The following is a 55,366-nucleotide window of genomic DNA, read 5'->3' as shown; positions in this document are numbered from 1 at the left end:
GTGATTATATCAACGGATATTACAATAATGTTAGACCACATCATTATAATGCTGGTTTAGCGCCGAATGAATCTGAGGTTAGATATCAAGATTCTAAAACTGTGGCCAAAATTAGTTGACCACTACATTAATAACATCACGCAATATCATTAAAATTGCAATTACATGAGTGACTAACTGTGCAGTTTTATTACGTCTAAGCATTCTACCTCCTGTTTTAGTTGAGCTAATAAATTAAGTTCTGCAAAAGAGGCATACGAGTTACCAATGATTAAATGATCTAACACCTCAACATCTATCAACGATAAAGCTTTGATTAGCTTACCTGTTATAAGTTTATCCGCTGTAGACACCTCCACGCTTCCTGAAGGGTGATTGTGAGCGAGTATTACACTAGCTGCGTTAACCCTTAATACGTCCTTTACAACCTCTCTGGGGTACACTGAAGCTGAATTAATAGTGCCAAAGAAGAGCTCTTTATATTCAATGATTTCGTTGTTATTGCTCAGATAAATGATTGAAAAAACTTCCCTTTCATAATTACCTAACTTCAGTTTTAAAAAATCCACAGTTGCTAAAGGTGAATTAATTTTCCCTTCTCTTTTTAATCGTCTAAATAAAATTCTTGATGCTAAATCAACAATTTCATCATCAGTCAAAATTGTATTGTTTCTGCTTGGTAGTTGCTGGCTTTTTAACATGTGGACCTCTTATGAATTGTTTGCTCATAAAAGTGATATAGATTTCAAAACATTTGGAATAGTGGTTGGGAATTTAAGAAAGCCCAGAAGTATTTTTTTACACAACTCCCTCATTAGATGACAAAAATTAGGAGTCATCAAATGAGATTAATTAAATTAAAAGAGGTAATGCATAAAACATCACTTGGTCATTCAAGTGTTTATAAGTTTATTTCTGAAGGCACATTTCCAAAGCAAGTATCACTAGGCGCTAAGTCAGTGGCGTGGCTTGAGTCAGATATTGATAATTGGATTATGGAAAGAGTAGAAAAAAGTTGCTCATAATAAAAAAGTCTAATATTTTATAAACTATTGGATTTATTTTGGATATTGATATGGATATAAGAACACCAACCTTACTAACCTTACTAACCTTAGTTCTTCTATCTTTAATTGGTTGTGGGCGTTCAGAAATAGAAGCGCCAAATCTTGAAACTGAATCACCGTATTTATGCTCAACGGTAAACGACTTGGTTGTGGTAGGTGAGCAAAGACAAGCTGACAGAGTAATGGAAATGAGCTTGTCTATCATGTCACGGGAGTATGGTAAAGATTCATTAATTGAAAGGTTTTATAATTCGCATCTCACGAAAAATCCATACAAGAGAATATTTCGAAGTAATTTCTACAGAGTTTGTGAATCAAGTGCATCATTAGGTATTAATGATGCGGCTACCCTTAGTTTGACACAGCTCTATCAAGATATTTCAAATGATGCAGGTCTAGCAACTTGTAATTCATTTAATAATGGAATGTTGAGTTTTGATGACATTATGTCAGAGCTTTTAAATCCAACTGTTGGTAAATCAAATCAATACCTATCAACAACTAAAATGGTTCTGAAAGATTCAGATTATGGCTCTAATTATATTGAAAATAATTTAGTAAAGGGGTGTGAAGAACAACCAGAGTCAATAATAGTTGATGTTGCAGTTAAGCCACTAAGTGATGCCGGGTGGGCCATTGTAGAAAAACAAGCTGATAAAGAAAAACTTAAAAAAGAAGAAGAGAATATAGCTAGAGAAAAACAAAGAGTTACTCAATTTAATATGAAAGTTCGCGAGTTTTCAAAAAGTATTTTTTTTACGGGCGAAGCTAGCTGTGCACGATTTAGTACACAAAATAGCACATTAGTGAGTGCTGAAAATGGAGCTGATATAAGCAAATTAAGAGAGGGAGTTAGGGCTACACTAACAGAGTTGGCCAAAGGTCTTTTACCCTATCAAAAGTTAGTTTTTGATTCATTAATAGAAAGTGATGTTGATAGCCTCTCTCAAAGTGTAGCAAGAATTTGCAACGAAAAAGATTATAGCTTGTTGGGTAGCCTAATGAGGGTAGGGAAGATCTATAATGAGAAAGGGGCTATAGAGAATGATCTAATTTCTATAAAGAATACAAAAAGAGACGATGCTTCCTATAAATCTTTGCGTCAATTTAGGCTATGCAAAGCTAATAATTTTTATAACGCTCTTTGCTTCGACGAAGCTAACACTTATTATTCTTATTACCTCATTGAATCTGAAATAGAAAAGTTAACAAAGTCTAAGCGGTTAATAAATAGTAAAATTACTGGAGAAAGTAACCAAAATAAAGTTAATTACGAAAAGGTATCGGCTTATCGTGATGAATTGCAGTTGATTGAATCTAAATTATTTATGGCAAAAGAGCGAATGATTGACCTTGAAAAAGAGGCTATAAGTACTGAGGTTTTTATTGAAAACTAAATAAATAAGATATGAAGTGTCTTGATTATAAAACAAGCCTTCTAGAATAAAGGCTCCAATAACCGTTATTATAAGTGTTTTATTCAACTTTCTAATATAGCATCAAAAATAGGGGAAACTGCATTACCTAGCATTTTGTTAAGCATTTGGGCTTATTTCAGAGGTTTCTTGTACATTACGAAATATGTTTTTAGACCGTGCGCTTTTAATTGGGCAATCTGGAGGTGATGATGTCGGTTTCTTCTCACCTCTATTGTGTTAAGCGCCTTTCGACGCTTATATATTTTAAGGCTTTAAGAAGCCTTTTTATGTTCAGCTTTTGTTGCTTTAGCTGTGTGGAGAGTCTCTATAACCTGAACAGCTAAAGCATCTACAACCTTCATACAAACTGAATTACCAAATTGCTTGTATATTTGGCCTTGAGATACTGCATCAACAATGTACTCTTCAGGAAAGCCTTGTAATCGAGCACACTCTCTAGGTGTTAGCTTACGAGGGCGTTTATCAAGTTCTGATTGATCAATTAAAATTTCAGAGCCGTCTTTGTAGTAACGAGCACTGATTGTATTTGCATATTCACTTTCAGCATTAAACAGCGAGTAACCAAAGCCATTACCTTTGGTTTTATGTTCTGCTTTCCTGCGCTGGTGGCCTGCCCACAATTTTTCAGATATTGTAAATTTATCTTCACTAGGAGCTATAGTGCTTAAGTCTTCTAAAATATCACCTACTCTTGTTGCTGTTTTAGGTGGGGTTGGCCAGCTAAATGCTTCACCAAAGTCACAGTCTTTAAAGTAATTCTTATCAAACCCTACTATGAAAACGCGCTCTCGGTTTTGAGGAGCGCCAAAATCACCCGCCCTAAGTACTTTATAATCAACCCAATAATTTAACTTCTCTGATAGCGCATGTCTTGTCTCTTTACTTAAAGGCACATCTTCTGGAATTTCTAAATCAAAGTTACCTCTTAAAATATCTAAGATAGTATTTAAAGTACGGCCTTTGTCATGCCCCTGTAGTTGCTTTACGTTTTCAAGAACGAAAGCTTTAGGTTTTTTCTCTGTAAGTATCCTTTGAATTTCAAAAAACATGGTTCCACGGGTATCACTAAAACCTTGTTTGAGGCCAGCTTGAGAAAAAGCTTGGCAAGGGAAACCACCTAGGAGTATGTCATGCTCAGGAATATCCGAAGCAGCTATTTGAGTAATATCACCATTTGGCATTTCACCAAAATTAGTAAGATATGTTTTTTGCGCAAACTTATCCCACTCAGAGGTAAATACACAGTGTCCACCGAGCTTTTGAAAAGGTAATCTGATCCCCCCAATCCCTGCAAATAAATCTATAAATGTAAATTCAGATTCTGATATAGGTTTCTGTTTAAAAGGTGCATTATCTAAATGAGACTTTAACTCTGACTCTAGGTTGAGTATATCAGCTAGCTTTTTTGCTGTAGGCTTATGTTCGCCAGTTTCCCACCCTCTTACTGTTCGCTCGCCAGTAGAAGCCATACCAAGTAAGTTCGCAAATTCAGTACGTCCTAAACCTAAGTTTTCTCGTATACTTTTGATTTGACTTGCTATATCGTTATTCATTGAAACAGTACTCATTATGCTATTTAACTTATCCGGTTTTAGTCCTGGTAGCATAGCACTGTATAAATGATCAGACAATATGTGAGAGGGAATTTTGCTACAAAATCTCAATACCTTAATTGATAAATGTCAAAACCAATTCGATGAATTAAATTATTCTAGTGATGTTCAAATCGATGAAGAGCTAAAAGTACGATTAATAAAAGCTCTCGCCAATGTTGATTCGTCTGGAACACACGTCATAAATCCATTCTCAATTACGTTTATTGGAAAGGCAGGCCTACGTGCAGATGTACCATCGTCTGGGTTGTGGTATGCCCTTTGCTTTAGTGACTTATATGGTGCTATTTTCGAGTATAAAAGTGTTATAGATGAGATCAAAAAAGGTTTAAGAGCAGAAGGCTATAACGCAAAAAATATTGATACCTACTTGAAACAATTTCCAAGTGAGCTTTGGGGGAGTCAAGGTTCAGAAATAGAGAAAGATTTTGTCAAAATTTTGGATACCCTCATCACTAATACAGATGAGAAAGACTTTTTTATAAAGTTTATGTCAGATCGTGATTGGTGGATAAAAACTGGTCGTAAGTCTGAGGCTGCGAAAGGTAAAACTTTAGATCGTAGTGATGTTTATGAATCAAGTATCGCATTAGCTTGTAATTTAGTTGTAGCTAACTCGTCAAAGCTTAAAGTCCTTATAAATGCCTTTAATCAAGATGTAGATTTAAAGACATACTTCTCGAACATGAATGTAGAAGAGTTTGAGATCAAAGATAATACCATTACAGAGTTACAAACAACTTATACAACTAATAACTTAAAAGCCATAAATAAGATTTACTATGGTGCGCCAGGGACAGGGAAGAGTCATCGTATAAACAAAATAACTGAGTACCATTGTCGCTACACAACGGTTTTTCACCCTGACACACAGTACAGTGATTTCGTAGGCGCTTTAAAGCCAGTTATGATAGATTCGAATGGTGAAAAAAAGATTTCTTATGAGTTTAGACCAGGGCCATTCACTAAGGCATTGATAGAAGCTTTAAATGATACGAGCAAACATGTTTTTCTTGTAATTGAAGAGCTTAATAGAGCACCTGCAGCAGCTGTTTTTGGTGAGATATTTCAGTTACTAGATCGAGATATGAATGGTGAAAGCCAATATAAGATAGAAGCTTCTGATCCCGATATGTTGCTTCATATTAAAGAAAATCTAAAAGAGCCAAATAAGTTTAATGAGCTTTACTTGCCTTCTAACCTATCAATTCTTGCCACTATGAATAGTAGTGACCAATCAGTCATGCCAATGGACACTGCCTTTAAGAGGCGTTGGTTATTTGAATACTTACCTATAGACTTTAAGCTGGCAGGGTATGGTAACTTTAAACTCCCGTTTGCTGATGATTCAAAACATGAAGTGCCTTGGAAAATATTTGCTGAAGTTATCAATAACACTTTGTCTTCTTTACAAGTACCGGAGGACCGACTTTTAGGCCATCGCTTTGTTTCCGATGAAGAGCTCACTACTATTGAAGAAGCTAATAATACACTAAAAGGAAAAATATTAGTTTACCTCTGGGATGATGTACTTCGTCATGGAAAACGTGATGTGATTTTTAATACATCAGTTGCAGGTACTTTCGGTCAATTGTCACATCAATTTGGAGAAGGTAATCCTATCTTTTCTGAAAGTTTTGAGGCTAAGTTATCAGAGGCATTAATCGAAGCGCAAAAAGATCAAGAATTTGTCGCAGATGAGCAACCAGAATAGATTTAATTAAAAATGCGTAAATTACATCTATTTGAAGATAGGCAAAGCATTGTTAAAGCTATGCCCAAGAAGCTAGTTCAAAATTTGAATAAGCAGGGGCTACTTTACGGTAATGGACAAAAAGTTATGTTTTGCGGCTTAATTAACTTTGACGATCAAATTGCTGTATTTCTTCCCCGAAATAGTGACTATGTAGAAATCGATGAGTCAAGCACGAAGAAGGTATGTGCAACTTTATTGAAATCACTTAAACGTTATTTAGATGATAAAGATAATGCCATAAGTGCTGATGAATTAGTTGATGAAGGTATTCATGGGCAAGAGTACCTAGGCTTAATATTTGCTTTATTTGAAGACTACTTCAACAACGGTCTTTTCACACGTCGAGTATCTGAAAGAAAAGTAAACTCAGGGAAAGTAGATTGGAACCGTACGATTAAGCAATCTATACCGTATATGTCTGTTGATAGTTCTGTTTACTTAGAATTAGCAGGTTCTATAAAACGAGTATATTCCAACTGTGAAACCGCAAAAATTCATGCGGAAGTTTTACGTAATTTAGATCAAAAATTCGGCTGGTTAATTAACGATGATGATGAAGCCATAACTAAGCAGCTTATCGATGTTCCTGTTTCATTAATGGACAAGGGTGCGAAGCTTTATCACTTAAACAGTGAGCTAACACGCGCTTACTCTGACCGTGATATCTATTTGATTAAACAATTAATTAGCTACCTTAAATTAGAAAGCATGTCACAGAAAAGTGATTTTTCTATTGGTATAAAAAAGTTTGAAGGTATGTGGGAGCATATGCTTTCAAAAACGCTTAAAAACGTTTTTCCTATTAATAAAAAACTAGCTAAGCCAGTATATAAAATAAATGGTGAATTAAAGCTGGCGAGTAGGAAAGGACAAAGAACCGATATAGTTCTCAGAGACCCTGAAACAGGGGGGTTTACAGTTATCGATGCTAAATATTACGCTGCGAAAAGCTTAGAAACAGCGCCAGGTTGGCCAGATTTAGTTAAGCAGTTCTTTTATGCAAAAGCAGTTAAATCAATTTACCCAGAAAATAATGTCTCCAATATGTTTATTTTTCCAGGTAAAAATGGGCCAATTGAATCAGCACATATGGCTGAACCAAGTAGACATGATATTCAAGGGGAAGATTTGCTTGTAGGCTACGGTGATATTAATTGCTTATATCAATGCCCATTGAACATACTTGATCTATATAATAAAAATAAAAAAAAGGATTTTAAAAATGCAGTTATCACCTAAAAGTGCTATTAAAATGGGGCTGGTTAAAGGTAAGAACGGTTGTGATCTGAACCCAGAAGAGTATGAGGGCAAGAGTAGTATAGATCTAGATGTAAGATCTATATTTTATAAAAATGATAGAGGTAAAATTTTTGAGTGTGATAGGTATTATCTAGAGCCTCAAGAGATGGCTTGTTTGACTTCCGAGCAAGTAATAAATGTAAAACCTGGTTATGTAGCCTATGTTTTTTTAAAAAATAGGCTTTCTCAGCAAGGGCTATTGGCATTTAATACAGGAATTATTGATAGTGGCTTTAGTGGTCCCATCTCTACTTCCGTTACTAACTTTTCACAAGAGCATATTCCGTTAGGTCGGGAGTTACCTGCTTCAGAACGTTATTTTTTTAGAGTGGTATTCCATGAAATCGGTTTTGATTCTGATGACCTTTTAAAATGTGATGAAAGAAATTACCCTTACCATACATATACTGCTAATCAAAAAAAGAACTTTAGACATTTACCTAAAAGCTTTTTAGACAGAGAAAAACTTCAAAAGACTGTTCGTGATGAAGTAAACAGCACTTCTTTATCAAGAGCTGCAATATATGCAGCTATATTTGCATTAGGAGCAACTTTTTTCACTGTAGTTATTCCGCCATTAGCCGCAGATGCCAGAAATTATTTCTATCATGATTTCAATTCTAAACTAGAAAAAGTTCAAACTGAATTGAAAGAAGTAAGAACAGAGTTGGAAGAATTAAAAAAAACTAAGTCCAATAATTAAAGGCATCAATTTTATTGCTGAACGAAAAAAGGAAGGCTTTTAATCTCTGATAAGTCTTCTTTTCCTTGTGGTTGCACAATTGAAAAGTTACTTACCTCAATTAGTTCTTTTTGGGCATTGAATGCAATAGATACACCAACTACGCGGGCAAGAAACTTATCATTTTTTCCATCACCAACAAACGCACATTCAGAGGGGTCAACACCATATTCTTTTACAATCTGTTGCATGAAGCTAGCTTTACCTTCGTTGTCTGTAGGCAAAAGGTTATAAAAATCTAAATTACCGCAGTCATCGAAAAAGTACTCACATGCACTAAAAGCATGGTCTATCTTTAGCTCTCGCTGTACCTTATCGGCTAAAGCCTTTATTCCACCACTAATTAATACGACCTTGGCATTAGTAGCTTTTATTGATGTTATTAGCTCATGAGCACCATTATGTAGCTTTGCTGATTTTACAATTTCATCTACATGCCATTTCTTAATACCATGTTCTTGTTGAATACGAATTGTATCTTTCATCCATTCTAAGTAGCCGTTATATTCACCAGCGTTCCAGCGATCTTTTGACAACTCTTCCTCTAAGTAACACTCCTCACTAATTAACTTAGCTAAAACAGTCCAAGCGCTAGGAGCAACCTTTCCATTATCTAAAGCGAAATCTTTTTGGAGTAATGTGCCCTCCATATCGAAGAACCATATTTTAGGAATGAAGTTTATTTTTGAATTGCTCATTTATATCTCTAGCTACTAAATCAAAGTCATTTTAGCATATTGATGGAATAGTCCTTAAGCTTTCTTTGTGGCTATTAAGTACTTTGTGGTTAGCAAGCTATAGAGGATTCAAAGTAATTCTCAAAGGAAGTTATCAATACTAAATTCATTATTTAACCTACACAACTTAGCCAAATAGTCTAAATCTAGGGGGGCATCTAATTGACTATTAAAAAAAGAAATGAACCATGCAACATTTCTTTTTTTATCTGTACATACTGTAAAGCCTTGCTTTCTATAGAAGTTATGTACCCGTACATCGTTGACTTGAGTGTAGCCAAATACAACATTAATATTTCTTTTCTTCGCATAATCAAAAGCATGTTTAACTAAAATAGAACCAAACCCCTTTCCTCTAAAATTCACCTGATCATTGTTTATCCATAGATCACGTATTTCTAGCTTTCCATCAGTTACACGCATTTGCATATGACCTAACTGAGAATTGGGGGTGATGCTTTCTATTATAAAATGCTCTGAGTCGCAGCAAAGTTTAATGCGATAATTATGCTCTATATACTCTTCTTCTTTCATAAATTCACGCTTGGATTGCTTGTCTGCCGTGGCTCTAGCCATTCTTCCAATTCAGTAATAACCTCACATTCGAAAGCTATTTTACCTTCACCAGCATAAACTTCCGGTACTTCATTATCTCCCTCATTAATAGCTTCGACAATTATATATCTAGACGTATCTTCCTCTCTTTGCTCTTCCTCAGCATAGTCCACCCATAGGACATAGTACTTTTCATTTTCTATAAAATAGAAGCTAGGGCATTGATCATTATGCCAGCTTTTATCAATTAGGTAAGGATGCTTTTTTAAGCTAAAGCCAAGATCAAAGTTTTGACCAAATTCTTGTTTGTATAATTCCATCTTAAACTCCTAATAATGAAAAAGAGCCACTCAACTGAGTGGCTCTTTTTCATGCATTTTTAAGATACTTTTATGAAGCTTTTTTGATCTTCATTTAAATAGTAATATTTCAATTTAAACCAGAGATTCTCTTTTAACTTGTGGAACCATGCCACATCTTCTTTTGTAGGTTTTTTTGACCCAACAATCCAAAACTCATCAGAAGGTTCTACGTCTGGATAGTACCCATACCTAAGTAGCTGGCCTATAGCCGCTTCAATTTCTTCAGTAGCAGCTCTTTTATATTTTAATTCAGCTGTTATTTTTTTTGAACCATCGGTTATAACTATATCTCTTTTAAAATTGAGATCATGGTATTGACGCTTTATAACTAACTCTGGGTTTTTAAGTTTGTACCATTGAACAAAATTATCTTCCATGAATTGTTCTTTCCTTTCACAGACCTTTTCAGATATAGCTCGTCTTATGTAAGTAGCTGGTCCTTCATTACGGACTTCAGATTGAATTTCATTATATAATGCATGATTTTCTTCGTCGTGAATAAAGCCATCACAGATGCCTGCTTTGATAAATGACTTTATTGCCTCAAACTGTTTAAGGTTATCTTCCTCTAGATAAAACAATATATCGTAATAGCTCTGTTTCTCATTGAAGCAATTTTCAGGTCGCAACAGTTGTGAAAGGTCTTCCGAGTAGAAGTAATCTGGAATATCTAAAGCGTTAACTCCAAATCTCACATTTACCCCATTTTTAGATGGTCTAGGATCAATTGATACTCGGCCGTTTTTATTACTAGGTCCAAATTTAAACTTGGCATTACCATCATTAACCCAGCCTTTATTGCTTCCCCTGTAGTGCAAATGTAAAAAATCTATAATGCTGTCAAGTAAAGGCTTGTAATTTGGGTTTTTAGAAAGCCATAGCATAGCTTGTTCTTTATCTTCAATTTCAGTTGCTCGACCTATTTTAGAATTCTTTTCGTCCATACTCATTTTTCCTTCCTAATACTTTTAATAAATGTTTACTATCAACTATTTATAACTCTAGAGCTAATTCATTTTTTTAATAGAGTTATTTCATTAACGCCAATAAAGGTGAAAATTTTTATTATTTGTAAATAGTCGCAATTTTTTATAAAGAACTAATATAGTGTTTTGTAGTAAACTACGCACTATTAGTTGAGGTGATAAATCGAAATTATTCACCCAGTACCCCACACAGTACCCCATGGTGTTATGGGTTGAAATAAAAGGTTTATATATCAGATGAGTAGGTCAGGAATACAGTGGTTCCCTGGGCACATGAATAAAGCCCGTAATGAGATTAAAGAAATAATGCCGCAAATGGATGTGATCATTGAAGTGCTTGATGCACGCATTCCTTACAGTAGTGAAAACCCTATGGTAACCACGCTTCGTGAAGGCAAGACGGTCATCAAAATTTTAAATAAGGCTGATTTAGCCGACCCTAAAATGACCCAAGCGTGGAAAGACTATTTTGAGCAAGAAAGTGGCGTTAAAGCCATCGCGTTTGGTCATGATAAAGCCGCTGAGGTGCACAGAATTAATGAGCTTTGTAAAAAATTAGTGCCACATAAAGTGGGCGCCGATAAGCAAATTAAAGCCATGATCATGGGTATTCCAAATGTGGGCAAATCAACGTTAATTAACGTATTAGCTGGGCGCATAGTTGCAAAAACGGGTAACGAGCCTGCGGTAACAAAAGCGCAGCAACGTATTAAGCTTGAAGATGGCATTATGCTTTACGACACGCCGGGTATGCTGTGGCCTAAAGTAGAAAACGAGAACTCGGGTTATCGTTTAGGTGCCACCGGTGCAATACGTGACACAGCGCTTGAATACGAAGATGTGGCAAGTTATACCGCAGAGTATTTATTAAAAGCCTACCCAGAGCTTTTAAAAGCACGCTATAAAATAGATGAACTGCCAGAAAGCGACTGGGAGTTTGTAGAAATGGCCGGTAAAAAGCGTGGTTGTATTCGTGGCGGTAACCAAATAGACACCTATAAAATGTCTGAAATACTGATTAACGAATTACGTGATGGGATTATCGGCCGTATTACCATGGAAACCCCAGCCATGCGTGAAGAAGAAGAAATTATGGTAGCTGGCTTACGCGCCGCTGCAGAGGCCAAAAAAGCCGCTAAAGAAGAAGAGAAAAAACAGCGCCGTGCACGTGCACGTAAAAACCGCCGTTAATATGTGAATTTATGTGAGTATATTACTTACTAAATTACAGACATAAAAAAAGCCCGTAAGGGCTTTTTTAGTTTCATATCTACCGTCACCGATATGAGCAATGTAGCAAGTAAAATAGTAGGGCGGTTACTTATCATCAACATCAAGGGGCGTTGCGGTTCATAACAAGTAACCATAGCTGTTTACGTGCGCCACACGTTGTTTCAGGGTCGAGAAACAAATTAGTTCATTCCGTCACAAGTGGGTATGCATTCCCGCCTTATTGATATTGATTATCAGTTAGATCTAATAAACTGTCAACACCTAAATGCAAATAATTCTTATTTTATTAAGTGCGTTTTTTAGTCATCGCATAGGTGTACTTCACTACCCTTCTTATTAATTTTTGTTTATGTCTATTTTGTTCATGGTTTTTATGAACAAAATGTACTTTACCGTCATCAATGCACCTTTCCCTCAAAATATTTCGTTAATTTCACGTTAACAATAAGCTGCGCTTTAGATAGCAGTTTGTCGTCGCTTATCTACCTGACAATAAAGATACAAACACAGCGTGGAGAAAATAATGAAAGCAAGTAACACACAGCTCGCTTTAGCAATTACAGCAGCGTTGGCTAGCACATCAGCTTTAGCCGATAACGATACTCAAAAACTACAAGCACAATTAGATGCATTGCAAAAAGAAGTTAACTCTTTAAAAACATCAAGTGGCTTTAATTTGGAGTTTGGAGGACGAGTACAGCTTGATTACAACTATTTTGAAGGTGCCTATAACGCAGGCAATGATGGCTCAGGAGGGAGCGACTTCTTCCCTCGTCGTATTCGTACCTACGTAGAGAGCGAGCATGGAAACTGGGATCACAAATTACTTTTAGAATTTGGCGAAGGGGATGCCGAAATTGTACTTGCCCGCGTGCGTTACGCCTTTGAAAACGGTCTTAAAATTAAAGCGGGTAAAATCCGTGAAGACATGTCGCTAAACGCACTTACTAGCTCAAAGCACATTAATACTATTGAGCGTAGTACGCTTGCTAATACTTTCTCGCCTTTTTTCCGTTGGGGCGTATCTGCTTATCAATACTTTAAAGACTCAGGCTTTCGATATGCCGTTGGGGTTTATAAAAATGATGCCTTTGGTGCAACGGGTAACGATGAAAACGACCGTCTAACGCTTGCTATTACAGGGCGTGCTACGTGGTCAAGTGCAGCACCTGGTGACGTGATTCATTTAGGTGCATGGCATTCATACCGTGATATGGGTGGCAATGAACTAGGCGAGCGTTTTGCGCGTGGTGAAGTGCGCGAAACTAATGTACGCCTTGTTAATTATGCTACAGGCGGTAAAGCGGTAGCACTGGATAGCTTATCGCAGTCTGGGCTTGAATTTGCTTTTCAGGCTGACTCTTTAACATTAGAGGCAGAATACGCAAGCCGTGCTTTAGATGCGCTCAATAGCAGCGATGATCTAGATGGCGAGCGCTTTGACGGCTTTCATATCTCAGCAAGTTACTTTTTAGGCGGTGAGCAACGACAGTATAAAGCTGGCTCTGCACTATTTGTACAACCTAAAAATATTAAAAATGCATGGGAGTTAGTTGCTCGAGTTTCGCAAATGGATGCAACGAGTAAAAACCAAGGTAGCGAAGTAACTACCTACACACTTGGTACAAGCTATTACGTTAGTAGTGACATTAAATTTATGGGCAATCTTATCTACAGCGATGTAGATGGCCCAGGTACCGCTGCGCTTGTAGGTGATGAAGACTCTGGTATGGGATTTAGTGCACGTATGCAGTATTTATTTTAAGGGGACACACAATGAAATTATTTAAGTCAGTTAAAACAACATTATTAGCGGCATCATTAGTACTAAGCAGCCCTATGGCATTGGCCGATATTCACTTTTTAGTACCAGCAGGCCCAGGTGGCGGATGGGATACAACTGCGCGCGGTGTAGGTGAAGGTTTAGTAAAGGCTGGCATTGATAATAATGCGTCTTTTCAGAATATGTCGGGCGGTGGCGGCGGGCGGGCCATTGCCTACTTAATAGAATCAGGTACTAAAAAAGGCGATATATTAATGGTTAATTCAACGCCTATTGTATTGCGAGCCTTAACGGGGAAAATTCCCTATAGCTACCGAGATTTAACACCAGTAGCAAGTATGATTGCTGATTTTGGTGCCTTTGTTGTTCGTAACGATTCGCCCTATAAAACCTGGCAGGATGTTATTAAAGCGCTTAAAGAAGACCCAAGCTCAATTAAAGTAGCGGGTGGTTCTGCCCGTGGCAGTATGGATCACTTAGTTGCTGCACAAGCGGCTAAAGCAGGCGGAGTTGATGGCCGCAGAATTCGTTACATTCCTTACGATGGCGGTGGTAAAGCAAAAGCTGGTTTACTCTCTGGTGAAGTAAACTTACTTTCTACCGGTTTAAGCGAGGCGTTAGAAGTTGCAAATGGCGGACAGGCGAGGGTGTTAGCAGTTACATCGCCAGAAGCTTTAGCGGATTACCCTAAAATACCTACGTTAAAGTCGATGGGTTACGATATGGAGTTTGTTAATTGGCGTGGCTTTTTTGCTGCTCCTAATTTACCTGCCGATAAACTAGCTCAATACACCGAGAAACTTCGTAAATTACAATCAACTCCTGAGTGGGAAACTGTTCGTGCACGAAATGGCTGGTTAAATCTCTTTCAAGAAAAAGATGAATTTATCCAGTCACTCGAAAAACAAGAAGCGCAGCTTAAAGTGGTAATGCAAGAGCTTGGCTTTATTCACAAAGCGGATTAATCGAGGTTTTTATGATGAATCGCGAACTACTAGGGCCAAGTTTATTCTTGGCGCTATTTACACTCTACGCCATTGTGGCGTGGCAAATTCCACTATTACCATTTGAAGAATACGAAACGGTTACTTCTGCCACATTACCAAAAGTATACGCAGCTTTTGGCATTGTGGTGTGCTTGCTTTCTATCGGTTCTACTTTGCTTAAACCACACGAAAAAGCGGCAAAAAACCAGCCTCTAGAAAAATCGCATGTTGTACGAACTTTAGGCTTATTGGTTTTAATGGTGATTTATAGTGCAATGTTGGAGCCTGTTGGCTTTTTAATCTCGACCAGCGCCTTTTTATTAGCGGGTTTTTTTGTAATGGGTGAAAGGCGCAAGAAGATTCTATTGTTTGCCTCTATTCCTGTTGCCGTAGTGTTTTGGTTTTTGATGACTCAAGTATTAGGTATTTACTTGGTTCCGGGCGATTTATGGAGTTAAGTTATGTTTGATGGAATTATGCTTGGTTTGTCGACCGTGCTCGACTTTAATAATTTAATGTATGTGATAGCAGGCTGTTTGGTGGGTACTTTTATTGGTATGTTACCTGGGCTTGGGCCAATAACGGCTATTGCATTGATGATCCCTATTACTTACAGCATAGGTGCTGATTCAGGGATGATTTTAATGGCTGGGGTTTATTATGGCGCTATTTTTGGTGGCTCTACATCATCCATTTTAATAAATGCGCCAGGGGTGGCGGGTACGGTGGCTTCATCTTTTGACGGCTACCCGTTAGCAAAGCAAGGGCATGCTGGTAAAGCCTTGGCTATTGCCGCTTACTCCTCATTTATAGGTGGAACTATAGGCGCCATACTACTTATGGTTGCCGCACCTCTACTAGCAAAGGTGTCGTTGAGCTTTCAATCTCCTGATTATGTTGTGCTAATGTTTTTAGGTTTAACAGCCATTGCTGCATTTTCAAATAAAGGCCAATTTTTAAAAGCAATGATGATGACAGTATTTGGTTTAATGCTGGCAACGGTAGGTATAGATCCATCCTCGGGCACCGAGCGATTTACCTTTGGACAAGCCGACTTACTCGATGGTATTAGCTTTTTATTAATTGCAATGGCAACGTTTGCACTTGCTGAGGCATTAATTAATGTTGTTAAGCCAGAGAAGAAAGACGCTAAAAGTCTTAATGATTCAGATACGCCGCAAATAGGTTCAACTAAATTAACAAAAGACGAAGTTAAAGATATGGCGCCGGTTGTTGGCCGTTCGTCATTTTTAGGATTTATTGTTGGTGTTTTACCTGGCGCAGGAGCCACTATTGCAAGCTTTATGGCCTATGCCACTGAGCGAAATTTGGCACCTAAAGGCCTAAAAGAAAAATTTGGAAAAGGCTCTTTACGTGGTCTTGCCGCTCCTGAGTCTGCAAATAATGCAGCATGCACAGGCTCATTTGTACCTTTATTAACATTGGGGATTCCAGGCTCTGGCACGACGGCCATAATGCTAGGAGCATTAATAGCATATGGTATTCAGCCAGGCCCTATGCTCATGCAAGAAAACCCAAGTGTATTTTGGTCTGTCATTGTAAGCATGTATTTTGGCAACATTGTTTTATTGATTTTAAACTTACCTCTCATTCCTTATTTTGCAAAAGTATTGGCAATGCCAAAGTCGGTATTAACCATTATGATTTTGTTCTTTAGCTTAATTGGCGTGTACTTGGTGTCGTTTAACACATTCGACTTATTTATGATGGTTGGTGTTGCCTTGGTTGCGTTAATATTACGCCTATTGGCCTTTCCAATGGCTCCTTTGTTACTTGGCTTTATTTTAGGTGATATGATTGAGCGAAACTTTCGTCGCTCAATGATGATTTCGGATGGCTCTTTAAGCTTTTTATGGGATAGGCCACTCACATTAAGTATTTTTATACTTTCTATTTTAGTGTTGTTGTTCCCATTAAAAGATTATTTGAAGCAGCGCCGTGCGGATAAAACAGCTTCTAGGTTACAGCAAGAGCAAGCTTAATAAGGACGTTAATGACAAACACCAACAAACCAAGCCCATTGCAGAGCATGGTAAAAAAACCTAAACGATTAGAAACACGTTTAATTATTTGGGTAACTGGGCTATGTGTTTTACAAGCAATATTGTTTGGGGCGTTGGTGTATCAGCTTACGGCGCAAAGTTTACATAATCACATAGGTGATAAAGCACTCGCTGTAGCAAGTAGTGTCGCAACACGTACCGATGTAATAAATGCGTTAGAGGGAAAAGGTGATTTAACTGCATTGAATTTGCAAATAGAGAGCCTTACGGAGCTAACAAACGGTGATTTTATAGTGGTTGGCGATATTAATGCACTGCGTATTATACACCCTGATGAGCACAAAGTTGGCAAACCTATGGTTGGTGGTGATAGTCAGGAGGCTCTTCAAGGCGAGCGCTATATATCGGTAGCTCATGGCAGCATGGGGGAATCAATTCGCGGTAAAGTACCTGTATATAATGCTAACAATGAAATTATAGGCTTAGTGTCTGTTGGTTTTTTGGTGCAATCAATTAATCCGCTTATTTTATCTCGTAGTGCTGAAATACTTATTTGGGGGCTGATGCTTGTTGGATTAAGTATTATTGCCGCGGTTTATATTGGTCAACGAGTACGTAATGCTATATTTGGTTTGCAACCAGATGAAATAGCAAGATTATTTTCAGAGCAGGATGCTATTTTAAATACTGTACGTAGCGGCATTATTGCACTGGAACCTGATGGAACCGTGCGTAAACTAAATCAACGTGCCTGCGAAATACTTGATAAGCCTACATCTACAATCCATAAAAACCTTACTCTAGAGGACCTATTGCCTGAGCATGCTGAGTTTTTACTGCGCAATCAAAGCCGCAAAATCGTTGGGTTTGAGTTATTTGCTGCAGATAAACGAATTATTTTGTCGCGGTTTTCTTTACAAGTTCAAGGTCAGGATGATGGTATTTTGCTCAGTATGCGCCCGTCTGATGAACTGGAATATTTAAGTCAGCAGCTAACAAAAGTACAAGCATTTGCTGAGTTACTTCGTGTTCAAACACATGATTACTCGAATAAATTAAACCTAATTGGTGCTTTAGTACAAATGGGCAAAAACGAGCAAGCAATTGAACTTATAGGGCAGGAAAGTCAGGGTTCACAAGCACAAATTCACAACTTACTTGAGCGGATTCAAGACCCCGTATTAGCTGGTTTATTGGTGGGAAAATACCACAAAGCACGAGAGCTTAATGTTGCTCTTGAGCTTAACCAAGATAGTTTGCTTGGTGTTATAGAACGTAAGGATATGCTTGAACGAGTGGTTTCTATTTTAGGCAATTTAATAGATAACGCCATTGAAGCTGCTATTAGAGCATCTGATACTCGCCCTGCCAAAGTAAGGGTAACAGTTGACGAAACCAGTCAAACTTTATTGTTTGATGTGGAAGATACAGGGTTTGGCTTAGGCTCTGATCATGAAGTCATTTTTACGCCTCAATTTAGTTCTAAGTCTGGGGCGCAACACGGTATTGGATTGTACTTAGTAAAAACCAATTTAGACTCCTGCCGTGGTAGCTTAGAAATTGGTGAGTCGGATTTATTAGGGGCGCGGTTAAGTGTTTACATTCCAAAATAATAAGAGTAATTAAGCAATGACCTATTCTGTAATTATAATTGAAGACGAAGTTGAAGTTGCACAGCTAATTGCCCAGTACTTATTACTGCCGGGGGGCGCTGCAGGAAGTCAAATTGCAAAACAGAGTTTACGCCAAGGACAGTACCAAGTGGTTGGAATTGCAGGTAATTTAAGTACTGCAACAGCTCTATTGCAAGCGATAGAGGCAGATCTTATTTTACTCGATATACATTTACCTGATGGTAACGGACTCGATTTATTATCAGATTTACGGCGTCGTGAAATTAAGAGCGAAGTGATGCTACTAACGGCTGCCAAAGAAGTTGAAACACTTGAAAAAGCAATGCAACTTGGTGCCTGTGACTTTTTAGTTAAACCGTTAATGTTAAATAGATTAGATCAAGCTCTTTCGCGCTTTGAGGCGCGTCAACAGTGTTTTTCTGATGCAAACGAAGTGACCCAATCAATGGTTGATGTGTTATTCGGCTCAAAAGAAAAAAAACAGGGTGCTATTAGGCTGCCCAAAGGCGTTGACCAGCTTACATTGCAAAAAATCCATGATGCATTCGTACAGCATGATTCAAGTGCATTTACTGCTCAGCAAATGGGCGATTTAGTGGGGGTAAGCCGCTCAACTGCTCGTCGCTATTTAGAGTTTTTATTAGAGTCTGAAAAGTTAAGTGCTGATCAAAGCTACGGTAGTATTGGCAGGCCAGAGCGTTGTTACAAAATAATTAAGTAACTGAGTGCTCTTCAGATTACAAGAATAAAACATAATATTTTTAATGGGTTACATAATAATCAGTGCTATTTAACCAGTGCTTGATGTAAATCTAGAAAAATTTTATTGAATTGATTGCATTTTAAGCGACTTGTATGGTGATGTTCGCTTTAAGTAATGCTATACTCCCGCCGAATAATTTATCGACTTTATTAAGAGTAAAATTAATGGCAGATTTATCGAAGTACAGAAACATTGGTATTTTCGCGCACGTTGATGCGGGTAAAACCACAACTACTGAGCGTATCCTAAAGCTTACAGGTACAATCCACAAAAGCGGTGAGACACATGATGGTGAGTCTACTACCGATTTCATGGAGCAAGAAGCTGAGCGCGGTATTACTATCCAGTCTGCGGCAGTAAGCTGTTTCTGGAAAGATCACCGTTTTAACGTTATCGATACTCCTGGACACGTTGACTTCACAGTTGAAGTTTACCGTTCACTTAAAGTATTAGATGGCGGTGTGGGTGTATTCTGTGGTTCTGGTGGTGTTGAGCCACAATCAGAAACTAACTGGCGCTACGCGAACGAATCAGGTGTTGCACGTATTATTTTCGTAAATAAATTAGACCGTATGGGTGCTGATTTTTACCGTGTAACTGAGCAAGTACAAAAAGTACTTGGTGCTGTTCCATTAGTTATGACTTTACCAATTGGTATTGAAGACGAATTCGTAGGTGTTGTAGACGTTTTAAACAAACAAGCATATGTTTGGGATGAGACCGGTCTTCCTGAGAACTACTCAATTGTTGACGTTCCTGCAGACATGGTAGAAAAAACTGATGAATACCATGAGTTCCTAGTTGAAACTGCTGTAGAGCAAGACGATGACCTAATGGAAGCGTACATGGAAGGTGAAATGCCTTCAGTTGAAGATATCAAGCGTTGTATCCGTAAAGGTACTCGTGACCTTGCGTTCTTCCCTACATACTGTGGTTCTGCATTCAAAAACAAAGGTATGCAATTAATCCTTGATGCTGTTGTTGATTACTTACCAGCTCCTACAGAAGTTGATCCTCAACCTCTTATGGATGAAGAAGGTAACGAAAACGGCGAGCACGCAATTGTATCTGCAGACGAACCTTTCAAAGCGTTAGCATTCAAAATCATGGATGACCGTTTTGGTGCGTTAACATTCGTACGTATTTACTCTGGTAAGCTTAACAAGGGTGACACTATCCTTAATGCATTTACTGGTAAAACTGAGCGTGTTGGCCGTATGGTTGAGATGCAAGCTGATGATCGTAAAGAGCTTACTTCAGCGCAAGCGGGCGATATCATCGCTATCGTTGGTATGAAGAACGTGCAAACTGGTCACACTCTTTGTGATCCTAAGCACCCAGTAACACTTGAGCCAATGGTATTCCCAACTCCAGTAATCTCGATTGCTGTACAGCCTAAAGATAAAGGCGGTAATGAGAAAATGGGTATTGCTATCGGTAAAATGGTTGCAGAAGATCCGTCTTTCCAAGTTGAGACTGATGAAGATTCAGGCGAAACTATCCTTAAAGGTATGGGTGAGCTTCACTTAGATATCAAAGTAGATATCCTTAAGCGTACTTACGGCGTAGACCTTGTTGTTGGTCAACCACAGGTTGCTTACCGTGAAACTATCACTCGTGAAATCGAAGATAGCTACACGCATAAGAAACAATCTGGTGGTTCTGGTCAGTTCGGTAAAATTGATTACCGCATCAAGCCAGGCGAAGCGAATTCAGGCTTCACGTTCACTTCATCAGTTGTTGGTGGTAACGTACCGAAAGAATTCTGGCCTGCAGTTGAGAAAGGCTTCAAGTCAATGATGAACGAAGGTGTTCTAGCTGGCTTCCCAGTACTTGACGTTGAAGTAGAGCTTTTCGACGGTGGCTTCCACGCCGTGGATTCATCTGCAATCGCATTCGAAATCGCTGCTAAAGGCGCTTTCCGTCAATCGATCCCTAAAGCGGGCGCACAACTTCTTGAGCCAATCATGAAAGTTGACGTGTTCACGCCAGAAGATCACGTTGGTGACGTAATCGGTGACCTTAACCGTCGTCGTGGTATGCTAAGCGACCAAGAAGCTGGTTTAACTGGCGTTCGCATTAAAGCAGACGTTCCGCTATCAGAAATGTTTGGTTACATCGGTTCACTACGTACAATGACATCAGGTCGTGGTCAGTTCTCTATGGAGTTCTCACACTACGCAGCATGTCCACAAAACGTAGCTGACACTGTAATCGCTGCAGAAAAAGAGAAAAAAGCAGCTAAGTAATTAGCTCTGTAACTCTTTAAAAAAACCCGCACATGTTGCGGGTTTTTTATTGCCTACGATTTAATTACTCTTTGAGTTAGCGTCTCTCAAAAACAGTAATACCAACAATGACAGCCTAAATAAAAGGCTGCTTAAAGCGGTGAGCTATACATGCTTTAATTAAAGCTGAAGTGATGACCGTAGGAGCAATGGCTGCTTAGCTTCGCACAGAGTGCGTAAGAGCGCTCACCTAATACAGTAATCTATACTTGGGTTAGTGAGGCGCAGTTATGAAAGGGAAGTTGTATAGCGGCTTATTTTAGGTATAAAAAAAGGAGCAATCATGCTCCTTTTTGTATTTAGTGCGTGCCCATTGCGCTAATTAAACTTCTTAATTGCTTTAGCTCTTAGCGCTTTCATCTTTGGCAAGCGAGGCTTATTAAAGCTTTGTATTGGCATAACCACTAAATGCTCTTGTGGCAGGGCTGGCACCGTTTTAGGGTATTGCCCAGGCTCTGGTACCGAAATCTCTTTTAAATGCACTTTAAGGTTGTTTAGCATAGGGTCGTTATCAACTTCGCTAGGGCAAATAAATATTCCCATTTTACGCAGTTGCACACCTAACTTAATGCTACTGGTGTAGCGTATTATTGGCGCTCCAAGTAATAGACCGAGTAATATAGGCGATAACCACCAAAAGAACACTGGTGTAAAGTAATAGGCTGTAGCGCCCCATACTATGGCAACCAAGGTAGAAAATAGTGTGTAATTAAACGCTTCTTTCCACGGTACCATGCGGCCTTCGCGCGGTTGTGCATCCCACTTAACTTTTTTACCCAAAAATACACACACTACAAAGTAAGCATGAAACACCATCATAAGTGGTGCCACAATAATGGCAAATACAGTCTCTATTATTGAGCCTAATATTAATTTAAACGAGCCGCCAAAGCGCTTATTTCTGTGCACTAGCGTGACAATTACACCCATTAATTTAGGCACCAATAATATAATAATGGTTAAATAAAGTAGTGAATCAATTAGGTCTGTTTTAGCTATTTGCCACGTTGGGAATAACTGATAAACCCGATTAAAGTACACATCGCTATTTAATGCACGTGTTACCGCATCTATGGTGCTTAGTGCCAGCATAGATAACCAAATAAGCGATGAAATATAAGCGGTTGCGCCTAATAAAAAGTGAAACTTACTCATTAACTTTAATTTAGACGAGCCTAATAAGCCAAGGTGCTGAATATTACCTTGAACCCAACGTCTGTCGCGTATGGCATAATCTAAAATGTTACTTGGTACTTCTTCGTAGCTACCTTCAATATCGCTAAGTAATAAAACATCCCAGCCTGCACTGTGCAATAGTGAAGCTTCTACAAAGTCATGACTTAAAATTTCGCCACCAAAGGGGGCATTGCCTTCAAGCGTAGGTAAACCACAATAGTTAATAAATGCTTCAACGCGAATAATGGCATTGTGGCCCCAATAATTAGCTTTGTCGGTTTGCCAAAAAGCAGAACCCGTTGCCAGCATTGGACTGTAAAGCACTGAGGCAAATTGTAAAAAACGACCAAAGTAGGTGTTTTGACGAACTGGAATAGGGATAGTTTGAATTAAGCCAGCTTGCGGGTTGTTGATCATGCTTGTGGTCAGCTCTAGCATACATTTACCCGTCATTACGCTGTCGGCATCAAGTACAATCATGTGATCGTATTGGCTGCCCCAGCGCTCGCAAAAGTCGGTTAAATTACCTACTTTACGGTGTTTATTATCTTCGCGGCGACGATAGAAAACCTGTTTTGCAGTATCGCCTAAACGCTCACATAAAGCATGCCATGCGCTTAGCTCGTTTTGTGCTATTTCAGGGTCTTGCGTGTCGCTAAGTAAATAAAAGTCAAAATTGGCAAGTTGCCCTGTCTCTTTTAGCGATTGTAAGCTCACTTCAAAGCCGGCAATAACACGGTGTGTGTCTTCGTTATAAATAGGCATAACTACCGCGGTTTTTTGCTGTGCAAGCGCGGCATTATCAAACTCGATAGGCTTAATGCGTCTAAGGGTGAGCGGGTCAATACGAAATAATTGCAGTACAAATCCTATCGTGCCGCTACAAAATGCCGTAACAATCCATGCAAAGGTTATTGAAAATAAAACCAATAGCGCGTATTCAAGCAAGGTCATTCCGTTTGAGCTTAAAATTTCAAACATAATGGAGATGCCGTACCCTGAAACAGTGAGTGCAGCAATAGCAAACAACCATACGCGCAGTGTTTTGAATGGCATTGGTGTGCCCTTTCCTTTATTACTTGATGTCATTTGGGTACCAAACATAGCTCCATACCTCACTAATTTCTTTATCACGAAGTTTTAACGATAAACGCATATCTACGGGTTGATCGTCCTGTGGTGCAATTTTAAACGCTACTCGCCAACCAAGAGATTTAGGAAGTTTTTGCACTGTTACATCTCTTACTTCACCTGTTGTTAGCTGAATGTCGGCTTCAAGTGTTAGCTTTTCAGACAGGTTGTTTAAATCGGGGCCTGCAAAGTCAACGGTAAACTGGCGATGGCTTTGCGGTGGTGGATTATCTTCACCGGGCAGCGCTGCGCTACCAATACGTGTGCGTGTTACACGCGCCTTTTGGTGTTGAGTTAAATGGGCGTTAAAGGTGCTCATTTTGTAGCTTAGCTTTAATGAATCACCAGCTTTCATTGGCTTTTCAGGCACCCAGTAACTCACTATATTGTCGTTCGTTTCTGTATCTGTTGGTATTTCTACTAGCTCAACTCGGCCATTTCCCCATTCACCTTTTGGCTCTATCCACAGGCTTGGACGGTCGTGGTAGTGCGCTTCAGTATCTAGGTAATTGTTAAAGTCACGGTCTCGCTGTGCTAAACCAAACCCCTTAGGGTTGGTGTATGAAAACGACGTAACGCTTAACTGTGTTGGGTTGTTAAGCGGGCGCCATACCCATTTGTTATCAGCTGACTGTGTTAACAAGCCGTCTGAATCATGCACTTCTGGGCGGTAGTCATCAAAAAACTTAGTGCTGTTTTCACCGTGGTAAAACATACTTGTTAAAGGGGCTACGCCTAGCTTTTTAATATCTTTACGGGCAAAAATTTGCATATCAACATCAACTAACATACTGGTTGTTGGGTCAATATCAAATTTGTAAGCACCAGATACCGAAGGGCTATCAAGCAATGCAAAAATAGTGATGTTAGTTTGCTCAGCCTGGGGCTTAACAAGCCAAAACTCTTTAAACATAGGGAACTCTTCACCCGATGTTTCGGCGGTATCGATTGCTAATCCGCGTGCTGATAAACCATATACTTGATTAGGGCCAACAACTCTAAAATAAGAGGCCCCTTGAAACACCATTACCTCATCTTTGTATTCGTTTGTGTTAATTGGGTAATGTAAGCGAAAGCCTGCATGGCCTAGTTGTGTACCGGCTACGCTTTTTGCTATTTCGTCTTTTAAAGGGGCGGCCGTGCCATCGTATTGATAAAAATCAGTACTAAAAGGTAGGCGATTACGTTTTGAGTCGCCTTCTACGGTATTAATTGTTACCGGTGTTTTATATAAAAAACCAGGGTGAAAGAGTTGTAGCTCATACAGGCCTTCATCTTTCCACACCGATTTGTCCTGCTTAAATCGAATTGAGCGGTAATCTTGGTAATCAATGTTATTTAATGCTTCTAGCTCTATATTTTTTGGAGGTGCATATTCTTGTTCGGCTAGTTTTTTAGCGCGGGCGCTTATTACTCCAAATAGGCTTTCTTGCGGAATTGCTGCATCAACACTTGCTGCTATTGCCTGCGTGCTATAGCCCCAGCCAGAAAAAATAAAAAGTAGACCCAATAATGGCGTTGCTTTTTTCTGCCAAGTAGGAGGTGTTTGGGTTAATTGTTTCATTTCCATTCCTTTATAAAAACACGACTTATTTTTACGCTTAGGGTTTGTTACTTAACTACTACACAAGGGTGACGAACTTATAGTGCAACTTTTAATCCGTAAATAAAGTGTTTACATTTCAACAGGTAAATTTATTAAAAAGGGTTTTAACTACGGCTTATGTGTAAAAAATACTCATTTAATGTATTTGTTGCGCGGCTAATTCTATTAATAGTTAATAAACGGTATGGAAGATATTAAGGGTTGTTTACTGAAGCTTGTCTGAATTACATTTTTATAAGCATAAAAAAAGCCGCAAAAATGCGGCTTTAAAACAAATCACTCGTTATTTTTTCTTAAATCTGCGCACTAATGAAAGTGGCGCTAATAAAAGAGATAACCAAAGCAATGAGCCTGAGTCGTTATCGTCATCACCCCGTAGGTTGTTTACTCTTACTACAACCGTTTGTGCTTCAGATACGTTACCTACACTATCCTCTGCTTGTACTGTAAGGGTAATACGATTTTCAAACTCGTAATCTACTTCGCTTGCAACAATTAACTGACCTTGCTCGTTAATTGATACAGAATCGTTACCTGATACGATAAATTTAACCACAGGTGATACATCAGCGTTAGGGTCACTAAAATCAAGTGTACCAATCACAGTGCCTACAGCGCTGTTTTCATCTACTGTGAATATTTGATCAGGTGCAATTACCGGTGTTTGCTCTTCAGGGGTAAGTACTACTTCAGATTTAATATCAACAATCACAGGGTCGTGATCAGATGCACGGTATGGCCCTTCTGCGTATAGCGTAGATTGATGACCTTCGCTCTTAAACTCTAGGTTGTAATCAAGCACGATAGGCTCATCAGCATTGATATGCCAATCATTTGCTGCAACAACTTTGCTTAGTAAAGACTCGGTTGCTAAAGCATGGTCAAGGCTACCTGCACGACCAGAGAAGCTATAAGAGTAGCTTAGTGTATCGCCATCAAGCTCTGCGACTACGTTTTTATAGCCTTTTTCATCAAACTTACGGATTGGATCTTCCATTGCATAAGCGTTCATATCACCAACAAGAATGATATCTTCGTCATCTACGCCAGTAGGTTTGTTGTCTAACCAATCAGTAAACGCATCAGCAGCTTCGGTACGAATTTCATTCCAACAGCCTTGGCCATCACCTAGGTCGTCGTTGTTATCATCACCACAGCTCCCTTTAGATTTAAGGTGGGCTACAGAAACAGTAAATACTTCATCTGTTGAAAGTGACTTAAAGCTTTGTGCAATTGGTGCACGGTTGCTGTAATCAAACGGGTAATCAGTAGTAATAGCGGCTGTGCCTACTTCTTCTACTTTATCTGCGCGGTAAATAAGGGCTGTGGTGATTTCGTCGGTACCAATTTGGGCTACGTTAAAATCTACAAACGCGTAGTTGTTAGCGCTGTCAGCATCGTTTAATGCATTTACTAAACTTGCTATAGCACTGAACTCACCAAAGCCATCATTTTCAATTTCCATTAAGCCAACAACATCAGCTTGCATTGCACTAATAGCGCTTACAAGTTTTGCTTCTTGACGTACAAACTCTTCTTCTGAGTCTGCACCACGGCTAGTAGGGAAACCACCGCCTTGGCCATCACCGTTAAAGTAGTTGAGTACGTTAAAGCTGGCGATTCGTAAATCGGCTTCTTCACTTTGCTCAGGCGCATCTTCACGCGCATTAGTCGCTATAAACTGTGGTGTAACTGTTGGGTGAATGCGATACGTGCTAAAGCTGTATGTAACTACCCCTGTTACCGCATTTACAGTATCGCCGGTACGTAGAGTATTTTCTGCCGATAGGCCTGGCGCTGGGTAAGCCGTTGGATCTGAGTTTTGAGCTGTAGAGCCATCATCTAATAAGATTTTTTTAGTCAAGTTAGCCGCTTCAACAGCATTGGCTGCATCACCTGGCAATGCAACTTGAGTGCCTTGGTATAAACGCTCAGTGGCTAGTTCTACTTCGCCATAGCGACCTAAGCCGTAGTTGTTAGTAACTACAAGTGTTTGATCTAGGCTTACTAGCATACCTTCATAAGCTTCTAGGTCAGCTTGGCTCTCTAAAGGTAAACTTATTGAGATTGCAGAGGCCACTTCGTCAGTACCACATACAGCAATTTGTGTTACATCTGCTAGTTGTGTTGAATTATAGTATTCATCAACTGTGCCCTGTACGCGCACGTGGTCACCTACATTTACATCGGTATCAGTAAAGTAAACAAACAAACCTTCAGAGGTCATTGGATCGTTATCTACATCTGCAGCAAGCGAGGTCACAAAGAAACCATCTAAGCCATCTTCACCTTGAAAATCGGCAGTGACAATACCTTCAATTTCAACAAGGGTATCTACTAACGGGCTTGCTTCACCAGAACCTTGCACAGCGCTAATTAGCGTTTTATCTGCGCCACATACAAGCGGTTCTAATGGTTCTGGCTCAGGGTCTGGCGCAGGAGCTGTACCACCATCGCCAGCATGCGAGCCTAAGCCGTCAAAGGTGTCACTATCAAACTGTTCCCATTCATCGCTAGGATTAAAAGTTGCAGTTGAGTCAGTTCGACCCGTTGTGATGCTATTTTTTCTTCGTAAGGTTTTATTTTGAGTTTGTACGGTATCATCAGACCAAAAAGAGCCAGGATCAACACCCACTTGGCCAAAGCTATCAACTACCACACCATCTTTAGTTAAAACAAGGGCATCGTCACCATTGTAGTAAGTTACTGTGCTGGTTATGTCTGCAATATCAAGAATGGCAGCGTCTGCACCGGAGTTTGAAATTATATAGGTGGTATTGGCAGCCAATGTGCCTGATAAATCAATTGAGTTACCTACCGAACTACTACCATTTGAATAAAGTCCTAAAGTATAACCTTCAAGAGAAAGCTCGGTATCAGCATTGTTATAAAGCTCAATCGCTTTATTGTTGCTGCTGCCTTCGATGTATTCAGAAATGATTAGATCGGCGGAGGCTGGTGCACTGAGGCTTGCTAATACAAGCGCCAGTGGCGTTATTTTCGTTTTTAACATTTTTTATTATTCCCGTGTATTTAAATCCCAAAATGGGACACCAGTTTAGGCAATCTAAATGACAAAAAGAATACAAAAATGTTAATGATTGTAAAAAATTAAGGCGGCGTACCGCCTTTGATAACATGTTTACTTATTTTGCAGCCATTGCGCGGCCTGCTTGGCAAAATACGTTAAAATACCATCCGCTCCGGCGCGTTTAAATGCCAGTAAAGATTCCATAATTGTGGCCTCTTCACTCAACCAGCCGTTATCGATTGCCGCTTTGTGCATTGCATATTCGCCACTGACCTGATATGCGAAAGTAGGTACACCAAATTCATCTTTAACACGACGAACAATATCAAGGTACGGCATACCCGGTTTCACCATCACCATGTCGGCGCCTTCTTGTAAATCAAGTGCCACTTCACGAATTGCCTCATCAGAGTTGGCGGGATCCATTTGATACGTTTTTTTGTCGGCCCCTTTCAAGTTACCTGCAGAGCCAACAGCGTCTCTAAACGGCCCATAATAGCTAGAGGCATATTTGGCTGAGTAAGCCATTATGCGTGTGTGAATATGTCCATCTGCTTCAAGTGCTTCGCGAATAGCACCAATACGGCCATCCATCATGTCAGAGGGTGCAACCACATCTGCGCCTGCCTCGGCGTGAGAAAGCGCCTGCTTAACAAGAATTTCAGTGGTTATGTCATTAATTACATAACCTTCATCATCAATAATGCCGTCTTGGCCATGAGTAGTGAATGGGTCAAGGGCTACATCGGTAATAACCCCAAGCTCAGGAAAAGCTTCTTTTAAAGCACGAACAGTGCGTTGTGCTAAGCCATCTTCATTGTACGCTTCTTCGGCCATCAAAGACTTTTTGTCAGCAGGGGTTACCGGAAAAATAGCGACGGCAGGTACACCTAAATCTACAAGCTCTTTAGCTTCTTCAAGCAATAAATCAATTGATAAACGCTCAATTCCTGGCATTGATTCAATTGCTTCGCGGCGGTTTTTACCTTCAAGTACAAATACCGGAAAAATTAAATCGTTTACCGATAGTTGGTTTTCGGCCATTAAACGGCGAGAAAAATCACTGCGGCGCATTCTACGCATGCGGGTATATGGGAAAAGGTCGAGTCCTGATTGGGCCATGTTACTAAGCTCCTACTGTGGGATTGGAAAACTAATTACTTGATTTCGGCCATGTTGTTTAGCGAAATAGAGCGCTTTATCTGCGTCGTCTGTAAATAGCTCAGGGTTACTAATATTGTTTACTACAGCGCTGTTTACGCCAGCACTAATGGTTACTTTTACGGATGTTCCGGCTACATTTACGGTATTACTCTCTACGGCTTGGCGAATTTTTTCAGCAATATCAACAGCCCCCTCTTTTGGGGTGTTAGGTAGTAAAACAACAAACTCTTCGCCGCCGTAGCGAGCCACTTCATCCAACGGGCGTTTTAAGTGCTGTTTTATAATGTCGGCTACAGCGCGTATTACTTGGTCGCCGGTTAAGTGCCCGTAGTTATCATTTACGCGTTTAAACCGGTCTATATCGAGCATAATCATACTCAAAGGCGTTTGTTCACGCCGAGAGCGACGCAGTTCCATCACTAATTTTTTATCAAAAAAGCGACGATTTTTAACGCCGCTCAGCGCGTCTTCCATATTAAGTAGCTCAAGCTCGCGGTTTTTATCCTCTAGTTCGCGCAAAGTGACTTGTAACTCAAAGGTGCGCTCATCAACTAACGACTCTAATTCTTTTTGTGTTTGGGCTTGCAGCGCGAGTCGCTCATTTAATAGTGTATCTTGGGCTGCATTTTCAGCAATCAAGGTTTGTTGAGCAATAACTTGTTCATCACGCTCTAAAATAAAGCGCTTCATAACGCCATAACATAGGCAAAATGTACTACCAAAAAAACATATAAAAACAAAAGCTAAGCTACTTCTACCTAAAGGATATAAGCCAAATACAGCAATAATAAGGTACACCATAACAAGTAAAAATAGCATAAGTGCAATTAGCAGTGCTTGAATTGGTTTTGAAGGCGCATTTTGCTGGCAGATGTAGGCGCTTACCAAGCAATAAATAATAACAATCGGGCTCGCCAGTAAGCTAAATGGGGTAAACACTGTGCTAGGTAAAGCCCACATAAACAGCAGGCTAATTGCGTAAATATTAGCAACAATGGTTTGCCATTTTAGTAGTTTAGAGGCTTTAGGTTGGCACAGTTGTTTTTGTAGCGGAACAAAAGCAAGCGTAGTGAGCATTAGTAAAACAGGTATCATTACTTGCTGTAATGAAGGCGAATTTGGATGAAAATAACGAGCGCCAAAACCGCATAAATAAGCCAGTAGCACACCTAAGGTCAGCGTAATAATGCCTGCATAAGCAAAATACAACTTGCGCGAAAACCCATACAAAACCAAGCAACTTATGGCCAATGAAAATAAAAAACCAATGAGTAAGCCATAAATTAAATTAAGTTTACCTTTATGCGCTAGGTAGGCATCTGGTTGCCATAAAGTCAGCGGGATGCGTAGCCCAGCACTGTTGTTAACCTTCATTATTACGGTGCTAATACTATTTGCCGGCAGCCTCAAGGTTGCTAATAAAGATTCACTTTTTATTAGCCGTGATGAGAGCTTAAAGTTATCGCCAGTTTGCATGTGTGAGAGCAGTGCTGAATTATAAAAATGAAAAATCTGCGCTTCATTTAACAGCGGGTTATCGAGCGATAAAATAGGGCTTATATTGTTATTTAAGGTATTTTTAACTGTAAACTTGACCCATACAGGGCGTTGTTCAAACCCTAAATTTAATGGCTTATCACTTACTGTTTGCCAGTCGCTAACCTCATGGTAGGCATTGTTTGCTGTGGTGGGCGTAAACGAATAGCTCAGGGTGTCTATTTTTATTGATTTAAAATTTTCAGAAATTACGGGGTTTGCAACACTGCAAAATGAACAAAGGAGCATAAATAGGCTAAATAGCGCCTTTGGGCTTGTCATTAGCGACCTGCTATATCAAATAAGCTATAAAAGTTAGCCGTACTATGGGCGGCAATAGTACTTGGTTCAACGTTATAAAGCTTAGCGAGTGTTTCACACACATAGCTAAGATAGGCGGGCTCATTTTTACGTGATTTTGGTTTAGGGGTTATTGTGCGTGGAATTAAAAAAGGCGCATCGGTTTCTATTAATAACCGCTCAAGCGGGATACTTGGCACCAATTGTTGCAATGCTTTACCGCGGCGCTCGTCACACACCCACCCAGTAATGCCAATATAAAGGCCTAATTCTAAATAGTCTTTGAGTGCTTGGGCATTGCCTGTAAAGCAATGCAGCACGCCACGTACGTTATAGTTAGCCAAAATATTTAGCATATCTTCGCTTGCGTCACGTTCGTGTAAATAAACAGGTAGGTTTAGTTTTTCGGCTAACGCTAACTGGCGTTTTAATACGCTGCGCTGAATATCGCGAGGAGAAAAATCGCGATTATAATCAAGCCCACACTCACCAATGGCCACAACGCAATCGTTACTAGCAAGCTGCGTTAAAGTGGTTTCAAGTTCATCGGTGGCGTCTTTAGCGTCATGTGGATGCACGCCAGCAGTAGAAAACTGATTATATTGTTTTGCTAATGCAAGCGATTGTTCGCTACTAGGCACATCGCAGCCGATCAGTAACATAGCTTGCACGCCCGCGGCATTTGCGCGGGCAATAATGGCCTGATGCTCACCTTCAAACTGGTGATTGGTTAAATTAACGCCGGCATCAACTAACGTGTAGGTCATTACTGAGTGCGCTTCACACGGATTGAGCGGTTTTGACCATCTTTACGAAGTAAAAAAGAATTAAATACACCGCGGCTAATAACCACTGTGTCTGACTCTTTTAATTTAAGACTGTCAGAGCCAATTTGACGCCATTGCTGATCGTTATCAAGGGTAATAATGAGCTCGCCATAAGGGGCTTTTCTAACTGATGATACTAATGCTGTGATATTTTCGTCTTTATCTTTAGTGATCTCTTTATGCTCAAGGCCAAAATCATCTGCTTTAGCAGCAGGCGCTGCTTTAGAAACAGCTGCAACAGGTGCACTTACGTTTGGCGATACATTGGTTACGGCTTTTGGTGGGGTAAGGGTTTTTTTCTCACTAGGTTTAGTAAGCGGTTTACCTGCCACTGTGTTGTCATAACATAGTAAACGGTTAAAGTCGTTTTCAATAAAGCTACATGCTTGCAAAGCTTGCACGTTAATTTCTTGCGCTGCAAACGTCGGTGCGCTTAGTAAAACCAGTAGTGAGAGTAGTTGTTTTTTCATTTTATTCCTCAGATTCCTGTTGTTCTTTAGCGCTATAAAATTTCGCTAAAATTAACCCTAGCTCAAATAAAAGCAGCATAGGAAGTGCTAATAGTGTTTGTGATAACACATCGGGCGGTGTTAAAAACATCGCCACAACAAATACACCAACCACAATATAAGGGCGTTTTTGCTTTAAACTCTGCGTGGTTGTAGCGCCACTCCAACATAACAACATTATGGCTACGGGTATTTCAAACGCCACACCAAATGCAAAAAATAGCTTAAGTACAAATCCTAAATAGCTACTAATATCCGGTGCTAGGGTCATCATTTGCGGCCCTACACTAGTAAAAAAGCCTAATATAATAGGGAGCACTATAAAGTAGCAAAAAGCGATACCGCCATAAAAAAGCAAAATACTCGAGGCCAAAATTGGCATTAGCATGCGTTTTTCGTGTTGGTATAAGCCAGGTGCTATAAATCCCCAAATTTGATGCAATATCCACGGAATAGCGCCAAACAAGGCAACAAATAGCGTTAGTTTAAACGGTGCAAAAAACGGTGCCGTAACATCGGTAGCTATCATAGTGGCAGTGCTTGGTAAATGTGCGACTAAAGGGGCGGCTACAAACTCATATATATCATTGGCAAAATACACTAGGCCAATAAATATCACTAAAATACTAAAAAGTGATTTAATAAGCCGATCGCGCAGCTCAATTAAGTGAGCGACGAACCCTGATTTAGCTTGTTCAGACATTATTTTTTATACCACGTAATAAGTTGACCACAAATAGGGGAATTAATTTCACTTTTTTTCATCGAGTTGTTCGTTAGATGACGTGCTTGAAGTGTTTTTATAGCTATGAGTAACCGACTGCGCTGCTTTTTGCAGTTCATCAACCGATTGTTGTAGCTCAGGGCTTAAATCTTTAAGCTCTTGTTGCTCTGCTTTTTTTAGGTTTTCGTGAAGCTCGTGTATGCGTAGCTCTTCACTCACTTCTGCTTTAACTGAGTTGGCCATCGACTTAACGGTTTTTACCCAGCGCATTACGGTGCGAATGGCAACCGGTAACCGCTCAGGGCCAAGTACCACTAGGCCAACAATAAAAACAACAACGAGCTCCCACATTCCCATATTGCTTAAACCTTAGTATCGTCTTTGGTTTTTTCAGTGCTTTGTGTCTGTGTTGGCGCTGCTTTTTGAGACTCTTGGATTTGCTCAGCTTTTTCGCTTTCAGTCTCTTTAGTTTGGTCATCAGACATGGCTTTTTTAAACCCTTTTACTGCACCGCCTAAATCACCACCCATGCCGCGTAGTTTTTTAGTACCAAAAAGAAGTACGATAATCGCTAAAACAATCAATAATTGCCAAATACTAATGCCACCTAAACCCATGGTTATCTCCAACTGATAAATGCTTAAATGTTTATTTTAAGTACTAATTATACGCCCTGTGGCATAAATTGCACTTAGTTTATGTGTTACGCCACGCCACAATAAAGCTAATTGCAGACGCTGCTAATGTTACGCCTGCCGCTATGAGGTCGTGCTGCAGATAACACAGTGCCGATACAATCAGTGTAGCACTGCCAAATAGGCTAAGTACTAGCGCTTTGTGTGACACTTTACTTGGCTGAGAATGCTGCATTTGCGGACTATGTTTTAAATTTTGATAAATTAAATCAGGTAGTTCTGGCATTTTTTCAGCCCAAAATGGCAAGTTAGCATACATTTGTTTCATTACTGATAACGGTCCAACTTGTTGTTTTACCCAATCTTCTAAAAATGGCTTAGCGGTTTTCCACAAATCAAGCTGAGGATAAAGCTGACGCCCTAAGCCCTCAACGTATAATAACGTTTTTTGTAATAATACTAACTGCGGCTGTACTTGCATGTTAAAGCGGCGTGCGGTGTTAAATAAATTAACGAGTACATGACCAAACGATATCTCAGCTAGCGGCTTATTAAATATAGGTTCGCACACGGTACGAATTGCAAATTCAAACTCTTCTATGCTGGTATCGGGCGGAACCCAGCCCGAGTCAACATGTAGCTGAGCAACTTGGCGGTAGTCACGATTAAAAAAGGCGATAAAGTTTTCTGCGAGATAGCGTTTATCTTCTTTGTTTAATGTGCCAACAATGCCACAGTCGATACCAATATACATGGGGTTTTCAGGGTGCTCGCGAGAGACAAATATATTGCCAGGGTGCATATCAGCATGAAAAAAACTGTCTCTAAATACTTGGGTAAAAAACACTTCTACACCGCGCTCAGCGAGTAATTTCATATTGGTATTTTGCGCAATTAACGACTCAGTATCTGAGACCGGAATTCCGTAAATACGCTCCATAACCAAAACGTTACTGCGGCTATAATCGCTATAAACAGCCGGGATATATAACGAATCAGAGCCTTCAAAGTTACGCTTAAGTTGTATGCCATTTGCGCCTTCGCGCATTAAATCGAGCTCATCTAACAAGGTTTTTTTATACTCTTTGACCACCTCAACAGGACGTAACCTTTTTGCTTCGCTGTGTACATTGGCAAGTACTTTAGCGAGCTTTTCCATAAGTGCTAAGTCGGCATTAATTTGTGTTTTTATGTTTGGCCTAATCACTTTTATAACAACATCTTGGGTATTGTTATGGGCATCAACCAGCTTAGCAGTATGCACTTGTGCAATAGACGCTGAGGCCAATGGGGTTTGCGAAAACTCACTAAATAACTGGCTTATATCGCTAATTTCGAGCGCTTTTTCAATTATTTTTTGGGCAAGTTCGCCTTCAAAGGGCTCGACTTGGTCTTGCAAAAAAGCAAGCTCTAACGCAATGTCGTGAGGAAGTAAGTCTCGGCGGGTAGAAAGCATTTGGCCAAACTTAATCCACACAGGGCCAAGTTCTTGCAAGGCTAAGCGCAGTCGCAAGCCCGCTGGCTTGTTTTTGTGCTGGTTACGTAACCAAAACAAGCTACCACGCGCAATTTTAGCGTACCAAGGTATTTTTTGTTTTGGTATTAACTCATCTAATCCGTAGCTAAGTAATGTTTTAGTGATGTAATACAATCGAGCAGTCGACACAAAAAATCCTTAGCGGCTGTTGGTGTTAGAAGAGTTGATTAATGCATTTATGCGTTGTTCAATAGCGGCCACTTGCCCTTTTAACACTCGGTTTTGTTGTTTAAATTGTTCAAGCTCTAAAGGGTGAATAGTTACAGCGAGCTCATCTTGGCATAGGCTAGTTAATGTGGTGCTAATTTGCTGACGTGCTTTACGCTCTTTACTGCGTAAAGCGTTTAGCTGTATGTAAAGTTGTTGTGCGGGCGCATCGCCAATATAGTGCGATAGTTGCTCAGGCCAATCTATATCTAGCCCAGAAAATGCGGCGCTGTATGCCTGAGCGACGTTTAAGTCGCCTTGCAGGTCTAGCTTATCTTGACGAATGAGCTGTGTAAGCATGGCTGGGTCTTTAAGCGCCATAAGAGTATCTATATCTGCGCTGATCATACACTCTGCGCTATTTTCATCGCTGGCACTGTAAAGGTGTAATAGTTTACCATCAAAGGTTAATACTATTTGCTGCTGCCAATTGCGGATTTCGACCTTTAATGGTTTGTGCTTAACGGTACTGAGCTTATCTATTAAGGTGGCGTCGAGTTGCAGTACCTTATTAAGCACTCGCTCTATAAGCGAAAGTACAAAATTAGGTAACATAAAAAACTGCGAATCGGGTTTTGCTGCGACCACTTGCTCGCTTTTTTGCTCAAACGCCATAACTGCCTGCCTTAATATTTAAAACCGCGGTGCAGTGCAACAATACCACCGGTTAGGTTTTGATACGTTGTTTGTTCAAAGCCTGCTTCTTCCATCATTGCTTTTAAGGTTTCTTGGTCTGGGTGCATACGAATTGACTCAGCTAAGTATTGGTATGACTCGCTATCGTTCGCCACTACTTTACCCATAGTTGGTAATAGATTGAACGAGTAAAAATCGTACGCTTTACTTAAAATTTCATGCTCAGGCTTGGAAAACTCTAATACTAGTAAGCGTCCACCTGGCTTTAAAATACGGTACATAGAGCGCAGGGCTTTGTCTTTATCGGTTACATTACGTAGGCCAAAGGCAATCGTGATCACATCAAAGCTGTTATCTGGAAAAGGCAGCATTTCGGCATTCATTTGCACGTAGTCGATATTGCCGACTAAACCCAAGTTGTGCAGTTTTTCGCGGCCCACTTTTAACATTGATGAGTTAATGTCGCCTAAAACTACTTGGCCGGTGTCACCGACTAGCTGGCTAAATTTTGCTGTTAGGTCGCCAGTGCCGCCTGCTAAATCAAGGACGTGGTGGCCTTTGCGCACACCTGAGCTGGCTATAGTTTGACGTTTCCATAATCGATGTACACCAAAAGACATTAAATCGTTCATTACATCGTACTTTGCTGCAACCGAGTGAAATACGTCTGCAACCATTGAGGCTTTATCGTTTTCGGCTACGGTTTTATAGCCAAAATGCGTGGTCTTTTGCTCTGTTTCGTTCATGGTTAGTCTCTATCGTGGCAATAAAGACTAGTGTACTTGATTGTATACTGCAGGTGCAATTTGAATATGATTTATCAGGTAATTTAGCGTAAAACCTAGTGGCCAGCTGTAAAGCTACTTTGCCCCAGTGAGCGTGCTTTAAATGCCGCTTGCGAGGCTTTTTTAGCTAACTGGTTAAAGTCATCATTTTTGAGTTGCTGCGCTATGCCTAAAGATAAGTTAATGCCAGGCAGCTTAGTGCCGCTTTTTGAGCTAACAAAGCGAAGTTTTTCTACGCCATTACGCACTTTTTCAGCAATAACATTGGCGGTTTCGGGGTCTATATCTGGCAGTAATACAGTAAATTGGTCCTTTGCTGTGCGCCCAGGTAAACCACTTTGAAAAACATATTTTTTTACTTGTTTAGCCACTTTGTTCAAAATAACTTCGCCAATTATATCGCCGTAATTATCTACAAAATGATCTAAATTATCTATTTGAATAGCAATTGCACAAATTGATTTGTCTTGGTTGCTCCATAGTTGGGTTTGCTGCGTTAAATAATGACGTTTATACAGTCCCGTTTGTGAGTCAATAATGTGCTGCTTACGTAATTGCGCCAGCTGTTTTTGGGTTTTTTCGTGTAACTTTTTAGCTTTATGTAGCTCGTGTTTGAAGTGCTTGTGTTGCTCAAGTAACGTGGCTGATTGCGTGTTTAACGTATCGAGTGCTTGGCGGCTTTGCTCTATATTATTCTCATCAAGCGTGTGCATGCACTCACTTACTTGGCCGGCAAAGCTAACAATTTGTTTTTCGGTTGATTGCGCATTGCGCGACAGTGAATCAATAACCCCATTTACGTTATTAATCATTGCCACTTGCGTGGTATGCCCTTCGTTTAAAAACTCAAAGTAGAGCTGCTCAATCAAAATACTATCGATTTGGGCTTTATTAGTAATGGCCTCGTCTATGGCGTTATTTAGCTGAGGATTTACTTTACTAATATAGGTATAGGCAACGTGGTAATTTAACGGTGAGGGGGGCAGCGTATGACGTTCTAAAAACAGGCATACATTCGTCATTTTTTCTTGAGCTACAGCCATGGAATCATGGAACATCATTTTAACTACCAACTAAGTACGCATTAAATTACACATTAAAATAACTCTTCAATGAGGCGGCAATGCATCCAAGCTTTATTATTTTTTTACTACAATAATCGTTAAGCAGGCTATTTAAAAGTAAAAACCAGTATTAGTGAACTTAAATTTTTACTTTTGCTGCCTAATAGCTGATTTTATCATCAAAGAGCACGTAATTAGCTTAATTTAGGCGGGTTCAGCTTATTTTACCCGCTCCAATTAAGCGTGTGTTATTGAGATTAATCGCATTTATCTTGCTATTTACTCAGCCTACGATAGTTTTGTGAAATCTATTGTATGGTTAAGTAAAACTAAAATGAATTATTCCTTACCCCCGCGAATTTGCCGCACACTGCTTGTGCTATCACTTTTTGGCACGCTAAGCGCATGTACATTAACAAGCCCCAACGCAAACACACAATTTGAACAAGTGGCGCAAAGTATTGTTGATTACCGCAAACGTGTAAATCCCTACACACAGCCTAAAGGGGTTGATGGCTATTTATTACCTAATTTATCGGCTGAATTTTTAAAGCAGCAATATGAGGAAAAAACAGCATTATTAAGTCGTTTAGATGCAATTGATAGCGACCAGCTTTCAAGTGAAAACAGTATTAACCTCAGTATTATTCGTGCGCAAGTACAAAACAGTGTTGATGAATACGTATTTAATGCGCACTACATGCCGCTAACTTCTGAGTATGGGTTCCATTCTAGCTTGTCTTATATGATTAATAGTTCGCAGTACAAGCAACCGCAACAGTTAGAAACGTATTTAGCCCGCCTTGAACAAGTGCCGCGCTTTTTTGAGCAAAACATACACTGGATGAAAAAGGGGCTCGAAACGGGGCTTACTCAACCACAAGCGGTATTAGCTGGGTATGAAGATTCAATAAGTGCTTACATAGTGGATGATGTAACGCAGTCAGACTTTTACTCCCCGTTTAAAACGAACACGGCAGGGCTAAGTGAAAATGACTTTAAAGCGTTACAGCAAAAAGCTAAACGCATCATAAAAAACGATGTTATTGCCTCTTACAAAGCATATTTAACATTTTTTACTACGCAATATCAGCCAGGTGCACGCACTACGATTGGTATTTCGCAAACCCCTAATGGCAAGGCGTTTTATAAAAACCGCGCACAGTATTACACCACCACAAATATGAGCATTGATGAAATACATCAGCTGGGGTTATCTGAAGTGGCGCGTATCCGCAGTGAAATGCAGGAAATAATTAAAGAAGTAGGCTTTGAAGGCACGTTTGCCGATTTTATCCACTTTTTACGTACCGATCCGCAATTTTACGCCACCACTCCAGAGCAGCTATTAAAAGAAGCTGCTTATATAGCTAAAAAAATGGACGCGCAGCTGCCTAAGTTATTTCATACACTGCCACGTATGCCCTATGGCGTTGCACCTGTACCTGCAAATATAGCCCCTAAATATACAACCGGTCGCTATGTTGCCTCAAGCCGAAGCGATCAAGCAGGTTATTATTGGGTAAATACATATGCGCTAGATAAGCGCCCATTGTATGTATTAGAGGCGCTGACCTTACACGAAGCCGTACCGGGGCATCATTTACAAATATCGCTTAATGCAGAGCTTGAAAACTTACCAAGCTACCGACGTGATGCCTACCTTTCGGCTTTTGGTGAAGGGTGGGGGCTTTATTCTGAATACTTAGGTATAGAAGCAGGCTTTTACCAAGACCCATACAGCCGATTTGGCCGTTTAACCTATGAAATGTGGCGTGCAGCTCGTTTAGTGGTTGATACCGGTATGCACATGTACGGCTGGAGCCGAGAGCGCGCTATGAACTTTATGAGCGAAAACACAGCGCTTTCATTACATAATGTTAAAACCGAAACCGACCGCTATATTTCGTGGCCGGGGCAAGCTTTGTCGTACAAAATTGGCGAGCTGACTATCAAGCGTTTACGCACAGAGGCCGAGCAAGCGCTTGGGCCACGTTTTGATATTCGTGAGTTTCATCATCAAGTATTGCGTCATGGTTCTGTGCCGTTATCAGTGCTTGAAGAGCAAGTTCGTTTGTATATAAAAGCTGAGCTTGAAAACACGCAAAGCTAATTATCTAAAGGTATAAACCTTGAACAACGAAAGGTGTTGTGTCATTTTGACGCAACACCTTTTTTATTTTTAAAAACAGCCATCAAGGGGCCTTGGATGAGCGATTTTATTATTTTTAGTATTGATGTATTTGCGAGTATTTTTATTGTTGCATTAGGATTAATTGTACTTACCGTTATTGTTTTCTATTTTCGTGATATTACTCAAACAAAGCATGCAATTAGGCGAAATTACCCGGTTATTGGCCGCTTTAGGTACTTTTTTGAGCGCCAAGGCGAGTTTTTTAGGCAGTACTTTTTTGCCCTCGATAGAGAAGAAATGCCGTTTAACCGAGCAGAGCGCAGCTGGGTGTATCGTGCTGCAAAAGATGTCGATCGTACCGCTGCATTTGGCTCCACGCAAAGCTTAGAGGTAACAGGTACAGTGATGTTTATGAACTGTGCTTTTCCTACCTTAGATGAAGAGGCGTTGGACCCAAGTAATGTAACTTTAGGCCCTTATTGTAAAACGCCGTACACCACTAACTCCTTGTTTAATATATCGGGAATGAGCTTCGGCGCGCTCTCAAAACCGGCTGTTAGAGCGTTATCAAAAGGGGCAAAATTGGCCGGCTGCTGGATGAATACCGGCGAAGGCGGGTTAAGCCCTTATCACTTAGAGGGCGGAGCCGATTTGGTGTTTCAAATTGGTACGGCTAAATATGGTGTGCGCGACGAGCTTGGAAATTTAAGTATTGATAAACTTAAAGAAATTGCGGCGCATAAAAACGTAAAAATGTTTGAGCTTAAATTAAGCCAAGGCGCCAAACCAGGTAAAGGCGGTATGTTACCAGGTAAAAAGGTTAATGCTGAAATTGCTAAAATAAGGGGCATCCCTGAGGGTAAAGATTCAATTAGCCCAAATGGGCACCCAGAGATCAAAAAGCCAAGCGACATATTAGATATGATTGCCACAGTGCGAAACGCCACAGGCAAACCTACCGGCTTTAAAGCCGTTATTGGTGATTACACATGGCTAGAAACGCTATTTGCAGAAATAAACCACCGCGGGCTTGAATCAGCACCGGATTTTATCACTATTGATAGTGCCGATGGCGGTACGGGCGCAGCGCCACAACCCTTATTAGATTCGGTAGGTTTACCGCTGCGCGAAAGCTTACCGCTGGTTGTTAATATGCTTGAAAAACACGGCTTAACAGGGCGGGTTAAAGTCATTGTTTCGGGTAAGTTAATTGTACCCTCTAAGGTGGCATGGGCGCTTGCTTTGGGTGCCGATTTTGTTGTTTCTGCGCGTGGTCATATGTTTGCGTTAGGCTGTATACAGGCCATGCAATGTAATAAAGACACCTGCCCAACCGGTGTAACTACCCATAACGAGCGGCTACAGCGTGGTTTAAATGTTGCAGATAAAGCTCAGCGGGTTGCCAATTATAATAAATATATTCATTACGGCGCTGGCTTAATTGCCCACTCATGTGGTGTAACGAGTGCGCGGGAATTAAGGCGTAAACACGTGCGTATAGTGCAAGAAAGTGGGCTGTCGGAGCCGCTCGATAAAATTTACGAAAACTACCAATAACGGTATTAGTATAAAAAAGGCGCTTTAGCGCCTTTTTTAATTTAGTTGGCTTACTAATAAACTAAAAAAGGCATCTTTGTTGTCGCAGCTTTTGGCATTTAAAATAAGTTGCTCACCTAAGCTCAGCGTTTGTTTTTGTACTGCAAGGCGCGTATTTTCATCTTCAATGCTGTCAATATCTACCACATGCGCGAGCCCTATGGTGCGCCTAATTAGTTCTGTTCCACAATAGCCTATGGCGTCTTGTAATACGGTTTTCATAAAGTACTGTGGGTAGCCCTCGGTATTAAGGGTGCGATCTGTGCTTTGGTTGGCAATTAAAGCTAACCATTGTTGCTCAAATAAATTATAGCTTTCAACAATGCAGCTAAGTAAATGCGTTTGATAGTTTCGTCGTGCTACAAACTCTTCAATATGCCCTGCTTGTGCGCAGTAATTTAATAGTAAATTGCCAATAAAAGAGCCTATATCAAAGCCAACAGGGCCAAAAAAGCCAAACTCGGGGTCAATCACTTTAGTGGTATTGGTATCTACAAAAATACTGCCGCTGTGCATATCGCCGTGCAGCAATGTTTGCGGGTTAGATAAAAAATTAGCTTTTAATTTCGCAACTTCTAACTTAAGTGCCGTGTTATCACGCAAAGCGTGTACATGTGCAGTAAGTTGCTCGTCAAAGTGATTGCGTTCGTGATCTGTATACGGATCGCTAAAAAATAAATCTTCTGTAATTTGGCAAAGCTCAGGGTTAGTAAATTGCTGTACTAGGGCCTTTTTATGCTGGGCGGTTAGGTAAAAATCTGAATTATAAAACCCGGTATGGCTTAAATACGTAGCTACGTGCTCGGCTAACTTAGGAAATTGCTCCGCGTTATTTTGCGCGGTGCGCAATATTTTTAAGTGACCTAAATCTTCTAAAATAGTAAGTGCGTAAGCTTGGTTATAGTGCAGTACTTTAGCGGTGTTTTGTGGGCAAATAGCGCCATGGTTAAGTAACACTTGCGCCTCAATACGGGCTCTATCAAGCGTGAGCGGCCATGATTCACCTACACAACGAGCATAAGGCAGTGCTTGCTTTAAAATAATGCTGTTATGGTGCTCATCGCTAATTCTAAATACTAAATTAAGGTTACCGTCACCAAATTCGTAAGCAGTTAAGTGTGCGCCAGCATTAAAAAAATCATACTGCTTAGAGTCAATTAGCGAATTTACATATTCAATTGCGCGCTGCGCATCAAACGCGACATAGTTAGCCATAGTGAGTTCTCAAATAACCTTTTTGGGCATTCTATACCTTTAAATGTTTAGATGTCTACAAGTCTAACTTGAGAGTTATTCAAACTGATGTAAAATACCCTTACGCATTTTATTTAAGCAGCCTCACCATGCAAAACCTAATCGCAAGCAGTTTAAAATATGAAAACGGCATATTAAGTGTGCTTGACCAGTATTTACTTCCTCATCAGCAGGTATGGCACGAATGCCATAGTGTTGAGACGATGAAGGTGCTGATCATCAGTTTAAAAATTCGTGGCGCACCATTAATAGGCTTAGGTGCGAGTTTGCTGGTTGCTCATTTAGCGCAGCAGGGGACAACTCAAGCGGCGCTTGCAAAAGCAATTGATGAGCTTGAAGCCACAAGGCCAACCGCTGTTAATTTAATGCATTGTATGGCTACATTAAGAGAGGCCCTTAAAAGCGATGATTTTGTAGCAGCAGTGGTGTGCAGCGCAGAGCGTCTTTTTATTGAAGACATTGCCCTATGTGAGCGCATGGCAACGCGCGGAGCTGAGCTTATAAACAGCGGCGACAATATTTTAACCCATTGTAATACTGGCGCATTAGCGACTGCTGGTATTGGTACAGCATTAGGCGTTATTTACAAAGCGCAGCAACAACACGGCAATATACATGTGTGGGTTGATGAAACGCGGCCCTTGTTGCAAGGCGGGCGTTTAACCGCGTTCGAACTTGAGCGCTGGCAAGTACCGTATACGCTTATTTGCGATAATATGGCAGCAAGCTTAATGGCCGCAGGCAAGGTAGATAAAATAGTGGTAGGCGCCGATCGTATTGCTGCTAATGGCGACTTTGCTAATAAAGTGGGAACTTATAATTTAGCTGTATTGGCCCATTTTCATGATATTCCTTTTTATGTTGTCGCGCCTTTAACTACGCTTGATACACAAACAGCTCACGGTAGCGATATAGCAATAGAGCAGCGAAATAGCGCAGAGGTACGCGGCGTAAGTGGCAGTTTTGGTGAGGCGCTGTGGGCACCCACTAATGCCAATGTGTATAATCCCGCATTTGATGTAACACCTGCAAAACTAATAACAGCTTGGGTGTTAGATACCGGTGTTTACAATAAAAGTGATGTAGAGAGTGGCGCGTTAGTTAAAATTAACCAAGTAGAATACGGCTAAATTCAGATAAAAACTCAGATGTGTCATTAAGATAGTTGGGGTATGCTTTTTCTATTGACTTTAGGTCATTCCCTGCTACCAAAAGCACATTATTATGGGTTTGTTTCTCCTGCTCGGCATAGTGTGTTAGTGCTTCTTGTTTTTTATTAGCTGCATATAGAAACACTCGACCCATTTGAGTTTCTGTATTGTGAACTAATAAAGCAAAGCCTGTATCTTTGGATTTGTTTTTAATCTCATCAACCTGAAATGCGCGATTGAATGCATCAAGCTTTTGAAAGGCAGCTAGCTTTTTGTTTAGTGAAGCAAGTTCCTCGATATAGTTTTGAGATTCTTCTTTACTTAGACTATTTGATCCATCTTTAACCGCAAGAAATTCCCCCATGATAAAAAATAAACGTTTCCAGTCCGTGTCGGCTGCTTGGGGATTAGTTTTTAAGGTTTCTTTTTCTATGATATCAACTATTTCAACTGTGGTAGCCCATAAGTGCTGAAGTTTAGTGCGTAGCTGAACTTCAATTTGAAAGCCTTTATAATCATGAGACTCTAAATTGTTATAGCTTTTATAAACACGATGGATCCCCCTGTAGCCTGTTGATTTAGGCTTATTTATATAGTCATATGATTTAACACCATGTACTGTCCTACTTGAATCTAAGCTCTTATTTAATCGATATAAATGATCAAGGTTATCTAAAATAACCCTACAACCACCAATATCATGCATTCGTTTTAGGTTAATTGCATTTTCACTTTTTCCATCTAGCGATGTTCTTTGTAGCTTATCGATGATAGTAGGCAAGCGTTTCAAGCGTCTAACGATTGTTGCTGATTCAAGCAAATGAAGCTTTTTAACATGCTTCCAGACTAAGTTTTTAATTATTGTAAGTGGGTATAAATGCGCTGCCCGATAATTTTGAATAACTTCAGTAGCAAAATCAAAGTCACCTTCATTTTTACGAAAAATACGCCCAGCCTTTTCAACTTGCTTACGTGAGTAGGCCAGTTGTTGTTTAGACTTTTGATACTGTTCATTAACCATAAAGCACTCGTTATTAGTGTTACTACTAAAATAATATTACAGAGTTAAACGTTTTAAGTCATTAAGCAAGTTTAATGTGAATACTTAATTAGCTATTTGAATGCTGTTAAAAATTTAAAACCACCTCTTATTACGGGAGCAACGGAAACTGCTTCGCAATTTCAGACTCGGTGCTTTTTGCAACCCAGCCCTCGGTATTATTAAATAATCGAATGGCGGTAAATTCTGGGTCGCTCCCCATATCAAACCAATGTGGGGTAAGAGTTGGGACCGAAATTAAGTCACCTTGCTGGCATAATACTTGGTAAATTTTGGCATCAATATGCAGGCAAAATAACCCTTGGCCTTTTACAAAAAAACGAACTTCGTCTTCACTATGAGTGTGCTCAAATAAAAACTTTTCTCGCATTTGTGCCGCTGCAGGATTACCTTTTGCAAGTGAAATAACATCCACCGTTTGGTAGCCATTTTGCGCTTTTAAGCGTGCTATATCATTTTTATACGCTGCAATAATTTGCTCATTTGTGGTGTGCTCATTAATGGGTGCGGTTGCTTGCCATTGTTCAAAACGTACATTTACCTTTGCTAATTGCTGAGTAATTTCGCTTAAATCGCGGGTATTTACCAGCGCATTACTTGGATTGTTGTTAGCATAAATTGTTAATTGGCTCATGCAAATTGCTCCAATTTAACTGTGCTGAAGTCATGTACGTATGGGTGCGCGCTATGTGCTTGGCCATCACGTATTAAGTGCAAGGTTTTAAGCCCTGCGGCTTTGGCTGCATCAAGCTCATCTGCAACATCACTTAAAAACAAGATTTCGTTAGCACTAAAAGGGAGCTGGTTAACTATAGTGTTATAGGCTGCTTGCTCTTGCTTTGCGCCGACTTTGGTATCAAAAAAATCATTAAACAGGGGGCGAATATCGCCATAGTCACTGTATTTAAAGAGTAACTGCTGCGCCCTTACCGAGCCTGATGAATACACATAGAGTGCGGTACCTTGAGCGTGCTGAGCTTGTAAAAACTCAAACGCATCTGCGTATAGGTGGCCTTTAAAATCACCGTGCTCGTAGCCCGTTTGCCAAATTAGCCCTTGTATTTGCTTTAAAGGGGTAATTTTTTTATCTTCTTCAATCCACTTTAGTAACACGCTAATGACATTTTCTATATCGGCATCTGGCTCATTAATAATGGCTTTAACAGCCGCTATTTGCTCAGCGACATGGGGTTTATTTTCGTTTAAGCGCATAAACGTTGCTAGTTGTTTAGCTGCATACGGAAACAGCACCTCTTTTACAAATGAGATACGTGTTATGGTGCCTTCAATATCAGTTAAAATTGCTTTTATCATTATAGCTGTGCCCCAATACCTTCTATTTTTAACCGTTCCAGCTCGCAACTAAATAAAAATTCTAACCCTTCTAAATGGCGAAGTGCTTGCTTGTAATTACGCCCTACTACATAAACGCCATGCCCACGAATTAACACTGCATGCTCAATGGCTGTATGTAAGTGGTGATCGCTAAGCAGCAAGCTTAAGCGGTCTATGTCTTGGTCGTTTTCAAAAATAGGAATGCTGAGCGTATCTAAATGCGAGGTTACCCCACTGAGTGACTTTTGCATTTCGTAACCGCTTAAATTTAATGCATGGCTTTTAATTACACGCGATAGTACGGTGGCTGCTACTGAGTGAGTATGCAGCACCACGTTTGCGTGCGGAATAAGCTTATACATGCCTAGGTGCAGTTGCGTTTCGGCCGATGGGTTGCCAGCACCTTTAGTGCGATTACCTTGATGATCAAGCTCAATGAATGTGTGTGTACCGAGTTGACCTTTATCAAAGCCGCTAGCGGTAACCACATACCCTGTTGCGGTGCGCGCCGAAAAATTTCCGCCGGTGGCGGGAACCCACCCTTTTTGACTGATCCATTTTCCGGCTTCAATAAGTTGCGAAATAGCGGTATTGTTGTGCATACATTCCTCACCAATGAGTGTAATACCAATGCGTAATAATACTTAATGCATTTGAGGCGCTAAACCAAACGCGAGCTGCGTTTTTGCTACCTCAAAATAGCTCAGTTAATTAAGCAAATTGATATAAAGCTATTTAATTTTAGACGGCTATACTTCTGTTTTAAGCAATGATAGCATCGCTTTAAGCGCAAAACCATCATTAAGGGCCTGTCGTGTTTGAAAGTAAATTACCAAATTTAAGTGTTAGTATATTTAGCCAAATGAGTGGCTTGGCAAGTCAGCATTCGGCAATAAATTTATCGCAGGGTTTTCCTGAGTTTGATGCGCCAGAACTACTGAAAAACCAGCTAAATTTTTATGTTCAGCAAGGGGTTAATCAATACTCGCCATCCAGTGGTGTGCCCCGTTTACAGCAACAAATAGCAAATTTAGTTTCGCGTAAATACGCGGCTAATATTGATGCAGCTGAGCAAGTTACGGTAACGTCGGGCGCCACCGAAGCATTATTTGTGGCTATTCAAACTATAGTACGCCCCGATGATGAAGTCATTGTGTTTGACCCCGCTTATGACTCTTACCAGCCTGCCATTGAGCTTGCTGGCGGTAAAACAGTTCATATTGCATTGCATGCCCCCGATTATGCTATTGATTGGCAAACTGTTCGCAGTGCAGTGAGCAAAAACACGCGCGCTATAATTATTAATACGCCACACAATCCAAGCGGAAAAATACTTAAAAGCCATGATATAGACGCGCTTAAATCGTTAGTAAGCGACCACGATTTATATGTAATAAGTGATGAAGTTTACGAACATATTACCTTTGATGGCGATAAGCACTTAAGCATGCTTTGTGATGAGCAGCTACGTGAAAAAAGCTTTGTTATATCAAGCTTTGGCAAAACGTTTCACAGTACCGGCTGGAAAATGGGGTACTGTATTGCGCCTGCACCGCTCGCTACTGAATTTAGAAAAATACACCAGTACGTTACTTTTTCAAGTTTTACACCAGCACAACACGCATTGGCCGACATGCTTGAACAACAAGGCGAGCATGTCGATGAGCTGAGTAATTTTTATCAGCAAAAGCGCGACTTACTGACACAGCACTTAAGTGACAGCCGTTTTAATATTTTACCAAGCCAAGGTACGTACTTTTTATTGCTCGATTACAGTGAGGTGTCTGATCTTAATGATGTAGATTTTTGCCACTGGTTGGTAGAGCAAGCTGGGGTTGCTGCTATTCCTTTAAGTGTGTTTTATAAGCAACCTTCAAATGATAAAGTGATTCGACTGTGTTTTGCTAAAAACGATGAAACCTTAATAGAGGCCGCGCAAATATTATGTCAACTTTAACGCTTACACTCGTTCAAAGTGCGCTGCATTGGCTTGATAAAGACGCCAATTTAGCCATGTTTGATAAAAAATTAGCAGCGATGAGCGCTCAACCTGATTTAATTTTACTACCCGAAACCTTCGCCACAGGCTTTGCTATTAATCTTGATTGCGCAGAGCCCGAAAATGGCAAAGTGCTGAGCTGGCTAAAAACCCAAGCACATAAACATAAAGCCGTTATTGCAGGTTCGGTTTTGGTTGCTCAAGGCGATAAAAAAGCGAATCGCTTTTATTGGGTGACCCCAAGTGGTGAGGTAAATTATTACGATAAACGTCATTTATTTCGCTTAGGCAGTGAGGGCGATTACGTTGTCGCAGGGCAAGCGCGTAAAACGTTTGAAATTAACGGTTTTAAGTTACTGCCGCAAGTGTGTTACGACTTGCGCTTTCCGGTTTTTCAGCGCAACAATAATGATTACGATGTAATGATAAACGTTGCAAACTGGCCTGCAGTTCGTCGTCATATTTGGGATACGCTATTAATGGCGCGCGCTATGGAAAACCTATGTTATGTAGTAGCCGTTAACCGTGTTGGCGACGATGGCAATGGTGTTGCGCACAATGGCGGCACGGCTGTGTACGACTTTAAAGGCGATACACTCGCCAAAGCAAAAGACAATTCACAAGAGTTACTTACCGTAACACTTGAAAAAGCACCGCTTGATGATTTTAAAGCCTCGTTTCCTGCTTATTTAGATGCCGACGCGTTTACCTTAGTATAAATCGCTAAGCATTAGCGCCTAGCCAATAAAGTGCTAAAATAGCCGCTGATATGTTTATTGGCGGCTTTATGAATACAACCCTTATTACACCGGTAATTTTAGCCGGCGGCATTGGCACACGGTTATGGCCGCTTTCTCGCCAAGCTATGCCTAAGCAATTTTTACCTCTGCTTGATAGCAAACACTCACTATTACAAAGTACGTTAGCGCGTGTATCGGGCAAGGGGTTTGCAAAGCCAATACTTGTTTGTAACGAACAGCACCGCTTTATTGCTGCTGAGCAAAGTGCACAGGCCGCTCCTCATGCACTTTTGTTAGAGCCGCAGGGTAAAAATACCGCGCCGGCTATTGCGCTAGCAGCACACTACGCTTTACAGCAAGGCATAACAGGGCCAATACTGGTGATACCTGCCGATCATCATATATCCAACTTTACTGAGCTCACCCTTAAATTAAACGATGCAATTGAATTAGCCCAGCAAGGTATGTTGGTCACGTTTTCAATTACACCAACACAGCCCCACACTGGGTTTGGCTACATTAAGCAAGGTAGTAAAATAGTAGGCTCAAATTGCTATAAAGTGGCTGAATTTAAAGAGAAGCCAAGCTTGGCTACCGCTGAGCATTATTTAACTCAAGGCGGTTATAGCTGGAATAGCGGCATGTTTTTATTTACACCGCAAGCCTATTTAAATGAACTAGAACGCTTTGCCCCAAAAATTGCACACAGTGTAAGTGAGGCGGCTAATTTCTCTGACGATTTAGGGTTTACAAGGCCGGTAAGTGAGTCACTTAAAAACTGCCCAAGTGACTCTATCGATTACGCCATTTTAGAGCGCAGTAATAATGTAGCAGTGCTGCCTGTTGCTCTTAATTGGAGTGATGTAGGCAGCTTTAGTGCCTTGGCTAGCCTTATTAAAAAAGATGCACATGGCAATAATGAAAACGACAGCCATAGCGCGCAAAATAGTACTAATAATTTTGTTTTAAGCGAAGACGATCACAGCGTTGCTACCCTTGGGGTTAGCGACTTAGCTATTATTCATACCCACGATGCCACCCTCGTTGCCAATAAAAACAAGCTCGATGGTCTGCCTTTATTGCTCAAGCAATTAGCGATTAGCCAAAGCGATAAACTCAATCACCATCAGGTTGTGTATCGGCCATGGGGTAATTACCGCACTTTGGTTGAAGGTGGTGGTTTTAAAGTTAAAAAAATAACCGTAAACAGCGCTGCTAAACTTTCAACGCAGCGTCATCAGCATCGTGCAGAGCATTGGGTAGTGGTATCGGGTATTGCTGATGTTCGGATTGATGAGCAATTGCTAACTCTAAGCCACGACCAATCTTGCTACATTGCAGCAAAACAAATACACAGCTTAGCGAACAATCAAAAAGAGCCGCTAATTGTCATTGAAGTACAAACTGGCGCCGTACTAGATGAAAGTGACATAGAGCGTTTTGATGATAAGTATGGAAGAGAGTAAACAGCTTAATCTGCAATTGAAAAGCCCATTAACTCAACTGCCCGCGCACGTACTTTAAGTATTGTTCTAGGCTTCGCTGCCATAGCTCTAACGCCTCATCTAGCAGGTTGTTATGGGGTTTGTTATCAAGCAGGCGGCGCTCTATTTTTTTAAGCTCAATACCGTAACGGTTAAAGCCTAATTGCAGCGCGGTGCTTGCTTGGCGGTGCAATAATTTAATGCACTGCTCTGGTTGCTGGTCAATAAGTTCTTGGCATCGGGTTAGTTTAGTCCGTGCTGAGAGTACAAATTCATTGTAAATCGACGACACTTCATCCTCACTAAATGAGCTGGTTAGCGTTTCTGCTGCGGTTTCGTCGTATAAGGTGTCTACTAGCTCTACAGCTATATTTGCAGTTTGATTGGACTGTGAATCACTCAGTGCTTGGCGAAGCTTTTGCTGCTTAATTGGTTTGCCTACTATGTCTTTTATTCCCAGAGCTAAGTATTCTTTTACCTCATCAGGGCTTAAGCTTGCTGTAAAGGCCAGTACGGGCGTGCGCTGGTTTTTATGCTCCAACCGCTGCAAACGTTTTAATACTTCTTGGCCGGTAAAGTCTGGCAGGTTCATATCCAGTAAAATAACGTCAAAGTGATGCGTTTGCAGCAGTTCAATAGCGCTTTTTCCATCTTTGGCGAGCTTTATTTTATGCTCATCTTCGGCCATAAATTCAATGGCAATTTTTTGATTTAAGTCTAAATCTTCGACTAGCAGTACTTCAAGGCCGGTTAAGTAGTCTTTGTTTTGATGTCGCTGCTCTACCAAACTAAGCTCCCCTAGCGTAAAGGTGGTGGTAAAGCTAAATACGCTACCAGTGCCTAATTGACTGGTTATTTCTAAGCGGCTGCCTAGCTTTTCTAGTAAGCGGCTGGTGATGGCAAGCCCAAGGCCGGTGCCGCCTTTTTCTTTGCCGGCGCTACTTTGTACATAGGGTTCGGTTAAGTAGGCTATTTCGTCTTTTTCGATACCAGGGCCTGAGTCTTTAACGCTAATTTTTATGGTGTGCTCAAGCTGCCTGTCGCTTATTAAATCAACCTGAATTTTTACTATACCGTGGTCGGTAAACTTAATGGCGTTACCAACAAGGTTAATAATAATTTGCCTCAATTTTTGCTGATCGCAGTAGTAACAGGCTTGTTCAGGGATATTACATACCAGTTCAAATTTAAGTTGTTTTTGCTCCGCTAATGGGCTGAGCAATAAACATAAATTGTTTAACCAGGTTTTAAATTCAATGTCTTCTTCGTAAAGTGCTTCATCACTTTGATCTAGGCTTGCGTAGTCGAGCACTTTATCAACCAGTAAATTTAATGACTCGGCTGAATTAATGATGGCCTCACAATAGGCTTTATTGCGGGTGTCGGTACTTTGGTTCATAACCAATTGGGCGCTGCCTAATATGCCATTAAGGGGGGTGCGAATTTCATGGCTAATAGTTGATAAAAACAGGCCTCTAATTTCTAAATCTTTTTGGGCTTTGTCGGCCAGCTTGTTAAGGTTTTTTTCTCTGCGTTCATTACACAAAAGCGCCATACCGGCGGCATAAAACATAGGTGCAATAACGCCATTTAAAAACAGTAAGCTGCTAAACCATGGGCTTTGCAATAGCAGGGGTTGTTCAATATTAACCATAAATAGTGAGCGGCTAATAAAGCTCAGGCCAACTAAAGTTAATATTAAAATGTAAACAATGGTGCCATTTGGGTAGGTTTTTCGGGCATATTTAATAAATAAAAACAGCAAAAAAGTGGCTTCTGCAATGTGCTGTACATCCGAGACGTAAATACGCTCGCGTAAAGAAGGGTCAATAAAAGAATAATACCCCAACATTACGGCGCTAAACGCGGTAAAGGAGCACAGTAGCTTAAAGCCAATACCCCGATAATCTAAAAATTGGCATATAGCCAAGCTGTGCACAATTGATGCGCCAAACATCATACTGCTGGCAATACTAATCACAATAAGGTTGTGCGTTTTGCCAATAAGCGTAAAGCCAATTACTGCGCCTAGTAATAAAACCGGGTAAAAAATATAAAGCAGAGTACCTGGGGTACTTTTGTTGGTACGCCATGTTAAAAAGTTAAGAAGGGTCATTACAATAATAACGGCAATGCTGGCAAAAAAGAGGGTAAATGAGTCGAGCATAGAGGTTCCAGCAATGGGTACTTTAAATAGAGTAATAAAAAGCGATTAATTTAACAAGCATGCAGCATAAACAAAAACAGGCACCATAAGTGCCTGTTTTTAAATTACGAAATTGATTAACGAATTTCGTCTGGAATGTTTTGTTGAGCCCAAGATAGTAGCTCAATACGGTTACGACATTTAGTTTTTCTAAATGCGCTGTATAAATGTGTTTTAACTGTGTGCGGGCTGATGCTTAAATCTTCAGCAATTTCTTTGTTTTTAGAACCCTTACTCATTAACGAGATTATTGCCTTTTCTCGTTTAGTGAGTTTAATTGGCTCTATGTCGCCTTCGGTCAGCTTGTGTAGTGCGTCTTTATTAAACTGCAGCATGCGGTTTAATGCATTACACATAATGTCACGTCTGTACCAAAGCTGATCCTCTAAAAGTAAGCGAATACCTTTCATTAATACATCAGCGTTATCTGTCGTATAAAACACGCCACGAATACCGCTCAACAGCGCGCGGTTAGCGAGCTCTGGGTTTTCGTCTAGGTTAAATAATACGATATCGCACTTGGTGCGCAGGTTAACTAGCTGTTCTTTTAGTTTACCCCATGCATCGTTACTTGATGTTTCAATGAACAGTAATCGAGTCCCTTCTGGTACATCTAAAATATTTGTACCCGTGGTTACGTCAAGGCCTTGCGTTTTTAACAAAGGTTCTAAAACGTTAATGCCAATGGTGTTAATTGGCTCTTGATCTAATAACAAAAAGGCTGAACTGCTCATGTTTTTATACTCTTTTTATAAAGCTGACTAGTTAAGTTTATCACGACTTCCACACCTTTTGTATTAGAAAGTCGGGTTTCGCCTTGTGAACAAGTACGATTTTACGATTATTTAAACATAAAATGTTGCAAATAAGTAATTATTTTTCACTTTATATACATGATAAACCATAACATTTGTAACTAGCTAAACACTAATAATTCCAGTGAATTTTTATTATTAAATTTTTAATTTTTTAGCTTCTTGATACGGAGGCCAGCCCATTTCTTTGCCTGCAAGCATATGTAAATGTATGTGATACACGGTTTGCCCGCCGTGTTTATTGCAGTTCATTACTACTCTGTAGCCATCGTCACTAAAGTTAAATTGCTTGGCTAATTTAGCAGCAACCTCGTATAAATTTCCAACTAAATGTGAGTTTTCGCTATTAATATCATTGATAGTGGCAATTGCTTTTTTTGGAATAATTAACACATGAAAAGGGGCTTGCGGGTTTATATCTTTAAATGCAAGGGTGGTGTCGTCTTCGTAAATAATGTCGGCGGGAATTTCGCGGTTAATAATTTTTGTAAATATTGTTTCTGTGCTCATAATCGTTTCAGTGTAAGGGTTGAATTTAAAGTCACTAATGACAAATTTTGTTTGCAGTGTCAAACTCAAAACAAATAAAGGAGTTTTTATGCGTAAACCAATGTTAATAACTGCAGCTGCGGCACTATTGATGAGTATGTCAGTAAGTGCCGGAAATATTCACTTTCCTGAAGAGTTAGTGCCTTTACAAGTCGGCGAAAGAGTGATTGAAAGCTCTCTATTTAGCCGCGTTGACGACATTGAACTTGCCCCTGGGTCTTATCGATTAAAATTAAAATACACCGATTTATACGAGCTAGGCTTTGACGACCATGAGGTAATAGAGTCTGAACCGTTTTGGGTAGATATTACTATTGACGATAACAAAGACTACGACATGGTGTTTAATCGTGCCGATAACGCGGTATCAGCGAAAATATTTGCTGAGGCACCACAGGTAAGTTTAAAAGCAAAGGGCGCGTCTGTGGCACAGCCGCTTAGTGTTATTTCAAATACACAGCTTGCAAGTCAAAAGCCTGCTTTACAAAATACGGTGCCAGCGGGTCCAACGCGTCCAAGCCAACCTATAAAGCCTATTGCGCCTATTAATGGCAAAGGCATGCCAAGTGCACCGCAAATGCTAGAATTTTGGTGGCAGCAAGCCACGATTGCTGAGCGAAAGGCCTTTTTAGAAAAGGTAACGAACCAAGGCGCTGAATAATAAACTTATCTCAGCTACTAATTTTAAGCGCTAACTGCGCTGAGCTTAGTTACAGTTTTTAGTTTGAGAAAATTACAGTATTAAAAAAGGCCGATAAATCGGCCTTTTTTAATGGTTTTGCTGTCTTGTCCTGAAATGTGTTTACACATTTAGGACTTATTTTATGAAAACCACTAAAACTAAAGACGTTAAGCGTACTCAGCGAGATTATACATTAGGCTTTAAATTATCTATTGTTGAGCAAGTA

The 55,366-nt window shown here is 40.2% G+C and carries 48 protein-coding genes; 20 read left to right on the top strand and 28 right to left on the bottom strand.

Annotation, left to right across the window (positions count from 1 at the left end; all coding sequences use genetic code 11):
* Window positions 1-173 precede the first annotated feature (173 nt).
* Window positions 174-701, bottom strand: coding sequence for a RadC family protein (gene radC, locus PSI06_RS13485; RefSeq protein ID WP_273603958.1), 528 nt, complete (start codon window positions 699-701; stop codon window positions 174-176).
* A 141-nt stretch (window positions 702-842) separates the two neighbouring features.
* Between radC and PSI06_RS13480 the strand changes: the two genes are divergently transcribed.
* Window positions 843-1,025: an AlpA family transcriptional regulator gene (locus PSI06_RS13480; RefSeq protein ID WP_273603959.1), complete on the top strand. Its 183-nt coding sequence runs from the start codon at window positions 843-845 to the stop codon at window positions 1,023-1,025.
* Window positions 1,026-1,075: 50 nt separating this feature from the next.
* Window positions 1,076-2,464: a hypothetical protein gene (locus PSI06_RS13475; RefSeq protein WP_273603960.1), complete on the top strand. Its 1,389-nt coding sequence runs from the start codon at window positions 1,076-1,078 to the stop codon at window positions 2,462-2,464.
* Window positions 2,465-2,757: 293 nt separating this feature from the next.
* Here PSI06_RS13475 and dcm read toward each other — a convergent pair whose 3' ends face one another.
* Window positions 2,758-4,059, bottom strand: coding sequence for a DNA (cytosine-5-)-methyltransferase (gene dcm / locus PSI06_RS13470; protein ID WP_273603961.1), 1,302 nt, complete (start codon window positions 4,057-4,059; stop codon window positions 2,758-2,760).
* Window positions 4,060-4,153: 94 nt separating this feature from the next.
* Between dcm and PSI06_RS13465 the strand changes: the two genes are divergently transcribed.
* The 3 genes from PSI06_RS13465 to PSI06_RS13455 are packed head-to-tail and all read left to right on the top strand — an operon-like array spanning window position 4,154 to window position 7,877.
* A complete protein-coding gene (locus PSI06_RS13465; protein WP_273603962.1) occupies window positions 4,154-5,833 on the top strand; it encodes an McrB family protein in 1,680 nt (559 codons plus the stop codon).
* A gap of 12 nt (window positions 5,834-5,845) precedes the next feature.
* Window positions 5,846-7,114, top strand: a complete 1,269-nt coding sequence (locus PSI06_RS13460; RefSeq protein ID WP_273603963.1) for an LlaJI family restriction endonuclease — start codon at window positions 5,846-5,848, stop codon at window positions 7,112-7,114.
* Complete coding sequence (locus PSI06_RS13455; RefSeq protein ID WP_273603964.1) at window positions 7,098-7,877, top strand: dCTP deaminase domain-containing protein; 780 nt, start codon at window positions 7,098-7,100, stop codon at window positions 7,875-7,877. The genes PSI06_RS13460 and PSI06_RS13455 overlap by 17 nt, the downstream gene beginning before the upstream one ends.
* A gap of 11 nt (window positions 7,878-7,888) precedes the next feature.
* Here the strand turns inward: PSI06_RS13455 and PSI06_RS13450 are convergent, their stop codons facing one another.
* From PSI06_RS13450 to PSI06_RS13435, 4 genes are all read right to left on the bottom strand, one after another.
* Window positions 7,889-8,614, bottom strand: coding sequence for an HAD family hydrolase (locus PSI06_RS13450; RefSeq protein ID WP_273603965.1), 726 nt, complete (start codon window positions 8,612-8,614; stop codon window positions 7,889-7,891).
* 120 nt (window positions 8,615-8,734) lie between these two features.
* The gene (locus PSI06_RS13445; RefSeq protein ID WP_273603966.1) at window positions 8,735-9,187 is read right to left on the bottom strand and encodes a GNAT family N-acetyltransferase; all 453 of its coding nucleotides are present in this window, start codon (window positions 9,185-9,187) and stop codon (window positions 8,735-8,737) included.
* Entirely contained in the window at window positions 9,184-9,528 is a 345-nt protein-coding gene (locus PSI06_RS13440) for a hypothetical protein (RefSeq protein ID WP_273603967.1), read from the bottom strand. The genes PSI06_RS13445 and PSI06_RS13440 overlap by 4 nt, the downstream gene beginning before the upstream one ends.
* 59 nt (window positions 9,529-9,587) lie before the next feature.
* Window positions 9,588-10,514: a hypothetical protein gene (locus PSI06_RS13435; protein ID WP_273603968.1), complete on the bottom strand. Its 927-nt coding sequence runs from the start codon at window positions 10,512-10,514 to the stop codon at window positions 9,588-9,590.
* 279 nt (window positions 10,515-10,793) lie between these two features.
* Here PSI06_RS13435 and ylqF point away from each other — a divergent pair, with 279 nt between their 5' ends.
* From ylqF to fusA, 8 genes are all read left to right on the top strand, one after another.
* Entirely contained in the window at window positions 10,794-11,747 is a 954-nt protein-coding gene (ylqF, locus tag PSI06_RS13430) for a ribosome biogenesis GTPase YlqF (protein ID WP_273603969.1), read from the top strand.
* Window positions 11,748-12,312: 565 nt separating this feature from the next.
* Window positions 12,313-13,554, top strand: a complete 1,242-nt coding sequence (locus PSI06_RS13425; RefSeq protein ID WP_273603970.1) for an OprO/OprP family phosphate-selective porin — start codon at window positions 12,313-12,315, stop codon at window positions 13,552-13,554.
* 11 nt (window positions 13,555-13,565) lie between these two features.
* The gene (locus tag PSI06_RS13420) at window positions 13,566-14,537 is read left to right on the top strand and encodes a Bug family tripartite tricarboxylate transporter substrate binding protein (RefSeq protein WP_273603971.1); all 972 of its coding nucleotides are present in this window, start codon (window positions 13,566-13,568) and stop codon (window positions 14,535-14,537) included.
* 11 nt (window positions 14,538-14,548) lie between these two features.
* Window positions 14,549-15,016 carry a tripartite tricarboxylate transporter TctB family protein gene (locus tag PSI06_RS13415; RefSeq protein WP_273603972.1) on the top strand — a complete coding sequence of 156 codons (468 nt, stop codon included), beginning with the start codon at window positions 14,549-14,551 and terminating at the stop codon, window positions 15,014-15,016.
* Between the two features lie 3 nt (window positions 15,017-15,019).
* A complete protein-coding gene (locus PSI06_RS13410) occupies window positions 15,020-16,561 on the top strand; it encodes a tripartite tricarboxylate transporter permease (protein WP_064385956.1) in 1,542 nt (513 codons plus the stop codon).
* 11 nt (window positions 16,562-16,572) lie between these two features.
* Complete coding sequence (locus PSI06_RS13405; protein WP_273603973.1) at window positions 16,573-18,195, top strand: ATP-binding protein; 1,623 nt, start codon at window positions 16,573-16,575, stop codon at window positions 18,193-18,195.
* 16 nt (window positions 18,196-18,211) lie between these two features.
* A complete protein-coding gene (locus PSI06_RS13400) occupies window positions 18,212-18,937 on the top strand; it encodes a response regulator (RefSeq protein WP_004587464.1) in 726 nt (241 codons plus the stop codon).
* A gap of 206 nt (window positions 18,938-19,143) precedes the next feature.
* Window positions 19,144-21,228, top strand: a complete 2,085-nt coding sequence (gene fusA / locus PSI06_RS13395; protein WP_004587465.1) for an elongation factor G — start codon at window positions 19,144-19,146, stop codon at window positions 21,226-21,228.
* Between the two features lie 357 nt (window positions 21,229-21,585).
* On the opposite strand, the gene mdoH is transcribed toward fusA, so the two are convergent.
* The 14 genes from mdoH to PSI06_RS13325 all read right to left on the bottom strand — a co-directional run bounded on the left by mdoH (window position 21,586) and on the right by PSI06_RS13325 (window position 38,114).
* Window positions 21,586-23,547, bottom strand: coding sequence for a glucans biosynthesis glucosyltransferase MdoH (gene mdoH, locus PSI06_RS13390; protein ID WP_273603974.1), 1,962 nt, complete (start codon window positions 23,545-23,547; stop codon window positions 21,586-21,588).
* A complete protein-coding gene (locus tag PSI06_RS13385; RefSeq protein ID WP_004587467.1) occupies window positions 23,519-25,138 on the bottom strand; it encodes a glucan biosynthesis protein G in 1,620 nt (539 codons plus the stop codon). Before PSI06_RS13385 ends, mdoH begins: the two co-directional genes overlap by 29 nt.
* A gap of 325 nt (window positions 25,139-25,463) precedes the next feature.
* Entirely contained in the window at window positions 25,464-28,193 is a 2,730-nt protein-coding gene (locus PSI06_RS13380) for an ExeM/NucH family extracellular endonuclease (protein WP_004587468.1), read from the bottom strand.
* A gap of 129 nt (window positions 28,194-28,322) precedes the next feature.
* Window positions 28,323-29,333 carry a porphobilinogen synthase gene (hemB, locus tag PSI06_RS13375; RefSeq protein WP_004587469.1) on the bottom strand — a complete coding sequence of 337 codons (1,011 nt, stop codon included), beginning with the start codon at window positions 29,331-29,333 and terminating at the stop codon, window positions 28,323-28,325.
* Window positions 29,334-29,345: 12 nt separating this feature from the next.
* On the bottom strand, window positions 29,346-31,193 hold the full coding sequence (locus PSI06_RS13370; RefSeq protein WP_004587470.1) for a sensor domain-containing diguanylate cyclase: 1,848 nt from the start codon (window positions 31,191-31,193) through the stop codon (window positions 29,346-29,348).
* Window positions 31,193-31,978, bottom strand: a complete 786-nt coding sequence (locus tag PSI06_RS13365; RefSeq protein WP_138685043.1) for a TatD family hydrolase — start codon at window positions 31,976-31,978, stop codon at window positions 31,193-31,195. Before PSI06_RS13365 ends, PSI06_RS13370 begins: the two co-directional genes overlap by 1 nt.
* Window positions 31,978-32,508 carry a hypothetical protein gene (locus PSI06_RS13360; RefSeq protein ID WP_054983614.1) on the bottom strand — a complete coding sequence of 177 codons (531 nt, stop codon included), beginning with the start codon at window positions 32,506-32,508 and terminating at the stop codon, window positions 31,978-31,980. The genes PSI06_RS13365 and PSI06_RS13360 overlap by 1 nt, the downstream gene beginning before the upstream one ends.
* 1 nt (window position 32,509) lies before the next feature.
* A complete protein-coding gene (gene tatC, locus PSI06_RS13355) occupies window positions 32,510-33,250 on the bottom strand; it encodes a twin-arginine translocase subunit TatC (protein WP_004587473.1) in 741 nt (246 codons plus the stop codon).
* A gap of 48 nt (window positions 33,251-33,298) precedes the next feature.
* The gene (gene tatB / locus PSI06_RS13350; protein ID WP_232423994.1) at window positions 33,299-33,622 is read right to left on the bottom strand and encodes a Sec-independent protein translocase protein TatB; all 324 of its coding nucleotides are present in this window, start codon (window positions 33,620-33,622) and stop codon (window positions 33,299-33,301) included.
* Between the two features lie 11 nt (window positions 33,623-33,633).
* Window positions 33,634-33,888 (bottom strand): Sec-independent protein translocase subunit TatA, encoded by a 255-nt coding sequence (tatA, locus tag PSI06_RS13345; RefSeq protein ID WP_004587475.1) that lies wholly within the window; start codon window positions 33,886-33,888, stop codon window positions 33,634-33,636.
* A 79-nt stretch (window positions 33,889-33,967) separates the two neighbouring features.
* Window positions 33,968-35,572, bottom strand: coding sequence for a ubiquinone biosynthesis regulatory protein kinase UbiB (ubiB, locus tag PSI06_RS13340; RefSeq protein ID WP_039972224.1), 1,605 nt, complete (start codon window positions 35,570-35,572; stop codon window positions 33,968-33,970).
* A 9-nt stretch (window positions 35,573-35,581) separates the two neighbouring features.
* On the bottom strand, window positions 35,582-36,265 hold the full coding sequence (locus PSI06_RS13335; protein WP_004587477.1) for a ubiquinone biosynthesis accessory factor UbiJ: 684 nt from the start codon (window positions 36,263-36,265) through the stop codon (window positions 35,582-35,584).
* 11 nt (window positions 36,266-36,276) lie between these two features.
* On the bottom strand, window positions 36,277-37,032 hold the full coding sequence (gene ubiE / locus PSI06_RS13330) for a bifunctional demethylmenaquinone methyltransferase/2-methoxy-6-polyprenyl-1,4-benzoquinol methylase UbiE (RefSeq protein WP_004587478.1): 756 nt from the start codon (window positions 37,030-37,032) through the stop codon (window positions 36,277-36,279).
* Between the two features lie 95 nt (window positions 37,033-37,127).
* Entirely contained in the window at window positions 37,128-38,114 is a 987-nt protein-coding gene (locus PSI06_RS13325) for a GGDEF domain-containing protein (RefSeq protein WP_004587479.1), read from the bottom strand.
* Window positions 38,115-38,469: 355 nt separating this feature from the next.
* Between PSI06_RS13325 and PSI06_RS13320 the strand changes: the two genes are divergently transcribed.
* The gene (locus tag PSI06_RS13320) at window positions 38,470-40,248 is read left to right on the top strand and encodes a DUF885 domain-containing protein (protein ID WP_039972225.1); all 1,779 of its coding nucleotides are present in this window, start codon (window positions 38,470-38,472) and stop codon (window positions 40,246-40,248) included.
* 96 nt (window positions 40,249-40,344) lie between these two features.
* The gene (locus PSI06_RS13315; protein WP_004587481.1) at window positions 40,345-41,826 is read left to right on the top strand and encodes an FMN-binding glutamate synthase family protein; all 1,482 of its coding nucleotides are present in this window, start codon (window positions 40,345-40,347) and stop codon (window positions 41,824-41,826) included.
* Between the two features lie 36 nt (window positions 41,827-41,862).
* On the opposite strand, the gene mtnK is transcribed toward PSI06_RS13315, so the two are convergent.
* On the bottom strand, window positions 41,863-43,080 hold the full coding sequence (gene mtnK, locus PSI06_RS13310) for an S-methyl-5-thioribose kinase (RefSeq protein ID WP_273603975.1): 1,218 nt from the start codon (window positions 43,078-43,080) through the stop codon (window positions 41,863-41,865).
* A 128-nt stretch (window positions 43,081-43,208) separates the two neighbouring features.
* Here mtnK and mtnA point away from each other — a divergent pair, with 128 nt between their 5' ends.
* The gene (mtnA, locus tag PSI06_RS13305) at window positions 43,209-44,249 is read left to right on the top strand and encodes an S-methyl-5-thioribose-1-phosphate isomerase (protein WP_273603976.1); all 1,041 of its coding nucleotides are present in this window, start codon (window positions 43,209-43,211) and stop codon (window positions 44,247-44,249) included.
* Here the strand turns inward: mtnA and PSI06_RS13300 are convergent.
* The 4 genes from PSI06_RS13300 to PSI06_RS13285 form a co-directional block, all read right to left on the bottom strand.
* Window positions 44,227-45,291, bottom strand: coding sequence for a RelA/SpoT domain-containing protein (locus tag PSI06_RS13300; RefSeq protein ID WP_004587484.1), 1,065 nt, complete (start codon window positions 45,289-45,291; stop codon window positions 44,227-44,229). The two genes, mtnA and PSI06_RS13300, sit on opposite strands and share 23 nt — an antisense overlap.
* Window positions 45,292-45,421: 130 nt before the next feature.
* Window positions 45,422-45,964, bottom strand: coding sequence for a 1,2-dihydroxy-3-keto-5-methylthiopentene dioxygenase (locus PSI06_RS13295; protein WP_273603977.1), 543 nt, complete (start codon window positions 45,962-45,964; stop codon window positions 45,422-45,424).
* Window positions 45,961-46,644, bottom strand: coding sequence for an acireductone synthase (mtnC, locus tag PSI06_RS13290; protein WP_248463019.1), 684 nt, complete (start codon window positions 46,642-46,644; stop codon window positions 45,961-45,963). Before mtnC ends, PSI06_RS13295 begins: the two co-directional genes overlap by 4 nt.
* The gene (locus PSI06_RS13285) at window positions 46,644-47,267 is read right to left on the bottom strand and encodes a methylthioribulose 1-phosphate dehydratase (protein WP_273603978.1); all 624 of its coding nucleotides are present in this window, start codon (window positions 47,265-47,267) and stop codon (window positions 46,644-46,646) included. Before PSI06_RS13285 ends, mtnC begins: the two co-directional genes overlap by 1 nt.
* A gap of 212 nt (window positions 47,268-47,479) precedes the next feature.
* Between PSI06_RS13285 and PSI06_RS13280 the strand changes: the two genes are divergently transcribed.
* The 3 genes from PSI06_RS13280 (at window position 47,480) to PSI06_RS13270 (ending at window position 50,870) form a co-directional block, all read left to right on the top strand.
* On the top strand, window positions 47,480-48,622 hold the full coding sequence (locus tag PSI06_RS13280) for a methionine aminotransferase (protein WP_273603979.1): 1,143 nt from the start codon (window positions 47,480-47,482) through the stop codon (window positions 48,620-48,622).
* Entirely contained in the window at window positions 48,610-49,383 is a 774-nt protein-coding gene (locus PSI06_RS13275; protein WP_273603980.1) for an amidohydrolase, read from the top strand. Before PSI06_RS13280 ends, PSI06_RS13275 begins: the two co-directional genes overlap by 13 nt.
* Window positions 49,384-49,451: 68 nt before the next feature.
* Entirely contained in the window at window positions 49,452-50,870 is a 1,419-nt protein-coding gene (locus PSI06_RS13270) for a mannose-1-phosphate guanylyltransferase/mannose-6-phosphate isomerase (protein WP_273603981.1), read from the top strand.
* A gap of 28 nt (window positions 50,871-50,898) precedes the next feature.
* Here PSI06_RS13270 and PSI06_RS13265 read toward each other — a convergent pair whose 3' ends face one another.
* The 3 genes from PSI06_RS13265 to PSI06_RS13255 form a co-directional block, all read right to left on the bottom strand.
* A complete protein-coding gene (locus PSI06_RS13265; RefSeq protein WP_248452283.1) occupies window positions 50,899-53,055 on the bottom strand; it encodes an ATP-binding protein in 2,157 nt (718 codons plus the stop codon).
* Window positions 53,056-53,171: 116 nt separating this feature from the next.
* Entirely contained in the window at window positions 53,172-53,828 is a 657-nt protein-coding gene (locus PSI06_RS13260; protein WP_004587492.1) for a helix-turn-helix transcriptional regulator, read from the bottom strand.
* 219 nt (window positions 53,829-54,047) lie between these two features.
* Entirely contained in the window at window positions 54,048-54,419 is a 372-nt protein-coding gene (locus PSI06_RS13255) for a histidine triad nucleotide-binding protein (protein ID WP_004587493.1), read from the bottom strand.
* A gap of 88 nt (window positions 54,420-54,507) precedes the next feature.
* On the opposite strand from PSI06_RS13255, the gene PSI06_RS13250 reads away from it, so the two are divergent.
* Window positions 54,508-55,119 (top strand): DUF2057 domain-containing protein, encoded by a 612-nt coding sequence (locus PSI06_RS13250; RefSeq protein ID WP_029772876.1) that lies wholly within the window; start codon window positions 54,508-54,510, stop codon window positions 55,117-55,119.
* Window positions 55,120-55,366 lie beyond the last annotated feature (247 nt).

Origin of the sequence: Pseudoalteromonas sp. GABNS16E (genome assembly GCF_028598715.1) — a bacterium.
In the GTDB taxonomy this organism is placed as follows: Bacteria; Pseudomonadota; Gammaproteobacteria; order Enterobacterales; family Alteromonadaceae; genus Pseudoalteromonas; species Pseudoalteromonas atlantica.
Note: the sequence above shows the minus strand (reverse complement) of the source record. Positions and strands in the feature narration are given on the sequence as shown.

Excerpts from the sequence above, each read along its gene's own strand:
- radC (WP_273603958.1), bottom strand. The coding sequence starts at position 701 with ATGTTAAAAAGCCAGCAACTACCAAGCAGAAACAATACAATTTTGACT.
- PSI06_RS13480 (WP_273603959.1), top strand. The coding sequence starts at position 843 with ATGAGATTAATTAAATTAAAAGAGGTAATGCATAAAACATCACTTGGT.
- PSI06_RS13475 (WP_273603960.1), top strand. The coding sequence starts at position 1,076 with ATGGATATAAGAACACCAACCTTACTAACCTTACTAACCTTAGTTCTT.
- dcm (WP_273603961.1), bottom strand. The coding sequence starts at position 4,059 with ATGAATAACGATATAGCAAGTCAAATCAAAAGTATACGAGAAAACTTA.
- PSI06_RS13460 (WP_273603963.1), top strand. The coding sequence starts at position 5,846 with ATGCGTAAATTACATCTATTTGAAGATAGGCAAAGCATTGTTAAAGCT.
- PSI06_RS13455 (WP_273603964.1), top strand. The coding sequence starts at position 7,098 with ATGCAGTTATCACCTAAAAGTGCTATTAAAATGGGGCTGGTTAAAGGT.
- PSI06_RS13450 (WP_273603965.1), bottom strand. The coding sequence starts at position 8,614 with ATGAGCAATTCAAAAATAAACTTCATTCCTAAAATATGGTTCTTCGAT.
- PSI06_RS13445 (WP_273603966.1), bottom strand. The coding sequence starts at position 9,187 with ATGAAAGAAGAAGAGTATATAGAGCATAATTATCGCATTAAACTTTGC.
- PSI06_RS13440 (WP_273603967.1), bottom strand. The coding sequence starts at position 9,528 with ATGGAATTATACAAACAAGAATTTGGTCAAAACTTTGATCTTGGCTTT.
- PSI06_RS13435 (WP_273603968.1), bottom strand. The coding sequence starts at position 10,514 with ATGGACGAAAAGAATTCTAAAATAGGTCGAGCAACTGAAATTGAAGAT.
- ylqF (WP_273603969.1), top strand. The coding sequence starts at position 10,794 with ATGAGTAGGTCAGGAATACAGTGGTTCCCTGGGCACATGAATAAAGCC.
- PSI06_RS13425 (WP_273603970.1), top strand. The coding sequence starts at position 12,313 with ATGAAAGCAAGTAACACACAGCTCGCTTTAGCAATTACAGCAGCGTTG.
- PSI06_RS13420 (WP_273603971.1), top strand. The coding sequence starts at position 13,566 with ATGAAATTATTTAAGTCAGTTAAAACAACATTATTAGCGGCATCATTA.
- PSI06_RS13415 (WP_273603972.1), top strand. The coding sequence starts at position 14,549 with ATGATGAATCGCGAACTACTAGGGCCAAGTTTATTCTTGGCGCTATTT.
- PSI06_RS13410 (WP_064385956.1), top strand. The coding sequence starts at position 15,020 with ATGTTTGATGGAATTATGCTTGGTTTGTCGACCGTGCTCGACTTTAAT.
- PSI06_RS13405 (WP_273603973.1), top strand. The coding sequence starts at position 16,573 with ATGACAAACACCAACAAACCAAGCCCATTGCAGAGCATGGTAAAAAAA.
- PSI06_RS13400 (WP_004587464.1), top strand. The coding sequence starts at position 18,212 with ATGACCTATTCTGTAATTATAATTGAAGACGAAGTTGAAGTTGCACAG.
- fusA (WP_004587465.1), top strand. The coding sequence starts at position 19,144 with ATGGCAGATTTATCGAAGTACAGAAACATTGGTATTTTCGCGCACGTT.
- mdoH (WP_273603974.1), bottom strand. The coding sequence starts at position 23,547 with ATGTTTGGTACCCAAATGACATCAAGTAATAAAGGAAAGGGCACACCA.
- PSI06_RS13385 (WP_004587467.1), bottom strand. The coding sequence starts at position 25,138 with ATGAAACAATTAACCCAAACACCTCCTACTTGGCAGAAAAAAGCAACG.
- PSI06_RS13380 (WP_004587468.1), bottom strand. The coding sequence starts at position 28,193 with ATGTTAAAAACGAAAATAACGCCACTGGCGCTTGTATTAGCAAGCCTC.
- hemB (WP_004587469.1), bottom strand. The coding sequence starts at position 29,333 with ATGGCCCAATCAGGACTCGACCTTTTCCCATATACCCGCATGCGTAGA.
- PSI06_RS13370 (WP_004587470.1), bottom strand. The coding sequence starts at position 31,193 with ATGACAAGCCCAAAGGCGCTATTTAGCCTATTTATGCTCCTTTGTTCA.
- PSI06_RS13365 (WP_138685043.1), bottom strand. The coding sequence starts at position 31,978 with ATGACCTACACGTTAGTTGATGCCGGCGTTAATTTAACCAATCACCAG.
- PSI06_RS13360 (WP_054983614.1), bottom strand. The coding sequence starts at position 32,508 with ATGAAAAAACAACTACTCTCACTACTGGTTTTACTAAGCGCACCGACG.
- tatC (WP_004587473.1), bottom strand. The coding sequence starts at position 33,250 with ATGTCTGAACAAGCTAAATCAGGGTTCGTCGCTCACTTAATTGAGCTG.
- tatB (WP_232423994.1), bottom strand. The coding sequence starts at position 33,622 with ATGTGGGAGCTCGTTGTTGTTTTTATTGTTGGCCTAGTGGTACTTGGC.
- tatA (WP_004587475.1), bottom strand. The coding sequence starts at position 33,888 with ATGGGTTTAGGTGGCATTAGTATTTGGCAATTATTGATTGTTTTAGCG.
- PSI06_RS13335 (WP_004587477.1), bottom strand. The coding sequence starts at position 36,265 with ATGGCGTTTGAGCAAAAAAGCGAGCAAGTGGTCGCAGCAAAACCCGAT.
- ubiE (WP_004587478.1), bottom strand. The coding sequence starts at position 37,032 with ATGAACGAAACAGAGCAAAAGACCACGCATTTTGGCTATAAAACCGTA.
- PSI06_RS13325 (WP_004587479.1), bottom strand. The coding sequence starts at position 38,114 with ATGGCTGTAGCTCAAGAAAAAATGACGAATGTATGCCTGTTTTTAGAA.
- PSI06_RS13320 (WP_039972225.1), top strand. The coding sequence starts at position 38,470 with ATGAATTATTCCTTACCCCCGCGAATTTGCCGCACACTGCTTGTGCTA.
- PSI06_RS13315 (WP_004587481.1), top strand. The coding sequence starts at position 40,345 with ATGAGCGATTTTATTATTTTTAGTATTGATGTATTTGCGAGTATTTTT.
- mtnK (WP_273603975.1), bottom strand. The coding sequence starts at position 43,080 with ATGGCTAACTATGTCGCGTTTGATGCGCAGCGCGCAATTGAATATGTA.
- mtnA (WP_273603976.1), top strand. The coding sequence starts at position 43,209 with ATGCAAAACCTAATCGCAAGCAGTTTAAAATATGAAAACGGCATATTA.
- PSI06_RS13300 (WP_004587484.1), bottom strand. The coding sequence starts at position 45,291 with ATGGTTAATGAACAGTATCAAAAGTCTAAACAACAACTGGCCTACTCA.
- PSI06_RS13295 (WP_273603977.1), bottom strand. The coding sequence starts at position 45,964 with ATGAGCCAATTAACAATTTATGCTAACAACAATCCAAGTAATGCGCTG.
- mtnC (WP_248463019.1), bottom strand. The coding sequence starts at position 46,644 with ATGATAAAAGCAATTTTAACTGATATTGAAGGCACCATAACACGTATC.
- PSI06_RS13285 (WP_273603978.1), bottom strand. The coding sequence starts at position 47,267 with ATGCACAACAATACCGCTATTTCGCAACTTATTGAAGCCGGAAAATGG.
- PSI06_RS13275 (WP_273603980.1), top strand. The coding sequence starts at position 48,610 with ATGTCAACTTTAACGCTTACACTCGTTCAAAGTGCGCTGCATTGGCTT.
- PSI06_RS13270 (WP_273603981.1), top strand. The coding sequence starts at position 49,452 with ATGAATACAACCCTTATTACACCGGTAATTTTAGCCGGCGGCATTGGC.
- PSI06_RS13265 (WP_248452283.1), bottom strand. The coding sequence starts at position 53,055 with ATGCTCGACTCATTTACCCTCTTTTTTGCCAGCATTGCCGTTATTATT.
- PSI06_RS13260 (WP_004587492.1), bottom strand. The coding sequence starts at position 53,828 with ATGAGCAGTTCAGCCTTTTTGTTATTAGATCAAGAGCCAATTAACACC.
- PSI06_RS13255 (WP_004587493.1), bottom strand. The coding sequence starts at position 54,419 with ATGAGCACAGAAACAATATTTACAAAAATTATTAACCGCGAAATTCCC.
- PSI06_RS13250 (WP_029772876.1), top strand. The coding sequence starts at position 54,508 with ATGCGTAAACCAATGTTAATAACTGCAGCTGCGGCACTATTGATGAGT.